At 51.4% G+C, this 57,671-nt stretch carries 47 protein-coding genes, 2 pseudogenes and 1 other annotated feature; of the genes and pseudogenes, 32 read left to right on the top strand and 17 right to left on the bottom strand.

Annotation, left to right across the window (positions count from 1 at the left end; all coding sequences use genetic code 11):
- Positions 1-444: 444 nt before the first annotated feature.
- Positions 445-1,209, bottom strand: coding sequence for a glucose 1-dehydrogenase (locus JUF13_RS08320; RefSeq protein WP_203639114.1), 765 nt, complete (start codon positions 1,207-1,209; stop codon positions 445-447).
- A gap of 170 nt (positions 1,210-1,379) precedes the next feature.
- Here JUF13_RS08320 and JUF13_RS08315 point away from each other — a divergent pair, with 170 nt between their 5' ends.
- On the top strand, positions 1,380-2,246 hold the full coding sequence (locus JUF13_RS08315; protein ID WP_203639113.1) for an SDR family oxidoreductase: 867 nt from the start codon (positions 1,380-1,382) through the stop codon (positions 2,244-2,246).
- 328 nt (positions 2,247-2,574) lie between these two features.
- Positions 2,575-3,009 (top strand): Rrf2 family transcriptional regulator, encoded by a 435-nt coding sequence (locus tag JUF13_RS08310; RefSeq protein ID WP_203639112.1) that lies wholly within the window; start codon positions 2,575-2,577, stop codon positions 3,007-3,009.
- Positions 3,010-3,246: 237 nt separating this feature from the next.
- Here the strand turns inward: JUF13_RS08310 and JUF13_RS08305 are convergent, their stop codons facing one another.
- Positions 3,247-3,543 carry a hypothetical protein gene (locus JUF13_RS08305; RefSeq protein WP_203639111.1) on the bottom strand — a complete coding sequence of 99 codons (297 nt, stop codon included), beginning with the start codon at positions 3,541-3,543 and terminating at the stop codon, positions 3,247-3,249.
- Between the two features lie 455 nt (positions 3,544-3,998).
- Positions 3,999-4,361 (bottom strand): winged helix-turn-helix transcriptional regulator, encoded by a 363-nt coding sequence (locus JUF13_RS08300; protein WP_203639110.1) that lies wholly within the window; start codon positions 4,359-4,361, stop codon positions 3,999-4,001.
- A gap of 131 nt (positions 4,362-4,492) precedes the next feature.
- Between JUF13_RS08300 and JUF13_RS08295 the strand changes: the two genes are divergently transcribed.
- Positions 4,493-5,698 (top strand): MFS transporter, encoded by a 1,206-nt coding sequence (locus JUF13_RS08295; RefSeq protein ID WP_203639109.1) that lies wholly within the window; start codon positions 4,493-4,495, stop codon positions 5,696-5,698.
- Between the two features lie 315 nt (positions 5,699-6,013).
- Positions 6,014-8,161 (top strand): lectin-like domain-containing protein, encoded by a 2,148-nt coding sequence (locus tag JUF13_RS08290; protein ID WP_203639108.1) that lies wholly within the window; start codon positions 6,014-6,016, stop codon positions 8,159-8,161.
- A 315-nt stretch (positions 8,162-8,476) separates the two neighbouring features.
- Here JUF13_RS08290 and JUF13_RS08285 read toward each other — a convergent pair whose 3' ends face one another.
- From JUF13_RS08285 to JUF13_RS08275, 3 genes are all read right to left on the bottom strand, one after another.
- Positions 8,477-9,127: a TetR/AcrR family transcriptional regulator gene (locus JUF13_RS08285; protein ID WP_203639107.1), complete on the bottom strand. Its 651-nt coding sequence runs from the start codon at positions 9,125-9,127 to the stop codon at positions 8,477-8,479.
- A gap of 613 nt (positions 9,128-9,740) precedes the next feature.
- Positions 9,741-10,010: a hypothetical protein gene (locus JUF13_RS08280; protein WP_125764715.1), complete on the bottom strand. Its 270-nt coding sequence runs from the start codon at positions 10,008-10,010 to the stop codon at positions 9,741-9,743.
- 202 nt (positions 10,011-10,212) lie between these two features.
- Positions 10,213-11,163 (bottom strand): aldo/keto reductase, encoded by a 951-nt coding sequence (locus tag JUF13_RS08275; protein WP_203639106.1) that lies wholly within the window; start codon positions 11,161-11,163, stop codon positions 10,213-10,215.
- 1,076 nt (positions 11,164-12,239) lie between these two features.
- Here JUF13_RS08275 and JUF13_RS08270 point away from each other — a divergent pair.
- The 8 genes from JUF13_RS08270 (at position 12,240) to JUF13_RS08235 (ending at position 22,260) form a co-directional block, all read left to right on the top strand.
- Positions 12,240-12,998, top strand: coding sequence for an ABC transporter ATP-binding protein (locus JUF13_RS08270; RefSeq protein WP_203639104.1), 759 nt, complete (start codon positions 12,240-12,242; stop codon positions 12,996-12,998).
- A gap of 11 nt (positions 12,999-13,009) precedes the next feature.
- Positions 13,010-14,824: an FtsX-like permease family protein gene (locus tag JUF13_RS08265; RefSeq protein ID WP_203639102.1), complete on the top strand. Its 1,815-nt coding sequence runs from the start codon at positions 13,010-13,012 to the stop codon at positions 14,822-14,824.
- Between the two features lie 36 nt (positions 14,825-14,860).
- Positions 14,861-15,229 carry a GntR family transcriptional regulator gene (locus JUF13_RS08260; protein ID WP_203639100.1) on the top strand — a complete coding sequence of 123 codons (369 nt, stop codon included), beginning with the start codon at positions 14,861-14,863 and terminating at the stop codon, positions 15,227-15,229.
- A gap of 199 nt (positions 15,230-15,428) precedes the next feature.
- Positions 15,429-15,833 carry an iron-sulfur cluster biosynthesis family protein gene (locus JUF13_RS08255; RefSeq protein WP_203639098.1) on the top strand — a complete coding sequence of 135 codons (405 nt, stop codon included), beginning with the start codon at positions 15,429-15,431 and terminating at the stop codon, positions 15,831-15,833.
- Positions 15,834-15,978: 145 nt separating this feature from the next.
- Entirely contained in the window at positions 15,979-17,331 is a 1,353-nt protein-coding gene (locus JUF13_RS08250; protein ID WP_203639096.1) for a collagen binding domain-containing protein, read from the top strand.
- 175 nt (positions 17,332-17,506) lie between these two features.
- Positions 17,507-19,300, top strand: coding sequence for a heavy metal translocating P-type ATPase (locus JUF13_RS08245; RefSeq protein WP_203639094.1), 1,794 nt, complete (start codon positions 17,507-17,509; stop codon positions 19,298-19,300).
- A 456-nt stretch (positions 19,301-19,756) separates the two neighbouring features.
- A complete protein-coding gene (locus JUF13_RS08240; protein ID WP_203639093.1) occupies positions 19,757-21,292 on the top strand; it encodes a multicopper oxidase family protein in 1,536 nt (511 codons plus the stop codon).
- A gap of 431 nt (positions 21,293-21,723) precedes the next feature.
- A complete protein-coding gene (locus tag JUF13_RS08235; RefSeq protein ID WP_203639092.1) occupies positions 21,724-22,260 on the top strand; it encodes a DUF4179 domain-containing protein in 537 nt (178 codons plus the stop codon).
- Between the two features lie 42 nt (positions 22,261-22,302).
- Here JUF13_RS08235 and JUF13_RS08230 read toward each other — a convergent pair whose 3' ends face one another.
- On the bottom strand, positions 22,303-22,641 hold the full coding sequence (locus JUF13_RS08230) for an ArsR/SmtB family transcription factor (RefSeq protein WP_203639091.1): 339 nt from the start codon (positions 22,639-22,641) through the stop codon (positions 22,303-22,305).
- 71 nt (positions 22,642-22,712) lie between these two features.
- On the opposite strand from JUF13_RS08230, the gene JUF13_RS08225 reads away from it, so the two are divergent.
- Positions 22,713-23,315, top strand: a complete 603-nt coding sequence (locus tag JUF13_RS08225; protein ID WP_203639090.1) for a cadmium resistance transporter — start codon at positions 22,713-22,715, stop codon at positions 23,313-23,315.
- Positions 23,316-23,398: 83 nt separating this feature from the next.
- Here the strand turns inward: JUF13_RS08225 and JUF13_RS08220 are convergent, their stop codons facing one another.
- Complete coding sequence (locus JUF13_RS08220; protein ID WP_203639198.1) at positions 23,399-24,412, bottom strand: YeiH family protein; 1,014 nt, start codon at positions 24,410-24,412, stop codon at positions 23,399-23,401.
- A 414-nt stretch (positions 24,413-24,826) separates the two neighbouring features.
- Here JUF13_RS08220 and JUF13_RS08215 point away from each other — a divergent pair, with 414 nt between their 5' ends.
- The 5 genes and pseudogenes from JUF13_RS08215 to JUF13_RS08195 all read left to right on the top strand — a co-directional run bounded on the left by JUF13_RS08215 (position 24,827) and on the right by JUF13_RS08195 (position 31,496).
- Positions 24,827-25,702 (top strand): LysR family transcriptional regulator, encoded by an 876-nt coding sequence (locus tag JUF13_RS08215; protein ID WP_203639089.1) that lies wholly within the window; start codon positions 24,827-24,829, stop codon positions 25,700-25,702.
- A 377-nt stretch (positions 25,703-26,079) separates the two neighbouring features.
- Positions 26,080-27,279: pseudogene (locus tag JUF13_RS08210) on the top strand (MFS transporter).
- A gap of 727 nt (positions 27,280-28,006) precedes the next feature.
- The gene (locus JUF13_RS08205; RefSeq protein WP_203639088.1) at positions 28,007-28,867 is read left to right on the top strand and encodes an AraC family transcriptional regulator; all 861 of its coding nucleotides are present in this window, start codon (positions 28,007-28,009) and stop codon (positions 28,865-28,867) included.
- Positions 28,868-29,344: 477 nt separating this feature from the next.
- The gene (locus JUF13_RS08200; protein ID WP_203639086.1) at positions 29,345-30,976 is read left to right on the top strand and encodes an ABC-F family ATP-binding cassette domain-containing protein; all 1,632 of its coding nucleotides are present in this window, start codon (positions 29,345-29,347) and stop codon (positions 30,974-30,976) included.
- Positions 30,977-31,214: 238 nt separating this feature from the next.
- Positions 31,215-31,496 (top strand): type II toxin-antitoxin system RelB/DinJ family antitoxin, encoded by a 282-nt coding sequence (locus JUF13_RS08195; protein ID WP_203639084.1) that lies wholly within the window; start codon positions 31,215-31,217, stop codon positions 31,494-31,496.
- A gap of 90 nt (positions 31,497-31,586) precedes the next feature.
- On the opposite strand, the gene JUF13_RS08190 is transcribed toward JUF13_RS08195, so the two are convergent.
- Together JUF13_RS08190 and JUF13_RS08185 are read right to left on the bottom strand one after the other, a co-directional pair.
- Positions 31,587-32,528: a DMT family transporter gene (locus JUF13_RS08190; protein ID WP_203639082.1), complete on the bottom strand. Its 942-nt coding sequence runs from the start codon at positions 32,526-32,528 to the stop codon at positions 31,587-31,589.
- 127 nt (positions 32,529-32,655) lie between these two features.
- Positions 32,656-33,597 (bottom strand): nucleoside hydrolase, encoded by a 942-nt coding sequence (locus tag JUF13_RS08185; protein ID WP_203639080.1) that lies wholly within the window; start codon positions 33,595-33,597, stop codon positions 32,656-32,658.
- A 185-nt stretch (positions 33,598-33,782) separates the two neighbouring features.
- Between JUF13_RS08185 and JUF13_RS08180 the strand changes: the two genes are divergently transcribed.
- Positions 33,783-34,001: a hypothetical protein gene (locus JUF13_RS08180; protein ID WP_203639078.1), complete on the top strand. Its 219-nt coding sequence runs from the start codon at positions 33,783-33,785 to the stop codon at positions 33,999-34,001.
- Positions 34,002-34,098: 97 nt separating this feature from the next.
- On the opposite strand, the gene JUF13_RS08175 is transcribed toward JUF13_RS08180, so the two are convergent.
- Positions 34,099-35,814, bottom strand: coding sequence for an aryl-sulfate sulfotransferase (locus JUF13_RS08175; RefSeq protein ID WP_203639076.1), 1,716 nt, complete (start codon positions 35,812-35,814; stop codon positions 34,099-34,101).
- Positions 35,815-36,327: 513 nt separating this feature from the next.
- Between JUF13_RS08175 and JUF13_RS08170 the strand changes: the two genes are divergently transcribed.
- The 4 genes from JUF13_RS08170 (at position 36,328) to JUF13_RS08155 (ending at position 39,945) form a co-directional block, all read left to right on the top strand.
- The gene (locus tag JUF13_RS08170) at positions 36,328-37,056 is read left to right on the top strand and encodes a DUF975 family protein (RefSeq protein ID WP_203639074.1); all 729 of its coding nucleotides are present in this window, start codon (positions 36,328-36,330) and stop codon (positions 37,054-37,056) included.
- A gap of 679 nt (positions 37,057-37,735) precedes the next feature.
- A complete protein-coding gene (locus JUF13_RS08165) occupies positions 37,736-38,107 on the top strand; it encodes a GntR family transcriptional regulator (protein WP_125764762.1) in 372 nt (123 codons plus the stop codon).
- A complete protein-coding gene (locus JUF13_RS08160; RefSeq protein WP_203639072.1) occupies positions 38,104-38,997 on the top strand; it encodes an ATP-binding cassette domain-containing protein in 894 nt (297 codons plus the stop codon). The genes JUF13_RS08165 and JUF13_RS08160 overlap by 4 nt, the downstream gene beginning before the upstream one ends.
- Positions 38,998-39,009: 12 nt before the next feature.
- Complete coding sequence (locus JUF13_RS08155) at positions 39,010-39,945, top strand: ABC transporter permease (RefSeq protein WP_203639070.1); 936 nt, start codon at positions 39,010-39,012, stop codon at positions 39,943-39,945.
- A gap of 181 nt (positions 39,946-40,126) precedes the next feature.
- On the opposite strand, the gene JUF13_RS08150 is transcribed toward JUF13_RS08155, so the two are convergent.
- The gene (locus tag JUF13_RS08150; protein WP_203639068.1) at positions 40,127-41,569 is read right to left on the bottom strand and encodes a PH domain-containing protein; all 1,443 of its coding nucleotides are present in this window, start codon (positions 41,567-41,569) and stop codon (positions 40,127-40,129) included.
- Complete coding sequence (locus tag JUF13_RS08145) at positions 41,556-42,035, bottom strand: PH domain-containing protein (protein ID WP_203639062.1); 480 nt, start codon at positions 42,033-42,035, stop codon at positions 41,556-41,558. The genes JUF13_RS08150 and JUF13_RS08145 overlap by 14 nt, the downstream gene beginning before the upstream one ends.
- A gap of 423 nt (positions 42,036-42,458) precedes the next feature.
- On the opposite strand from JUF13_RS08145, the gene JUF13_RS08140 reads away from it, so the two are divergent.
- From JUF13_RS08140 to JUF13_RS08130, 3 genes and pseudogenes are all read left to right on the top strand, one after another.
- On the top strand, positions 42,459-42,899 hold the full coding sequence (locus JUF13_RS08140) for a nucleoside 2-deoxyribosyltransferase (RefSeq protein ID WP_203639060.1): 441 nt from the start codon (positions 42,459-42,461) through the stop codon (positions 42,897-42,899).
- 379 nt (positions 42,900-43,278) lie between these two features.
- A complete protein-coding gene (locus tag JUF13_RS08135; protein WP_203639058.1) occupies positions 43,279-44,499 on the top strand; it encodes an RNA-guided endonuclease TnpB family protein in 1,221 nt (406 codons plus the stop codon).
- 141 nt (positions 44,500-44,640) lie between these two features.
- Positions 44,641-45,924 (top strand): annotated as a pseudogene (locus tag JUF13_RS08130) (cytosine permease); the annotation flags it as partial.
- Positions 45,925-46,214: 290 nt separating this feature from the next.
- Here the strand turns inward: JUF13_RS08130 and JUF13_RS08125 are convergent.
- From JUF13_RS08125 to JUF13_RS08115, 3 genes are read right to left on the bottom strand one after another with little or no spacing between them, the layout of a single operon-like run.
- A complete protein-coding gene (locus JUF13_RS08125; protein ID WP_203639056.1) occupies positions 46,215-47,102 on the bottom strand; it encodes a polysaccharide deacetylase family protein in 888 nt (295 codons plus the stop codon).
- Positions 47,099-47,392 carry a hypothetical protein gene (locus JUF13_RS08120; RefSeq protein ID WP_203639054.1) on the bottom strand — a complete coding sequence of 98 codons (294 nt, stop codon included), beginning with the start codon at positions 47,390-47,392 and terminating at the stop codon, positions 47,099-47,101. The genes JUF13_RS08125 and JUF13_RS08120 overlap by 4 nt, the downstream gene beginning before the upstream one ends.
- Positions 47,393-47,395: 3 nt before the next feature.
- Positions 47,396-48,613, bottom strand: coding sequence for a glycosyltransferase family 2 protein (locus JUF13_RS08115; RefSeq protein WP_203639052.1), 1,218 nt, complete (start codon positions 48,611-48,613; stop codon positions 47,396-47,398).
- Positions 48,614-48,830: 217 nt separating this feature from the next.
- Here JUF13_RS08115 and JUF13_RS08110 point away from each other — a divergent pair, with 217 nt between their 5' ends.
- The 4 genes from JUF13_RS08110 (at position 48,831) to JUF13_RS08095 (ending at position 53,695) form a co-directional block, all read left to right on the top strand.
- Positions 48,831-49,073 carry a hypothetical protein gene (locus JUF13_RS08110; RefSeq protein WP_203639051.1) on the top strand — a complete coding sequence of 81 codons (243 nt, stop codon included), beginning with the start codon at positions 48,831-48,833 and terminating at the stop codon, positions 49,071-49,073.
- 88 nt (positions 49,074-49,161) lie between these two features.
- Positions 49,162-50,631, top strand: a complete 1,470-nt coding sequence (locus JUF13_RS08105) for a helix-turn-helix domain-containing protein (protein ID WP_203639050.1) — start codon at positions 49,162-49,164, stop codon at positions 50,629-50,631.
- Between the two features lie 930 nt (positions 50,632-51,561).
- On the top strand, positions 51,562-52,923 hold the full coding sequence (locus JUF13_RS08100) for a DUF2252 domain-containing protein (RefSeq protein WP_203639049.1): 1,362 nt from the start codon (positions 51,562-51,564) through the stop codon (positions 52,921-52,923).
- 394 nt (positions 52,924-53,317) lie between these two features.
- Positions 53,318-53,695, top strand: coding sequence for a MarR family winged helix-turn-helix transcriptional regulator (locus JUF13_RS08095; RefSeq protein ID WP_125764790.1), 378 nt, complete (start codon positions 53,318-53,320; stop codon positions 53,693-53,695).
- A gap of 35 nt (positions 53,696-53,730) precedes the next feature.
- Here the strand turns inward: JUF13_RS08095 and JUF13_RS08090 are convergent, their stop codons facing one another.
- Positions 53,731-53,958 carry a hypothetical protein gene (locus tag JUF13_RS08090; RefSeq protein ID WP_203639048.1) on the bottom strand — a complete coding sequence of 76 codons (228 nt, stop codon included), beginning with the start codon at positions 53,956-53,958 and terminating at the stop codon, positions 53,731-53,733.
- A gap of 203 nt (positions 53,959-54,161) precedes the next feature.
- Here JUF13_RS08090 and JUF13_RS08085 point away from each other — a divergent pair, with 203 nt between their 5' ends.
- Both JUF13_RS08085 and tyrS read left to right on the top strand, forming a co-directional pair.
- A complete protein-coding gene (locus JUF13_RS08085) occupies positions 54,162-55,529 on the top strand; it encodes an Nramp family divalent metal transporter (RefSeq protein WP_203639047.1) in 1,368 nt (455 codons plus the stop codon).
- A 74-nt stretch (positions 55,530-55,603) separates the two neighbouring features.
- Positions 55,604-55,802, top strand: a binding site (T-box leader).
- Positions 55,803-55,857: 55 nt separating this feature from the next.
- Positions 55,858-57,117 (top strand): tyrosine--tRNA ligase, encoded by a 1,260-nt coding sequence (gene tyrS, locus JUF13_RS08080; protein ID WP_125764797.1) that lies wholly within the window; start codon positions 55,858-55,860, stop codon positions 57,115-57,117.
- Positions 57,118-57,671 lie beyond the last annotated feature (554 nt).

Raw genomic sequence — 57,671 nt, 5'->3', positions numbered from 1 at the left:
GTTGGGGATATTCGGCTGGGGCGTTAGACTTTCTCTCGCCAATATATCCGGGAACTTGCAGCCTCTGAAACGTGCTACTACCGGGCAACTGGTTCCGCTTAACACCATTAAGCAAACGACCCAGGCCCGGGGGCATTCACTTAATGCCGTTAATGCTCGCCAGCTGATCGCCCTTCGTAGCACTCTAAATTGAAACGTGCTCCGCCAGCCAGGTTCTTCCGCTTAGAAAAATAAGGCGTCCCTGTCCGGCATAGTTGTTGCTGCTATTACTGGTTTGGTGCGTTAGATTTTCCCTCGCCAATATATCTGGAAACCTGCATCTTCTGAAACGTGCTACACAGGGCAGGTCCCTGCGCTTAGAAAAATAAGGCGCCCTGCTCGACTTTGCCGAACAGAACGCCTTATTCCTCTAATGCTCAGGACCTAATCGCCCTGTTCCGCACTCTAATAACTAGTCCACCCACCGTCAACCGGTACAACAGTCCCGTTGACGTAGCTTGCGGCGTCTGAACATAAGAACAGCGCCGTTTGGGCGATTTCGTCGCCGGTTCCGGGTTCTGGTGAGAGTGGCATGCCGACACTTTGCCGTTGCATGCCTTCTTTGTCAATGCCCTTCATGGATTCGGCGATGTTGGTCTTGATGCCACCTGGGGCGATGGCGTTGGTTCTGATCCCAACGTTTTCGTACATGTAGGCGGTGTTCTTGGTCAAGCCGACCACAGCGTGTTTCGAAGCCGTGTAAGCCGCACCGGCCCGACCACCACCGAGGCCACCGACGGAAGCGATGTTTAAAATGACCCCGGATTTTTGCTTCGTAAATAGCTTCAGCGCTTCCCGGGTTGCCAACATAACGCTGGTGGTGTTGACCGTCATAACGCGGTCCCACAACTCGTTGGTCAATGTGCCGACAGGGGCCATGTTGTCCATGATCCCGGCGTTGTTGACCAGAATGTCCAAATGCCCATAGTTATCGACGGCCGTCTTGACCATGGCGACGACATCGGCTTCCTTCGTCACGTTGGTGACAGCGGCGACGGCGTCATTACCCGCATCGGTGATGGCCTTAACGACCTCATTTAACCGGTCTTCGTTGATGTCGGCGGCGACAATTTTCGCGCCTTCCTTGGCAAATAATTCGGCCATGGACTTTCCCATGCCGGACCCGGCACCCGTGATGATTGCAACTTTACCTGCTAATTGTTGAACCACGTTACTCACTCCTTGTTTATATTGATTTTAGGGTTAATACCTAACCCTTATTATAGTCTCTTTCGTGTTGGAAAGCGCTTAATATGCTGGGAGCTGAGACTAAATGTTTGACGTCAAAACGAAATGGTGTAACATTTAAAGTAACATCAAAAGGAAATGAGGAATGAACCATGACAAAGTATGTGATTACCGGAGCCACCGGGCATTTAGGTAGCCAAATCGTGAACGAGGTCGCCAAGCGAGCTGCCGCAGATACGATCACCTTGGGTGTGCACACGCCGGCAAAGGCCGCTGCGTTTGCGCAACAGGGGATGACGGTTTTACCGCTGGATTATCGTGACCAAGCTAGCATCGCCGCCAGTCTTCAGGACGCCGATGTTGCCATTTACGTGCCCAGCAAGACCCACACGAGTTTTAGCCGGGTCACCGAATTTGAAAATGTGATTGCCGCAGCCGAGACGGCTCAGGTCAAGCATCTCCTAGTCATGGGCTTCATTGCGGACCAAGCGGACAATCCGTTTGACCTGTCCGCGTTCTACGGGTACGTGCCGCGGCGGTTAGCCTCGTCCAGCCTGTCCTACACCATTTTGCGCAACGCCCTGTACGCCGATCCGCTGGTACCTTATTTACCAGAGCTAATTGAACGCCACAACGTCATCTATCCCATGGGCGATGCATCGCTGAGCTTCATCAGTTTAGCGGACAGCGCCGCAGCCTTCGCAGAGGTCGCTGTCACACCAAGCCTGTGGACGCAATCCATGTACACGTTGACGCAGGAACGGTCCTACACCATGCCTGAACTAGCAAAAGTCTTAAGCCAAGTATCAAATGAAACCATCGGCTATGCACCAGTAACGCTCAAACAATTTGAAGAGATGTACAATGAGGGCAACGAAGGGCACATGTTAGCCTCCATGTACGCCGGTGGGGCCAAGGGCTTACTCGCTACGGTTACGGACGATTACCGTAAAATCATGGGTCGTCCAGCCCAAAGCCTACCAGATTTCTTGGCGGCTAGCCTTGCGAACGAAAACTAAATCGGTATAATTGTTGTTATAATAATACTGGTAAATGGTAAGCATTTTTTGATTCTAAGAATGACTAAAAATTGTGAAGTATAATTGCCAATTTGGGTTTAAACCAATGCGAGCCGTGAGGTCGGTAAAAATGAGCTCAGCCGTGGGAATGTTTTAAGCGACGACTGTTGCTTAAAACATTGGCGTCTTTGAGACTCGTTTCTTGAGGCTCAAAGCGAGTTCGAAGACCGCTCTGTGGCTTCGGACGTCCGCCCCAGCGTTCCGGCTCATTTTTACCGACCGGTAAGGCGCCGCTAAGCAGAGTTTAAATCCAGAAGGGGGCTTGTTCGTGCGTTATTCGCATAAATTGAGTGATGCTGTTCATATTTTGGCATACATTGATATTTGTCATGATGGCGATTTATCCAGTGCGGCCATCGCGGCCAGCGTGGAGTCCAATCCCGCTCTGGTGCGGCGGCTGATGGGTGCACTGCGGCGGGGCGGCCTGTTAGCCACCCAACAGGGATCCGCGACGCCTAAGCTAGCCCGCGACCCGGCTGAAATTAATTTGCTAGACGTCTATCGCGCCGTGGAAGACGACGGCAATCTGTTACACGTGGACGATAAAACGAATCCGCACTGCATCGTGGGTGGAAACATCCAGGATACGCTGCGAGTGGCCTACGCGGAGGTCCAAGCGGCTGCGGAAGCGCAGATGAAAGAAGTCACGCTGGCCCGGCTGATTGGTGACATTTTGACCCGGGAACGACAAAAAAATCAATAAACACTAACAAACCCGACTGGCGCAATCTACCAGTCGGGTTTGTTGTCTATTCTGTTGGGGGGGTGAACCACGGTTAAGGTCGCGGTTCGATTGGGGAAACTCACCTGAGGGAGGGTGAGTCGTTTTTGAGGGGGCGGTTAGCGTTTGGAGGAGGCTAACCGGTTAAGAGGAGAATGGGGGTAGTCGTGCGCGTCAGTGTTTGGGGGAAGCTGGCCGTAGCGGACTAGTTCAATGGACTTATTTCAGTTGGCTGTCGTGGTGTTGTTGATCCAGATTCAACGCACTGGCATCAACGGCCGTTTGGACTTGGCTAGAAATTTGGCTGGACGTGACGTGTTTGTGGAGCTTGATGGTCGTTGGCTGAATCTTGGGTTGGGCCTGTCGTTTCAAACTGATAGAAGTTTCTGCGACGGCCGGCGCGGGGGTCGACACCTGGGTGGTTGCCGCGGAAGCTCCGGCAGACGTTGCCAACAGGGTCGTCACGGTCATGGCACCTAACATTACTTTAGTCATCATTGCTTTAATTTTACGCATATTACTCACTCCTCAAGTTTGTTGGTTTGGCGTATCGCTTTCGATGTATTAGTTATACCATCCGGGACGCCGAATCATCTTGAGGGCGTGATAAGCTTAACCTGTGAATTTCTTAGAATTGGTTTAAAAAGCGTTGAAAAATGAACGAAAATCGCAGTGCATCAGGGTTTTACCGATTGAAAAAGCCCACAAAATCCGTCTGAAATTGGCCGAATTTTGTGGGCTTTTATTTTCTGTTGCGGTTGATTTGAATTCTATGGGCTGAATATTGAAACAATTATATTGAAAAAATAATCGACCATGCAACCGGGCCACGTTTAGGGTTAAGCGGATGTAAGCCGTGAGGGCAGAGAAAATGGACTCAAGCCAGAAGACCGTTCTACGGCTTCGGGCGTCCGCTCACAGCGTCCCGGTCCATTTGTGCCGCCCGGTAAGGCGAAAGTATCCGCTCAACCCTAAACGTCGTCGCGGTTGAGAAGGGTGATCTCTTCGCCCGCAGCCTCGCGCCGGTCAATATTGTTCTCGCCCCAAACGCACAGCTCGTGAAGAATTCCCGACAGCGATTCGCCGTAGTCGGTCAGTGAGTATTCAACCTTGGGTGGCACCTGCTTGTAAACGTGGCGGGCAACGATGTCCGCGTTTTCTAGTTCTCGCAACTGTTGTGTCAACATCTTTTGCGAAATTTGCGGAATGGCACGAGCGAGTTCACTGGTCCGCATGGTTTGATGGCGGAGGTGGCACAGAATAATGGACTTCCATTTACCACCGATGATCTCCATCGTGGCTTCAACGCCAATATGATAAGTTTTTGTGGGCATGTTAAACGGCCTCCTGTCTAATAGTTACCTTTTGGTGGGTAGGGCACTTTAAAGTCGGTTCTTGTTCTCCGGTTGCTAACCAGTATAATCATTATTTATTACGTTAGCAAACGAAAAACGAGGAGGTCATTATGACTAAGAAAATTTCACCAGCCATGACGTTATTGGCACTGGCTATCAGCGCATTCGCCATTGGCTCAACCGAATTTATCAGCGTGGGGTTGATGCCCCTGCTGATTCAAAGTTTCCACATTAGCATCGCTCAAGCTGGGTTAACGGTGTCCGTTTATGCGTTGGGCATCATGATTGGAGCACCACTGATGACGCTCCTGACCGGCCAAATCAACCGGCACACGTTGATGATCATTATTATGTTGTTATTTATCTTAGGTAATTTAGTCGCCGCCTTTGCGCCCGCCTTCATCGTTCTCTTGGCGGGACGGGTAATCGCGGCCTTGGCGCACGGCATTTTCATGACCGTCGCTTCCGTGATTGCGGCGGACGTGGTGGCCCCTTCTAAACGGGCGTCGGCAATCGCCGTGATGTTTACCGGTTTGACGGTGGCCACGGTGACCGGTGTGCCGCTGGGAACCATGATCGGCCAATTGGGCGGCTGGCGCTGGTCCTTCATCTTCATCAGTGTCATTGGCGTGATTGGCTGGGTGGCCGACTATGTGTTGGTGCCGCGCAACCTGCCATTGCCAAGTAAGGCGACGGCCCGGGGAATTCTCCGCGTGCTCGGCAATCCACAAATTTTAGTAGCCCTGTTAGTGACGGCCTTAGGTTATGGCGGCACGTTCGTGGCTTACACCTACCTGTCCCCACTCTTGGAACAAAAAATGGGGTGGTCGGCTGGTGCCGTCGTGATCATTCTGGTCGTGTACGGCTTGATGGTGGCCATTGGCAATACCTTAGGCGGCCGCTGGGCCAACGCGAAGCCACTGGCAGCGCTGCTGAAAATGTTTACCGGCTTGTTCGTCACGTTGCTAGTCTTGACGTTTACCGCTAATAACCAATGGTTAGGTTTACTGACCGTGTTAGTAATGGGCTTCTTTGCCTTCATGAACGTGCCCGGCCTGCAGCTGTACATTGTTCAACTGGCAGAAAAGCAAACGCCGAACGACATCACCATGGCCTCGGCTCTCAACATTTCCGCGTTCAACGTGGGGATTGCGTTGGGCTCCGGTATTGGTGGTCAGGTCACGAGCCAATTTGGGTTGGGCTGGACGCCATTGTTTGGTGCCGGCATGGTGGCCTTGAGTATCGGTTTAACGCTGTTACTGATCCGGTTAGCCCGACCAGTGAAACGGCTGATTCACAGGTTTAACGAATACTAAAAATAAGCAAAACAATTAAAGCCAGCGCCAATCTTGTGGGATAAGATTGACGCTGGCTTTTTGCGCGTGCTGCTGGCGCAATGGCCCGGAGAAAATTGGGTCCGTTATTAGCTGTGGCGTTAAAGGATTAAACCGCCAAATTTGTAATGGCAGTCGCGAAGAAGCTGGCGTGAAACTGTTTTTATAAGTGACGTTATATTTAAATAATTATAAAAGTTAACATTGATTGTCATGAACTATCTCATCCTGTATAATCCCAATTACGTTGGTTAATAGGCTTATATTTATTTTAGATTAGGCTAGGGGGAGGATGACATGAAACGGTGGTTGATGGGAATCGTAGTGGGGTTAAGCCTACTATTTCCAACGATAAGTGGTCAGGCCAATGCGGACCTGGACCACGCGTTGGCAACGGCGCCACAGGGAGTGCCGTTGGATAATTTATTTTCGATGGCGGGGTCGGATAACTTTACGAAGTTAATTGATTCACCGTTAGTGCCGCAGTCGGTTGCCCAGATTACCCGCGACAATCCTGATTCGAGGTTTGTCCAGGCAGGAGCTATTTGGTCTAAGACGGGGCTAGCCCGGATGAACAATCAGTTTAATATGAATGCGGATGAGCATATCGCGTTGTGGCTGTATTTTGGAGATAAAGGTCAGAACGCTGGATCCGGCATGGCCTTTGTTTTGCAAAACTCGGAGAGGGAAAGCCGGGCAGTCGCGGGCGCTGGTGAGTCTCTAGGGGTGTGGGGGAATGACCGCAACGGGTTAGGGGTCGACTTGGTCACGGCAACCGCAATTGGGAATAGTTGGGCGTTGGAATTTGACACCCACATTAATCATACCAATGAAGTTGGAAAGAGTGATGCATTTGATCTCGATGTGCCCGTCAATTCTGGCATGCACATCGCCAGTGGCTATCCTGGAGAAGCGGCTACCTATCGCCAGTTGGGGAGCAAAAAGCACTACTACTTCAGTATGAATCACAAACAGCCTAAAATGGTGACGAACTTTGCGGATGGTCAGTGGCATCATTTGACCTTAGACTGGCAAGCGGATAAAAAACAAATGACCTACCACTACAATGATCGTGATCCGGTGACCGGGATGGCGCGGAGCGGAACAGATGTCGTGCAGGATACGGTGGCTATTGACCCTAGTAAGTTAGGCGCGACGACAGCAAATGGCAATGTTTATTGGGGAATCACCGGGTCAACTAATCCTGATAAGAGTGAAAATGCCCTGGCGATGATTGACAGTTCCGACAGTTTAGGAAAAATCACCCCGCACGCCACACTCTACAATTTGACGACCAAACAGCCGGTCCCGGCTGGCGGACGGGTGGCGGTGGGTGACCAGGTGCGCTATCAATATCAATTTGATTATGATGCCGCAACCAGTAATCAGGACATTCAGCCATTGACGATGAACCTGCCCCTGCCGCAACCATTGACCTGGACGGCTGGTGGGGTCAGTTATGATCAGGATGCCATCAGCGAACCATTTAGTTTGGCTGAATTGACGCAACCTGAAATAAAAAAGGCCTGGAAGGAAACACTGGATAAAAGCCGCAACCGGGTGACCGTTTCAGCGACTGGAACAGTCCCAGCGGTGAGTCATGAAACGACTGTTTCGGCTGTAACGGCGCGCTTTTACGGCCCTAATTACCAAACGCAGTTGCCATTGCCCAGTTATCGAATCCAGGCGGGCGTGCAACTGAAGTTAGCTAATTTAGGCGATGCCACGCAACAGCTCGGCCATCACGAGGATGCGACGGTGCGGGTTCAGCTGACCAACAATGGCGAACCCTTTGCAGTGGACGAGTTGACGGGGTATCGTCTGCGGGCCAAACTGAATGGTCAGACCGTTTCTATGACTGATTTAGCCGGTCAATTAATCGCGGGACAACCAGTCGGCACGGCGCAACTAACCGTGAAATCGGTGCTCCTCAAGCCGGGAGACAATCAGCTGACTCTGCAGGCAGAAGACAAGGCGGATGCGCAGGTCCGTTCCAATGAAATTCAGGTCACTTTGACACGGGGGCCCGGAACATTAGGCTTTACGGAGGTATCCCACGAAGCAGACTTCGCAACCACGACCTTAACTGGAACAGCGCAACACATTCAACGCAAGCCGGGCTGGCGGCTAACCGTCTTGGATGAACGGGGACCGCAGCGGCGGTGGAAATTATTCGTGCAACAGCAGACGCCGTTTCGGACTGCTGCCGGCCAATTATTACGTGGACATGTGATTTTCATGCGGGGGCATGAGGAACAGCCGGTGGGTGATCAGAGCCAGGCAGCGGTGCTGGTTGCGGAAAAGACGACGGCGAGTGACTCGGAACAGACCAGCGTCAGTGGAAGTTGGCAGGCGGACCAGGGACCACATATGCTCGTGAATAGTGATACGTTAGCGGGCAAATACCAAGGGGTGCTTGAGTGGCGTCTCCAAGATGCGCCTTAAATTTGTCGATTGGCGTTTCCGTTCCCGACGGTGGGCTCAAGGTTCCCCGCTATGGGGGCGGTTCCGGCCTGAGAGGCGGTCCTGCACCTCGACTTTGAGCCGAAAATCGGTCTCAAAGGTCGACCCATGGTCTAAGCTGAGAATAAACCCACTCAGCTTAGACCATCGACACAGCGGGGAACCTTGGCCTACCTTTGGTCCCTGACACTGGCTGACAAATTTATGGCCGTTTGGGCTGTTATATATTTAATAATATGCAAACGAAAAAAGGTTCCTGCCCATAGCAAGAACCCATAAAACTGGAAGACCCAATGACTAGGGCTGTAAAACTTTTTCCAGTTCGGCGACTAAATAGCCGGCTTCAACGTCATCGTCCCACGCCCGATTGGGGAAGAGGACGTACCGATCCAGGATGTAGCCAACAACGACGGCAATCATGTAACGAAAGATTTCGTTAAATGGCCAGTCGATGATGACTTTGTTCTTTTGTAACAACAAAATAGTATCTTTGAACGCGGCAATCAATTCTTGCCGAGCGGTCTCAATGAATTCGGTCCGCAACGTTTCGTTGTAAAGCAACTCACTGAAGAAAACCTTGATGGCGTCCTGATTATTTGCCGCGAACGCCATGCGGTTACGGACGAAGAAGTCCAGAAACTCATGGAGATTGGCAGCCGGGTGCGTCAACGTTTCGCGCTTGAACTCGGCCTCGACGTCGGGGATGATTTCGTGAATGATGGGCTCCAGGGCCGCCCGCAAGATGTTGGCCTTGGATTTAAAATGTTTAAACATGGTCCCTTCGGACTGGTGCGCGGCTTCAGCAATCTGGCGCGTACTCGTATTGGCATAACCCTGTTCGGCAAAAAGACGGATGCTGGCAATCAGCACGTCTTTTTGTTTTTGCGTCAGGTCTTCGTTGGCCTGAATGACGTCAGGGAATTCGTCCAAAATTTTCTTATTTGACATGGAAATACCACCTTTGGTTGAGTCAAATTTGTTTACGATTAAATAGGTCGTTGTCAGGGCCTCCGGGCTGGTGAAAATGGGCGCCGTCGTATTCGTTCCCGCCGTCGAGCTCAAGGTGCCCTGCTGTGGGGCCGGTTCCAGCCTGAGAGCCGGGCTTCCACCTCAACTTTGAGCCTGAGAAGCGGTCTCAAAGGTTGCCCCGTGGACTAGGCTGGAAAAGAACGCCAGCCAAGACCACCGACACAGCCGGGCACCTTGGTTCGCCTCTGGTCACGCCTACGACTAACCCATTTTCCCCAGCTCTGCGGCTAACGGTAGGTTTAATCGGTAATGTTGTGCTGTCGTTATGGTTATCTGCGAGCTAGTTTACGTTGGAAATCCCGAATTTAGAGCGGCTGATGGGTGAGGACATTTTGCGTACATGGCAACTCAAAAGGTGAAGAGAGCATCCTCCGATGAAACTGGCGTGCACGGTGTCAGTGACCCGCCGCCGAGAACGGAACCGATAACACCAGTTTAACCCGTTGAAAGCAGGAATACTAGAGCAAAAGAGCCGGTCTGTCTGTGTCCAGGACAGTCCGGCTCTTTGTGTCGTCAGGGGTGAAACGGGAATCTAAGCGTTGTGGGTTGACCCGACTTTGCGGTAAGCCAGGACTAACTGGATGATGGCTAGGACCACGTTGACCCAGTTAACTGCGGTGAACCAGCCGACCAGAACGGCCACGCTAGCAGCACCGTAGAATACCCAGAAGCCTAGGATGATCGCAATCACGTTGATCCAACCGAACCATTTCATCAACTCCTGGTTATCCGTTGCAAAGCAAGTCCAAACGCCGTTAACAACTAACCAAATAGCAAGAATCCAAAAAATAGTGGTAAACATGATTATAATCCCCTTTCCAAATCTTCGAGCGAGTACTTACTCGCCCTCAAGAACAACTTCAGTTTACCACCATTTTTTTAAATGACAACCCTTTTTGCCAAAAATTTTGGGCATTGAAAAAGGCGACGCTGAATCCCCTAGAGTACCAGGGATGGCGTCGTCTTTCTCAGTTGAAATTAATTTTTCGGTTTTAAAAATAAGTTTATGGCAGGTAGTTGCCGGCAGCAAAGTAGATGTCGTACCATTCCTGCTTCGTCAAGTTAACGTCGGCACCGGCCGCGCTATCCTTGATGTGGTCAGGGTTCATGGTTCCCAGCAAGACTTGAATGTTGGCTGGGTGCCGGAGAATCCAGGCCGTGGCGATACCGTTCTTGGAAACGCCATACTTGTCAGCGAGTTCTTGCAGCTTGGCGTTCAGTTCAGGATATTTAGGATCGTTGATGAACATGCCTTCGAACAGACCATATTGGAAAGGTGACCAAGCTTGAATCGTGACGTGCTTACGCCGTGAAAATTCAAGTAAGCCGCCGTCAGTTACGGCCGGGGCATCGTCCATGTTGACGCGCAGACCTTCCGTCACCATTTGGGCATGAGCGGCACCGAATTGCAGTTGGTTGAATATCAACTTCTGGTCAACGGCTTCCTGGACCATCAGGTATTGTTGCACGTTAAAGTTAGAAACCCCAAAGTGACGAACCTTACCAGTCCGTTGTAGGGTGTTGAAGGCGTCCGCGATTTCTGCGGGGTCCATCAGTGGGTCTGGCCGGTGCAACAGGAAGGCGTCCAGGTAATCCAATCCCATCCGTTCCAAAATGCCATCGACAGAATCCAACAGGTGTTGCTTGGAGAAGTCGTAACGTTGGCCAAAGACTAAGCCATCATGGCTGCGACTTTGATCCAACACGATACCACCCTTGGATTGGATGTAGAAATCATCGCGGGAAAGGCCGGACTTAGCCAGCGCTTCCTTGAAGATCTTTTCAGATTGACCATCGCCATAAATATCGGCGGAGTCAATGTAGGTAATACCAGCTTCGTGCGCAGCTTGTAAAGCTTTAACGGCATCGTCAACGGAGAGCGTCGACATGCGCATGATTCCCAGGGCAACGGCTGATGCTTGCCAGTCGGTCCCACCTAATTGCAGTTGTTTCATCGGAAAAACTCCTTTAATTATAGAATAAAAGCTTACAGCTACTAGTGTACACGACTTTCGTCAAAAATTCGCGTGAGAGCCTTCCAGCGCTTGGTTGCGGCTGGACACTTGTCTTTGCTTTTCGCCTCCGGGCTGGTGAAAAATGGGCCGTGACGCTGTGGGCGCACGTCTGGAGCCGAAGAGCGGTCTCCAGACTTACTTTGAGCCGAAAATCGCGTCTCAAAGATAGCAGTTGCCTAAGCAGGAAACCCGCTAAGGCAACTCCCATGGCTGAGCCCATTTTCACCAGCCCTGCGGCTAAGACTGGTTCAGCCAGCAACTAAGTGGTATGGCCCATGTCATTTTTGGATTATGCCAGGTATTCATGGGTATTGTTAGTAAATGTTGTTGGGAAGGTGGCTACTTTGCAAGGTGCCCTGCTATGGGGCCGGTTCCAGCCGAAGGACGGGCTTCCACCTCAACTTTGAGCCACAGGGCGGTCTCAAAGGTTGTCCCATGCTCTAAGCTGAGTGAAGAACCTCAGCTAAGACCATCGATACAGCCGGGCACCTTGGCGCGCCTCTGGTCACTCCCACGACCGACCCAGTTTTCCCAGCCCTGCGGCTAAGACTGGTTTGGCCCGCATGCGTGTGTTCTGTCTCGGGCTAATTTTCTGCGGACTTGATTGGTATCTGTGAGATAGATGACATCATTAAGAATTTTTTTGCAATTAGTTTCTGAATATTAACTGAGCGGCCGCTGGAAATTGTCTCTGCATTAAATTTTGTCGCAATTGTGGACCAACGTAGCCGGAGGAGGACAGGACGGAGCCAGCTGTGGCGACGGTGTTGGCTGGCGTTCTTTCCCAGCCTACAGCATGGGACAATCTTTGAGACGTGAACTTCGGCTCAAAGTTGAGGTGGAAGTCCGCCTCACAGGCTGGAACCGGCCCCATAGCAGGCGGAGCTCCTGGCAGCCGCAGGCGACCCAGTCTCGACAATCACGTTTCTAAATTTAATGTTGACAATTTTCCAAGAACCGTTATAGTTAATTACACAAGTAACTAACCAACAGACTATTGAGTGGGGGAACTTAACATGACAACAAACACAGTGGTCAGCGTCAGTGGCCTAGAAAAAACGTATGGCAAAGCAAACGAACGGCAGTACACCGCCTTGAAAGGCCTGAACTTCACCGTCGATTCCGGGGAATTCGTCGGCATCATGGGGGCGTCCGGTTCCGGGAAGACAACACTGCTGAATATGCTGTCCACACTAGATACGCCAACCAAGGGGGACGTGGTGGTCAACGGCCATGACGTCACTAAGATGCGTGGCAACCAGCTCGCAGATTTTCGGGCACAGGAAGTTGGGTTCATTTTCCAAGACTTCAACTTACTTGAAAGCTTAACGGCTGAAGAAAACATCGGTCTGCCGCTGGCCTTGAAGGGCACACCCGCCAAGGTGATGGATCAGGCGATTCACGAGGTGGCCGAGACGCTGTCGATTGCGGACCTGCTACAAAAGTATCCCGCTGAACTTTCCGGGGGCCAGAAACAACGGGTCGCCGCTGCCCGGGCCATCGTCCACCACCCCGCCATTTTAATGGGTGATGAACCGACCGGGGCGTTGGATTCGACCAGCGCACGGGAATTGTTGGACCTGTTGACGACTATCAACGAACAACAGAAGATGTCGGTCCTCTTGGTGACCCATGATCCGTTCTCCGCCAGCTTTTGCCAACGCATCCTGTTCATCAAGGACGGGCAGATTGGCTCTGAGTTACGCCGCGGCGACCAGGACCGGAGCACCTTTTATCAGGGGATTTTGACTGAATTAGGCACGTTTAACGAGTAGGGGGACGCACGATGTTAGGAAAATTAGCTTTAGCCGGGATCAAGAACCGGCGGCGAGACTATTTGGTCTTGCTGGCGGGTCTGACCATGTCGGCCGCCATCTTTTACATGTTCGCCAATTTGGCGACGAATCAGGCCTTTCTGAAGGCTAATGCCGCCATTTCCTCTGCCAATATCATCTTTGGTTTCGGGGCGGTCCTGTTGATTCTGATCACCGTGGTCTACATCATGTATGCCAACAGTTTTTTGCTAAGCATGCGGCAACACGACTACGGGCTGTTCATGATGCTCGGGGCCACGCGCAAACGAGTCGGGGAACTCGTCTTCCTGGAAACGTTGATTCTGGGAACCATTGCGACGGCGATTGGATTGGGCTTAGGATTATTGATGAGTAAATTCCTAGTGGGCTTCCTGCTAAATATGCTAGGACTACACCTGAGCCATTTGACGGCGGTCTACGTGCCAGCCATCGTGGCCACGGGCGTACTCTACGTCGGATTGTTCATTCTGGCGTCCCTGTTTAACCTGATCAAGCTGACGCGGACCACCGTGTTGAAATTGTTACACAGCGATGAGCTGGCCAACCAGCCGAAGGTCAAGCCGTTGCGGCAAATGGTCCAAGGCGTGCTGGGAATCCTCTTCCTGGCTGCCGGCTACTGGGCGCTGGCGTCTATCAAGGCCCTTCAGTTAGCGGCGATTCCGATTGCGCTGGTCACGATTACGTTGGGGACCTACCTGTTATTCCGGGCAACCATTTTAATGGTAATTCGGACGTTACGTCACACGGGTTGGGCTAAGAAACATTTGAACGGCTTCCTATTAGGGCAGTTAAACTTCCGGGTCCACAATTACACGCGAATGTTGACGATTGTGTCGTTGCTCTTTGCCATGGCCTTGGGTGCGATTACCGTTGGCTCCGGGTATCACCGTCAATTGCCGATGATGGCCGAGAAGATTGGGACGTATACGGTCGCCGTGCATGATAAAACCGCTCGTGAACAAAAGCTGATCGATCAGCTACACGTGGCTCACCAGGCGACTTACACGCAAAAGCGTCAGGGCAAGACGGTGTATTACAACGCCAGTGAATTACGCCAGACGCCAGTTGAGTTGCGGGCGTACAGCAATTCCGGCAACATGAACGACCAGAAACTTTACACGGAATCCTTAAAGAAATTCAAGAAGTCTGGTATCAGTGACTTAGACTTTCTCAGTTTAGCCTTGGGCAAGGTGGGGGCCTACTCGCCAAAAATTTTAACGGCTAAGCAGTTCGCCAAACAACCCGGCAAGGTGGTCACGGTCACCACGGTGCGGGTCAAGAACCTGCAACAGGACCTCCCAGCGCTGAAAAAACTGAACAAGCTGGAAACGGCGCGCTTCAGCCAACCGGGCACCATGACGGTCGGCAACTACCAGAACTATGAAATGATGTTGGCCTTCTTCGGGGGACTGGAATTCATTGGGTACTTCTTGGGAATCGCCTTCCTGGCCATGCTGGCATCCTGCCTGATGTTTAAGATTCTCTCTGGGGCCCCTGGCGACCAACGGCGTTACCGGATGCTGTACAAGGTCGGCGTGCGTGAAAGCTTGATGCGCCACGGCATTGCAAAAGAAATTGGGATTTTATTCCTGATTCCTGGTATCATGGGAGTAATCGATGTTTTGTTCGGGCTACAAATGTTTAAGCCACTGATGGCCGCGCCGATGAGTCCTTATCTGGGAATTGGTAGTACCTTCCTGATCTTTATCGGGCTGTACGCCATTTACTACCTCATCACGCTAGCCCTATACTGGCGCATCGTGTTGCCACAAGCACCGAACGACTAGTGACGAAATGCACGTCAAAAGAATGTGGGAAATTGTATGAATTTTAACTTTGATAGTCCGGAACCGATTTACCTGCAGGTGGCCGAGCAGATGGAAGACGCCATCTTTACCGGCATTTACCAGGCAGGCGAACAGGTCCCGTCGACGACTGAGATGTCCAAAGAATTTCATATCAATCCGGCGACTGCCCTGAAGGGCATGAACCGCCTAGTAACGGCGGGGATGATTGAAAAACGCCGGGGGCTGGGGATGTTTGTCACGCCGGCAGCCGAGAGCATGATCCGCGAAAAGCGCCGGTCAGAGTTCTCGGACCGCTACGTGGCGGGGTTCACCAGTGAGGCCAAAAAGCTCAACCTGTCGGAAGACGAGTTGATTGTCATGGTCAAACGGAGTTATGAAAGTTAACGTCCTAACCGCAAAAGTCGTCAACCGCTGAATGAATCGGTGGTTGACGACTTTTTTGGCTTGCGTAAGAATAGGTTCTTTTCCAATTTGACACGACCTATTTGTAAGCAAAGTTGTTTACTTTCAGGAGAACTAGGTGTACAAATGGTTGTGTACAATAAGATTGTGCTGATGAATCAGAGGAAAGAGGCATCTGATAATGAAAATGACAATTAAAGACGCGGCCAAGACGTACTTAGCCGACAACACGCAGCCGGAGACGGTGCTCCTATTAACGCTGGACGACGGGTCCAACCAGTATTCCACGTTGGGCGGGAGCTGTGCGATTGGTGACAAGTTCCAGTTCGTAGCCTTGACCCAGCCAGACCCCAAGTACAGCATTCCCGTTGAAAATGACGCCGGGCTGAATCTGTGGACCAACGCCGACACGGAACTGTACCTGAACAACGGCCTGATTCTGGACCGGGTCTTCAACCAGCTTTCCCTGCGTGATGACACGGGAATCCTCGACAGTGCCGTTGGGATGATCACCTACACGGCCGAAGAAAAATCCGACTTAGATTTGAAGAAAGAAATGCAAACGTTAGGCACCCGAATCTGCTAGGGGCCGGAGCGCTCCCAAGAGTTACTTTCGGGGGCGCTTTTTTCGTGAAACCTATCATTTAAGGCAACCTGGTTAGGGACTATTGCCAAGTGTCCGGTGAGGCGCGTATACTCAAACTACGTAAAAGTTATGGGAGGGGATTTTTTTGAGTAAGAACAGTAAAGTTTGGCGACTACTAATTGGACTGCTTAGTTTAGTCTTTGTGCTAGTTGTCAGCCAAACTGCGACACCAGCCAAGGCGGCCACGCACAACGGGGCTGATTTCACCACCGCAGCTAGTGTCACGAACGGACCAGATTTTAAACACGCCGATACGATTGACATTCAGTACAAATTGAACTTTGGCGACACACCAATACATAGTGGGGACACCATCACCCTGGACTTTCCCGAGAATTTAAAAGGGAAGACACCAGGTGATACCTTTGATGTAACGGATGAAACCGGCCAGGTCATTGGGAAGGCCGTCGTGTCCGACACGGGCGTGGTCATCACCATGAACGACGCGCTTGAGGGCAAGACGAATGCAAAATTAACGCTGAATCTCGCTACCAAGTATCGTTACGATGATTCCGGTGAGAAGGACGTTGTTTTCCCATTGGAGAATAACGGTAGTAGTACCTCCCAGATCAACATCGTGGAGAACGACGCCAACATGTCCAAGAAGGGGGTCCTGCAAGACGATGGGACCATCAAGTGGACGATTTTAGTTGACCGCCGTGAGATTGAAATGAAGAACCTGGAAATCAAAGATACGATTGGTGATAACCAAGAACTGATCAAGGGCGTCACCGTCAGCAATGCTCACTGGAACAGCAACACGAGCTATACTCGGGAAAAGCCAGCCATGACGGAAGGCACGGATTACAACGTGACCTACACCGACAACGGGTTTGATTTGAAATTTAACAATACCGTGAACAACTTGGTCACGATTGATTACTACACCAAGATTACTGACCCTTCACTGACCCATTCCGGCTACAAGTTCCGCAATAATGCCGTGATGACCTGGGGCGGCGGCACTTCTGGTGGGCCAAACTCGGAAGAAGCTAACGGGAAAGTTTCCTCTTCTACCGGGAATAGTGGTTCCGGTGGCGGTGACGTCAACGAGACCGACGAAGAGGACCCGGACGAAGACACCGGGACCATCGATGTTGATGAAGGGACCGAAACGGACGAGGAAGAAGCCGCCCGCGAGGAAGAAGAAAAGGAAGCAGAAGAAAAGGAAGAAGCAGCCAAAGAAGCTGCTAAAGCCAAAAAGAAAACGGCTGCTAAAAAGGCCGCCGCAGCCAAAGCTAAAGCCGCAGCTGCCAAGCTAGCCGTGTCTAAGGCGACCGCAACGCAGACGCCTGGCACCACGACGACTTTGCATCACACGAACGCCAATACCAAGTTACCACAAACCAAGGACGCTAATGGCAATATTGCCAGCATCCTCGGTGCAACGGTGTTCTTGGCAACGCTGGGTAGTGCTGTGATTCGCCGGCATTTCTAAGTTAACTGCGTGATTTTTGTGAGACTTGCCGTCGGGTGGGTCTCACTTTTTTGTTGCGGTCAACGGTTGACCGTTCAGTTAGTTCAGCGGTCGAAAGACTGACTCGTCAAGTGTGGCAAAAGTCACAAGCTCTGCTATACTCGAACTATAAAGAAAGCAATGGGGAGGGGATTTTATGCAACAACTACGTCAGTACAAACAATTCTGGTTCGTTATCGTTCTAGGGGTCATTGCTTTATGGCTCCAATTTGTGAACCACCAAGCGGGTTATGCACAAATTCTGATTACCGGATTGGGTATTTTACTGGCTCTGATGATGTTTATTGAAATGGTTAAGACGCTGCGGTCAGGGAAATTTGGGGTGGACCTGCTCGCAATTACCGCGGTGGTTGCCACGCTAGCGGTTGGCGAATACTGGGCGGCATTGATTGTTCTGTTGATGCTGACCGGTGGTGACGCGCTGGAAGACTTTGCCGCGCGGCGGGCCAACAGTGAGCTGCAGGAACTCCTTAATAATTCGCCCCAGTCGGCGCACAAGGCGGATGGTGACACGATTACGGACGTTGCCATCCAGACGGTCGTTGTGGGTGACCGGTTGCTGGTTAAACCCGGCGAGGTCATGCCCGTCGATGGGACGCTGGAGACCGGTCCGACTACGGTCAACGAGTCCTCACTGACCGGTGAAGCCCGGCCGATTGAGAAACAAGCTGGTGACACCGTCATGTCCGGGAGTGTTAACGGGGAGGCTTCGGTCTACCTGATTGCTGACCAGACGGCCGATAACAGTCAGTACCAAAACATTGTGCGGTTGGTTAAGCAGGCCGAATCACAGCCAGCCAAGTTCGTACGAATGGCTGACCGTTACGCCGTGCCATTTACCTTGCTGGCCTACGTGATTGCTGGGATTGCCTGGTACCTCTCCGGCGACCCGGTTCGGTTGGCGGAAGTGTTGGTGGTGGCCTCACCGTGTCCGTTAATTCTGGCGGCACCGATTGCCCTGATTTCGGGGATGAGTCGAGCTAGCCGAAACGGAATCATTGTTAAAACGGGGACCACGCTGGAAAAATTGGCGCAGGTCAAGACGTTTGCGTTTGACAAGACCGGAACCATCACCCAAGGAAAATTGGTGGTCGATAAGGTCGTGCCGGTGACGGCTGTGCCAACTGAAACGCTCTTACAACTGGCAGCGAGTGCGGAACAACATTCCGGACACGTGCTGGCCCAATCCTTAGTGGCCGCGAACACCGAGTCCCTGCTGGTGGCGACGGATGTGAAGGAAACTACGGCACAAGGGGTCGTCGCCACTATCAACGGCCAAGTTGTGCGGGCCGGGAAGGCGTCCTTTGTGACCGATGACCCGGTCAAGAAGCCGGACCAAACGGCGGTTTATGTGTCCGCCGCTGGGGTCTATCAAGGATACGTGAGTTTCAGTGATCAGGTCCGACCGGAAGCGGCCCAGACCATGACCGACCTGCATCACCTGGGCGTCGGCAACCTTCTCATGATTTCTGGGGACCGCGAACCGATTGCCAAACAAATTGCGGGTGAGGTCGGGATCGACCAAATTCACGCCGAGTGTTTGCCAGCGGATAAGATTCAGGTGCTGGCGGACTTACCCGCGGAACACCGGCCGGTTGCCATGGTCGGTGACGGTATCAACGATGCGCCATCCTTGGCGACCGCCGATGTCGGCATTGCCATGGGCGCGCACGGGGCCACCGCGGCCAGCGAATCCGCCGATGCGGTTGTCCTGAAGGATGACCTGACGCGGGTCAGCACGGCCCGGGCGATTGCCCATGATACCATGCGGGTCGCGAAACAAGCCGTGATGATTGGGATTATCATCTGTACGGTCCTGATGCTGATTGCCAGTTTCGGGGTCATTCCAGCCATCATTGGGGCGGTGTTCCAGGAAGTGGTGGATACGGTCACCATCCTCTACGCCCTCCGCGCCCGGACTGACCGGTAAGTGGTTGCCGCCTGCGGTGAGTAGCTATTCCAGCCCGTGGGGCACGACTGAAGCCGAAAAGCGGTCTTCAGCCTCGCCTGCAAGCCTCACCAAAAACGTGAGTCTTACGGACGTTCCATGCTGTAAGGTCGGAAAAACCGACCTAACACCATCGACACGGGATTCCATAGCTACTCACCTCCGGCTAACGTTCCGGGTCAGTCGCTTGTTCCAGTTGTTCCAATCGTGAAAAACTAGATTGCTGACGGGGTGTTCTTTTAGGAATCACCTTTTACAAATAATTTAATAACGCAAATGAAGCATCTAGGCCGAACTGGTCTGGGTGCTTTTTCAGTTGCCAATTGTTTCTCAGGTTGGAACGGATGCGTTCGTGAGTGGAGACTTTTTCTTCTTTGGTGAATGCGGTATCATTGAGGCAGAAACATCTGCTTAAATAATCGAAGAGGAGTCCGAAAAATGACAGAATCAATCCATACTGATTATTTCTTTGATGAGACAGCTTATAACACGCATGATGGGGGCTATGTGCCACTGGAGGAACCCGATGTGCCGCAACAACCGCTGCGGGTGCCACCTCTTTTGAAGCCGGATAAGGAAACGCCGACCGATACTTACTACACGGTCGTTGCCCAGACCGGTGAAACTCAGTTATTGCCTGGTAAGAAGACCAAGACTTGGGGCTACAATGGCTCTTTGTTGGGGCAAACGATTGTTTTTGCCAAGGGTAAGACCATGCATATTGATCTGAAAAATGAACTTCCTGAACTGACCACGTTCCACTGGCACGGGTTGAACGTTCCCGGCCCTTATACCGATGGCGGTTGCCACGCCCCCGTTTATCCCGGGAAGACCCGCCACATTGATTTCAAGGTTGACCAACCAGCCGCCACGCTGTGGTTACACGCGCATCCGTGCCCATCAACGGCGGAACAAGTTTGGCACGGCCTGGCTGGCTTAGCGCTGGTCACGGATGAAACGGAAGCCAAATTGCCGTTCCCCCACAACTATGGGGTCGATGACATTCCGTTGGTTTTGCAAGACCGCCGTTTCCACGAAGATAATCAGTGGGATTACGAAGCCGACTACGATCCAGATGGCGTTCAAGGGCCAACAGCCATGATCAACGGGACCATCAATCCTTACTTTGATGTCACCACGCAACGGCTACGCTTACGGATTTTAGACGGCGCCAACCGGCGTGAATGGCGGTTACACTTTAGCGATGACCTACCATTTACGCAAATCGCTTCCGATGGTGGCGTGATGCCAGAACCCGTTGAATTCACCCATTTGATGCTGACCTGTGCGGAACGGGCCGAAATCATTGTCGACTTTGGCAAGGTGACCCCGGGCCACACCGTTACGCTGTACAGCGATGATGTGCCGTTGGTTCGTTTCCGGGTCCACGATTTTGAAACGGACGACACCCAGTTGCCAGATCACCTGGTCGACATTCCAAACCCAGACGTGACGCCTGATACGCCAGTCCGCAAGGTCGTGATGTCCGGAATGGATGAGGCCGTCATGATGGACGGGAAGAAATTTGAAATGCAACGGATCGACGCCCGGCAAAAGGTTGGCAACGTTGAGCTTTGGGATATTACCAACACCAACGACATGGACGCCGGCATGGTTCACCCGTTCCACATGCACGGGACCCAGTTCCTAGTGCTGTCACGGAACGGCCACGAACCTTATGCCAACGAACACGGTTTGAAGGATACGGTCGGTGTCAACCCAGGTGAAACGGTTCGGATCAAGGTTTGGTTCGAGCACACCGGGGTCTACATGTACCATTGTCACATCATCGAACACGAAGACGGTGGCATGATGGCGCAGATTGAGGCTTACGACCCAGACCATCCACAGACGTACAAGCTGATGGATATGGATACGTTAATGAACGCGGTCGCAGAAGAACGCGGAATTGACGTGAAGGACTTGAAGCTGCCTGGGATGAGTTCTTATGAGAAAATGGGTATGAAGATGTAGAGTGCGGAGCGAGCCGTTTAGGTTCCGAGCATTAGAGGAATAAGGCGTCCCTGTTCGGCTATGCCGGACAGGGACGCCTTATTTTTCTAAGCGGAAGAACCTGGCTCGCGTAGCACGTTTCGGAGGCCGCAAGTTTCCGGATATAATGGCGAGAGCAAAGTTGACGGGTTTAGACAGAGGGGCCAGTAAAAGCAAGGCCGAGTAGGGCACCTTATTTTTCTAAGCGCAGGGACCTGCCCTGTGTAGCACGTTTCAGAAGCCGCAAGTTTCCGGATATACTGGCGAGAGCAAGGTTAACGGGGTTAGACAGAACAATCAGCAACAGGCAAATTACCGTAGTGAAAATGAAATCTATCCTAAATAATATTGAATACGAATAATACTTAGCGGATAATATACGCCGTAGTAAACAAATATTTGGAGGAGATTTCATGAAGTTGAAACGACGTGGCATTTTAGTGGTTCTAGTTTTGTCAATGATATTCGGGGTAGGAATGATGACGAGTTCATCGAATCAGGTGGCCTTTGCTAAGACGCGAAGAACAATGAAGACTTTTCCCAAGAGCATTCGGGGGACTTGGTATAGTTATCAGGATCATAAAATGTCTCAGATTAAAATCACAGCTAAAAAATTCATCGTAGATGGCCATGTAAATCGATTACACTCACGAAAGGTAACCTATGTTGTCAAAAATTACGCCAATATGAAGCATCCATCTTGGGTTACAGCTGGAATGATGATTCATAGTAATAAGGAACGTTGGGTAAACGTGATGGGATGGTATCAAAGTTCAGGTTATGGTAGCTCCTATCGGAAAGCAACCCATAAACTAAACGGACACAAACGCGCAATCTTGCAGATGGCTAGTGGTGTTGAGGCTTGGACTGATGGTCATGGCTATCATAGCAAGCATTTGGCCAAGAAGTACGGCAATCATTACTTCAAGGGAGAACGTAAAAACCTATAATCGCAAACAAAAAACCGTTTGGAACGTCCATTCCAAACGGTTTTAATGACCATGCGTTTTCCCGCGCAACACGTGATCCACGTGCGCCAGGGTTTCGTTAACGATATCTAAAATATGCGGGTCATCGAGTTGGTAAAAACTCTGTTTGCCCACGCGACGTGAGGAGACTAACTGTTCCTTTTTAAGCATGGCCAACTGGTGGGAGACCACGGATTGTTCCGCTCCCAGTAGGGTACTGAGCTCGCTGACATTGAGTTCCTGTTGTTCCAGTAAGTAGAGAATTTGCAAACGGGTCGTATTGCTTAATAATTTAAAAATGTCCTGGGATGCGCCAAGTGCGGGTTCAGTGATTAAATGCACATTTTCGGTAATATCTGCCATGAAAAAGCTTGCTCCTTTCATATGAACGTGATAACATATGTTACAGATAACATGTGTAAGGGGATGAGTTCATGATGAAGACGATTTTAACCGGGGTGACGGCGTACATCTCCACCGGGTTAGACTACTTAATTATTCTAATGGTAATCTTCGGCCGCGTAAAGCACCAAGACCGCTGGCTGGTCCTAATCGGGGATTTTTTAGGGACAATTGTGCTGGTCGGGAGCTCGTTAGCCATCGCGTTTTTTCTGGGTTTCGTGCCCGCACCGTGGTTATTGGGTTTTCTGGGATTGATTCCAATTTTCTTGGGAATCAAGCTCTGGGTGGCCGGGGATGACGATGATACCGACGCCATCGCGGCCAAGGTCGCTGATCCGAAACGTCTGATTGGCAGTGTCGCGTTGATTACCATGGCAACCTGTGGCGCGGATAACGTGGGCATTTATGTGCCACTCTTCACCACGGTCGCGCCAGCCACGATACCGCTAATCTTGCTGACGTTTGCGGTGATGGTCGTGATTTTCTGGGAAATCGGGTATCGTTTGGCCTGTCTGCCCAAGGTGGCAGAGGTTTTGGAAAAGGAAGGGCGCTACATCACGATTGCCGTGTACATCCTGATTGGGCTGTACATTCTATGGGACAGTGGGACGTTCCAGCATTTGTTAGCCCTGTGATAGCGGAACAGCCTTCATGAAAAAAAGCGACACCCGCAATTTAGTGGGCGTCGCTTTAATTGTGTTGTCAGGTAAAAAAGTGGCTAGAAGAACAATTTGCTGGCGATCGTCACACCGGTTAACAGGACGACGGACGACAGTGTGGCTGCGAGGAAGGCGTTGCCCCCGCGCTGGAAAATGACGCGGAAGTTGACGCTCATACCCAGGGCAGCCATGGCCATGCCCAAGAAGATGTAGGCCAATTTGACCAAGGCGGCTAACGCAGCGGTGCCCAACGGAATCCAGGTGCCGATGACACTGGTCAATAGGAAGCCGGCCATAAACCAAGGAATTGGCAGCTTGGTGGGGCCGTCATTGGTCGTGGTGCCGGCCGCTTGCTTTTGGTACCACCAGCCAATGATGAGGGCGGCGGGTGCCAGCAATAGGACCCGTGATAACTTGGTAATGATGGCCGTGTCTAAACTGACCGGACCACCCGCACTCCCGGCCGCAACGGCGTGGGCAATTTCGTGCAGTGATCCTCCTGTCATGACGCCGAATTGGACGGCAGTCAGGTGGAGCAGGGGTTTCAACCCGATTTCAATCAGGGTAAAGACCGTTCCTAAAATAGCGACGATGGCTACGGCCAGAACTTCATTTTCACGTTGACGTTCGGCCTTCTCTGGACTCACCTTGATTTGCGGTGACACGCCCATCACGGCGGCGGCCCCACAGATGCTGGTCCCAGTAGCGGTGAGAATTGCCAACTCCCGGTCGACGCCGAGCTTACGGCTGAGGTTGTAGGTTAGAAGCACCATCCCGGTGACCACGACGGCGGCCAGGGTAATCGTCTTGACGCCAGCTTGAGCGAGTTGAATCAGGTTCAATTTGAACCCTAAGAGAATAATCCCTAAACGCAGAAATTTATTACTGATGAAACCAATACCGGCGCGATTGGCGTTGACCGCACGCGGTGCTAGTTGGAGCGCCATGCCCAGCAGGAGGGCGATGACCAGGGCACCGACTAAGTTCAGGTAAGGCAGTTGGGCCAGCTCACTGCCGGCGACGGCGCAGATTAAGGTTAGGCCGGCGGCACCCCAGAAGCTGCGCGTCGCCATCGTTGCTCGAATATCCAAATGAAACTCCTCCTCAAATATGGTTTGCAAGTGTGCGTTCCCGACGGCGGATTCAAGGCGCCCTGCTGTGGGGGACGCTTACGGCCTGAGGAGCGGTCCTTCAGCTCGCCTTGGAGCCTGGGAAACCACCAGTCTCCAAGGTCGCCCCATGGTCTAAGCTGAGAAATTCACTCAGCTAAGGCCATCGACACAGCTGGTCACCTTGATCCGCCTCTGGTCACTCACGGCTGCAAATTATGTAGCTATCGTTAAGGCAATCCTATCGCCGGTTTCGGCTGGATTGCCGTTCTTATTAAGCAAGTAATAGTTTACTGGAAACTCGTTATAAGATAAAATTGTGATATTTAATAACGCTATAAATTCAACTTATAATAAAGGCAACTTGGAGGTGTTCTGATGTTAGATAATCGCTATCAAACGTTATTAGTTCTGGTGCAGACTAAATCGTATACGCAAACGGCGCGGCAGTTATTTATTACGCAACCGGCCGTATCGCAACAGATCAAAAGTTTGGAGACGGAACTAAACGTGGAGTTGGTGCACTACGAACGGCCACATTTGACCATTACGCCAGCGGGACAAGAGCTGGCCGCCTTTGTGCAGCGGGTCCAGGTACAGGCGGGCAAGGTCGTTGCCAGTCTCCAGCATCCGCAGGCGCAACGGCAACTCACCTTTAGTACGACCCTTTCGCTGAGTGAATTTCTCGCACCCCAATTGATTCGGCTGCTACAAGAGCAAGCGGATTACCGGCAAGTGACCTGTCAGGTGACCAATACGCAGGCGGCGTTGACGGCCATCGATGAGGGGACCAGCGACTTTGCCTTAATTGAAGGGAACTTTGACAAGACCCGCTACGACTATCAAATTGTTCGGGAGGAACCCTTCGTGGGGGTCATTGCCGCAGATCAACCCGTCACCCAGCAGTCGGCCGTGAGCTGGCACGACCTCACGGCATATCCACTACTAGTCCGGGAAGAGGGGTCCGGCAGCCGGGAAATCCTGATCAGTCTGGCTCAGGCGGCCAACGTCACATTAGCTGAATTCAGTCAGTTGATTACCGTCAATAATCCAGCGGCTATCCGGCAATTGCTACTACGAGGCGCGGGCATCAGTTTTGTCTACCGCTCGGTCGTGGCTGACGAGTTGACCAGTGGACAGCTGAAGGTCCTACCTTTACCGGCCGGTCACCTGTTACACGACTTGGACGTGGTCTACGCCCGCGACAGTGTCTTCGCGGCGAACTACCAACGTTGGGCTAAGGCACTGGGGTAATGGAGCAGCTAGACAACTTAGAAAATCTGATTTTTTCTGAATTGAACGGTGGCAATCGGCTACTGGGGTAAATCAATGTTAGCCGGGAGGGTGGTGAAAATGAGTTCAGCCGTGGGATTTGCTGGGCAGAGCCTAGCAAATGGCGACTTTGAGACTCGACCTTTGAGGCTCAAAGCGAGTTCAGAGACCGCACTTTGGCTCTGAACGTCCTGCCCACCGCGTTCCAATCTCATTTTCACCACCCGGTAGGCGTTGCAAACATTCATAAAATAAAGGTTGCACCCGTTATTCTTTGAGCGTAAGATTAGACAACTGTCATTAAATATTGTTATTATTATAATATTGTTGTCAAAATCTCAGAGAAGGGGTGAGCCACCGTGACGAAAAAAACGAAACGGGCCATTTTTATCTTAATCTTTAGTGAATTTCTAGTGTGTTTAGGAATCAGTTTGATCATTCCGGTCATGCCATTCTTGAAAACCGAGTTACATTTAACCGCAACCGACATGGGGATTATGAATGCCCTGTTTGCCTTCGCCCAGTTCGTGGCGTCACCCCTGATTGGGCGATTGTCCGATCGGATTGGTCGGAAGCCAGTTCTGACGGCGGGCCTGATTTTATTCATGGTCTCCGAAGTCCTGTTTGCCCTGACCAACTACCTGTAGGTCTTCGACATCTCCCGACTGATTGGGGGCCTGTCCGCCGCGATGGTTGTGCCAACCGCGATGGCGTTAGCGTCCGACATTACCACGAAACGGCAACGGGCCAAGGTTATCGGCTGGTTGTCGGCGGCCTTTAGTGGGGGCCTGATCTTAGGCCCTGGTATCGGGGGAATCTTAGCCGGTATCAGTTACAAGACGCCGTTTTGGGTGGCCGGTGCGTTAGGCCTGATCAGTGCCGTCGTCCTGATTAGCCTCTTGCCAAATGACGTCGAAACCAACCGCGTCGTTGAGGAACCAGCGGTGGACGCGCAGCCTTCCGCTCACCCCATGACCCGGGCGTTTTGGACGGTGCCCATCATCATCTTATTTACGATGATCTTGGTCTCCTCCTTTGGCCTGCAAGGGTTTGAAAGTATCTACAGCATCTACGTGAACGAAGTGTTTAACTTTAGTCTGAGCAACATTGCGTTGGTCTTGACGTTAAACGGACTGATTTCCCTGTTCCTGCAGGTGGCCATGTTTGACACGCTCGTTAGCAAATTTGGCGAGCGCCGGGTCATTCGGATGTGCTTCTTCTTGGCAGCCATCTGTACGATTTGGATTACGCAAGCGCACACCAAGATTGAGGTCATGATTGCCACGTTGGTTATTTTCTCAGCGTTCGATCTCTTACGGCCAGCGATTACCACGCTACTGACGAAGGCCAGCGAGTCCGACCAAGGCCTGATCAACGGGCTGAACATGTCTCTGACCAGTATCGGGAACATCGTTGGGCCAATCATGTCGGGGATGCTCCTCGACTGGAACACGCACGTGCCATACCTGGTCGTGGCTGGTTTCCTGATTGTCTCCTACTTAATGGCATTCCTACTGAAACGGCCGGAAAGTTTGCGACCGAACCAATCAACAGAATAGATAAAGTAAAGGTCAATCCGATTGTGGATTGACCTTTTTGAATGGCATAGTTAGCAAGTCTTAGCAATATGCTTAGGACAGGGGAATCATAGTTATAAGCTGTCAGAAGTCGTGTGGCTAGCAAGAATAGGTGTGCAATGTTAGTGACCAGAGGCGAATCACAGCGGGGCATCTTGAGCCCACCGCCGGGAACGACAATCGCCACCCATTTTCGCTAGTCCAAAACGCAAAAAAGCCACGTCCCCCAAGACGTGGCTTTACTGTTTCCCCCAAAGACTCCGGTGGCCAATACCTATCCTACTGGTGATTTTCTCGGTCGTTTCCCCCCAGAAACGACTGGGAAAATCAGACGAACACGTTGGAAGTGTTGCCGGTTCGGCCGTTGCCCCCACAACGACGGAACTTTGCGGTCTGATTTTCTATAGGAGAATGATTTGGTTACGGCCCAAATCATTCCAGGTGGGTGGACGGTCGGTTAGGTATTTCCCCTTAAATACTAAACCGATAATCATCGAATCCGGTCAATGGTCAGATACAAGACTTTTTAACGCCCATCCGGATGTTACAAGTTCATTATATCGGGGGGAACACAAATCTATAATCCCGTAATCTGATGATTGGATTACTAAATTTAACCTTATTCTCTTCGGACGTGGTATGCTTATGTGTAAAGAGTACGTTAAATTGGTATATCTCAGCCGAAAGGACAGAAATGGGGGTATCTGGAATGCCACGGCCGTATCATGAACGTTTAGATTTTACTACTGTATTGCCACTGCGGGTGATTTCGCACGGCACCGGTGGACCGAAAATGGTTTTGCCACATTGGCACCAAGCCGTTGAATTGGCCTATGCCTATCGGGGACACCCGGGCACCGTACATATCGGGAGCTCGTCGTATGAATTGACCGAGGAACACTTGTACGTGGTCAATTCTGAGGTTGTCCACAGTTATGAAACTTTCTTAGACGAGGAAGATCAAATCATCACGTTACTGTTACCACAGGCTTGGCTCCGGAACGTGGTGGCCAATGAACAGCTACCCATTTGGGGGCCATTGGACTTAGACCTGCGCGCAGAGCCGTATCAGGAGCTGGCACGGTCGGTCCACACACTGGCGACTAATGCGGTGATGGAACCGGATGAGCGTGCAGACTATCTAGCCAGCTTAGGTGCAGAATATCAATTGGTGGGTCAGTTGTTAAAGCACTTGACGGTTAACGGACAAGTCAATAGCGACCAGTTGCCGTTGCCAGACCCATTGCGTCAAGCCGTTACCGAGATTCAAAACAACTACGGCGAGGCGGTTTCGATTGCCAAAATGGCGGAACAGCTGAACTATTCCAGCGTTTACTTTTCCCGTTACTTCAAGGAATACATGGGAGTTTCCCCCAAGGTCTACCTGGGGCAAATTCGTTTGGAACGCGCCACCCAGCTCCTAATGACGTCGCAGGAATCTATCCAGAGCATTGCCATGAAGACCGGGTTCCGCACGGAAAAAAACTTCTTCGTCACCTTCAAGCAACGCTACCAAATGACGCCCAAGACTTACCGCGAAAAGTATGCGGCGGAACAGTCCTGGTCGTAGGTGGGGCGCATTTTTGAAATTGAAAAATCAAAGCATGGAGGCAAAAAATCTTCTGACTGGCGAAGGAAAAATGTGTTGGCCGTTCCGTGGTGAACATAAGCTTGCATGGACAATGTGAGTGACCAGAGGCGGATCAAGATGACCAGCTGTGTCGGTGGTCTTAACTGAGGGGGCTTCTCAGTTTAGACCACGGGACGGCCTTGGAAACTCGCGAACCTTAGTGAGGTTTCAAGCCGAGGTGGAAGCCCGCTCCTTAGGCTGGAACCGTTCCCCACAGCAGGGCATCTTGAATCCGCCGCCGGGAACGGACTAGTCCACCACATAGAGTTTATGTTCAAGAGCCCAGCGGATACGTTGCTTGTCAGTAGGATTTATGGTAAACTACGCTAACATGTCATAACGAATATGAGTTGAAGCCAACGTCGCCGCTAACCTGACACGTTGGTTTTTTACACGCAAATACAGGAGGTATCGTTCATGTTAACCGTCAATAATGTCAGTATGCAGTTCTCCGACCGGAAGCTCTACGACGATGTTAATCTCAAGTTCACCCCAGGTAACTGCTACGGGGTCATTGGCGCTAACGGCGCTGGGAAGTCCACGTTCCTGAAAATCATCGAAGGCAAATTAAAGCCAACTAGTGGGAACGTTTCAATGGGACCAAACGAGCGGATGTCCAGCTTGAACCAAGATCACTTTGCTTTTGAAGATAACTTGGTCATGGACACGGTCATTCAAGGCCACAAGAAACTTTACGATATCATGGTAGAAAAGAACGCCATTTACATGAAACCAGATTTTAGCGACGCAGATGGGATTCGGGCCGCTGAACTGGAAGGTGAATTTGGTGAAATGGGCGGTTGGGAAGCCGAAGCCGAAGCGAGCCAAATGTTACAGGCTTTGGGCATCGACGAATCACTCCACCAAGTGCCAATGAGTGAACTGACGGAACCCCAAAAGGTGAAAGTCCTGTTGGGCCAAGCCTTGTTCGGTCATCCCGACGTTTTACTGTTGGACGAACCGACCAACGGGTTGGATGTCCAATCGATTAGCTGGCTGGAAAACTTCCTGGCTGATTACGAAAACACCGTCATCGTTGTTTCCCATGACCGGCATTTCTTGAACCAGGTCTGCACGCACATGTGTGACGTGGACTTTGGGAAGATTACGCTGTTCGTTGGGAACTACGACTTCTGGATGGAATCTAGCGAATTGGCCGCCCAATTGAAGGCCAACGCCAACGCTAAGAAGGCCGACCAAATCAAGCAGCTGCAAGAATTCGTGGCCCGGTTCAGTGCCAACGCCTCGAAATCTAAGCAGGCAACGTCGCGGAAGAAGCAACTGGAAAAAATCACGCTGGATGACATCAAACCATCCTCACGGAAGTACCCCTTCATCAAGTTCAATCCAGAACGTGAATTGGGGAACGACCTGGTGCGCCTGGAACACGTGTCCAAGGCCATCGATGGCGTGACGATTTTAAACGACGTGAGCTTCACGTTACGGCCGGGCGAGAAGACCGCCTTTATCAGCCGTAATGACGTGACGACCACGACGTTGATGCAAATCGTTGCCGGCGAAATGGAACCAGACAGCGGTAACGTGGTCTGGGGTCAAACGACCAGCACGACCTACCTACCAAAGAACGTGAACGACTACTTTGCCGAAAACCAAATGACGGTGATCGACTGGTTACGTCAGTTTGCTTCCAAGGAAGAAAGTGACAACACCTTCCTCCGTGGGTTCTTAGGAAAGATGCTGTTCTCTGGAGACGACGTGAACCGTGAAGTTGACGTGATGTCCGGGGGCGAAAAAGTTCGGGCCATGCTTTCCAAGATGATGTTGAGCAAGGCCAACGTGCTGTTGCTGGATGATCCAACCAACCATTTGGACTTGGAATCCATCACCGCGTTGAACGACAGTCTGGTTGGGTTCAGTGGCAGTATCCTGTTTACTTCCCATGACCACGAGTTCATTCAAACGATTGCCAACCGCATCATTGAGGTGTCACCAAAGGGCATCGTTGACCGAGCCGACACGACTTACGACGAATTCTTGGGCCACAAACAGGTTCAGGACCAAGTTGCTAAGCTGTACGACGCTGAATAAAGTTTAATTAAAATAAAGGACGCTAACCCATGCCACTTGCCGCTGAAGGTAAGGGGGATGGGTCGGCGTCCTTTTTGTCGTGCAGGTGGTCAAGAGGTTAGGGACATTTTATCGACTAATCATTTAGCGTCTTAATGGCGATAGGGCCTAAAACGATAACCATTGTCTGACCCTATAAGTGCATGTTACCTTGGGGTCGTAGGTGGCGGTTAGACGTAAATCATAAAGGAGCGTAATTATGACAAAATTAAATGAACCCACACAACCAGAGCACCTTGACTTGGCGTTAGACCCGCAATTAAAGCGGGATGCGGCGGCAGTTTATCAACAATACGGGATGAGCCTGACGACGGCTATTCACCTGTTCTTACAGCAATCAGTCACGGACCACGACTTGCCCTTCGACTTGGAACTCAGCAAGGAGCAATTACAGTCGGAACTTGCGCGGGAAAAGGCTACTGGCGATACGCAATCGTTGGCGGCGGTGGAGGCGTTGTGGCAGGATTGGAAGGATTTGTAGACTAGGTCAATCAGCTGAACAGATAGTGAGTAGTTAAAAACAGGTAGCGCCCGGATCAGTCCGCGTGCTACCTGTTTTTGACGTCGTTATTTAGAACAATCGAATCAAAACGACCCCGCCGATGAGAATCAACAGGCCAAGTAACTGAACGGCCACGACGGGCTTGCGTTTGGCCCCCAGCAGGCCGAATTGGTCGACCAGCAAACCACCGGCAATCTGGCCGAGTAGGGCGAAGACCACCGTTTGGCCGGTCCCGATGATGGGCGCCAGATAGGCGTTTCCCAGGACAAAGATGCCGCCCATGGCTCCGCCAATCCAGATCCACCAAGGCTTACCGTGACCAGTCGCCCGCTTGATTTCCTGGAAGCCGTGATTGACGACCAGGACAATGAAGAAGAGGCAGAGGGCCCCGACTAGAAATGAGATGAAGGCGGCGTGGAGCGCCGAGTTCAGGGCCAGTCCCAGCCGGCCGTTGATGGTCGTCTGCATAGCACCTAACGCCCCCGTACAGATGCCTAGTAGCCGCCAGGGCCACGGGTTACCAGCGCTAGCAGCATCGGATTGACCATTAGCTCGGCGCCGAAGAATGTCTGGCAGAGCGACGGTGATGACGATACCAGCCAACGCTAGCAGCAAGCCCGTGGCCCTTACCCAGGTCAAAGGTTGCTGGGTGGAGTTGAACCAGCCAAAATTATCGATGATGGATCCCATGAAGACTTGGCCCAAAATTGGCATAATAGCAGTTTGAACCCCGCCGATGTGGGGGAAGAGGAGAATGTTGGTGGTTAAAAAGATAACGCCCAAGAGACCGCCAATCCAAATCCACCAAGGCTGCGTGGCAAAGATATTTCCAGAGACACCTAAAGATTCGCGGCTAGCCAGCATCACCACGGCCAAGAAGAGTGTGCCAATGGTAAAGGACACGAAGGAGGCTTGATAGGGTGAGCCAATGAAGCTCCGCAACCGAGAATTTACAGCGCTTTGAAGCGACAGGATGATACCAATAACGATACCGATGGTGATGGGAAGCATAATTTTTCCTCCTCAAAGACATTTTCATGATAGTTGTGGTTAACCGCGACTTATGTAGAGAGTCAACGCAACTGAAATTAATGCGACAAAAAAAGGAGTAGTCCGTTGACCACTCCCTTAGTATAGCTTATTTATCGGCTAAAATCGCCAGTTCATCGATTCGTTTGAAGAAGGCGTCGTGATCGACCGTGGTGACCAGCGTGACGGGACGACCCGCTGGGGTTTCAAAGGTCCGACCGCGACCAGGGCCGGTGGTGAGGACGTCACTGGTGACCTGCTTAGTCGTGACGATGGCTGGGGATTCGCTGGCAACCGTCGTCAGAACATCCCACAGGAAGTACGTTGAGTTCGTTTCAAAGTGTTGAAGGGCAGGAACCAAGGCGTAACCTTGGCCAATGAAATCAATGGCCGGGTGTTGCCGTTGTAAGGCCCAATTTTGGCGGATGGCAGGGGTCAAGGGCACTTGACGGGTACTTTCCAAGCCGACCATTTGAATGGCAATGTCGCTATCCCAAACCGTTTTAACGGCTTCCGGATCCCAAAAGGCATTCCACTCAGTCGTACCGTCTTGTTCGGGTTCGGCAACGTTGCCGCGACCATCAAAGGTCCCACCCATCCAATAAAGCTTGTCGATCTTAGCGGTGATGCCGGGTTCTAGGGCGATGGCCCGGGCCAAGTCAGTCAAGGGACCGGTCATGACCAGCGTCGTTTGGCCGTCAGTCTGGTTGAGTTTGTCAATCAAATCTAAGTGAGCGGGCTTGGCCGCCACTGGGGTGGTGATGGTTCCCGCTTCGTTCAGAATGGGAAGGGCGTCGAGACTGAAGGCATCGAGCCGCCACTCCTTAGGGAAGGGATGCACGCCGCGGGAGTCTGAGGCCGCCACGTCTAGTTGGGCGCCGTGGCCAAACCGGTCTATGATCTTACGACTAGCCGCCATTGCGGGTTCCAGGTAAGAATCAGCGCCGACAACCCCCACGCCGGTCAGATGAACGTCGGGCATTTGCAGCAGTAACAATAAAGAAACTAAATCGTCGACACTACCGTCATGATTGAAATAAACATTACGCATGGCACAATCGCTCCCTCTTATTACGAACATTATAATTGGTTGGTTCTTCAATGGTTCATATTCTACCGGACCGGCCACTGAATTGCAAGGGCGTTTCCGAATTAATTTAGCCAGGGTTAAGGAAACTTTCGTATACTTATAAACAGGTTAACGAACAAGTGGTTAATCGAAAGGATGAGTACGGGATGAAATCAGTCCGTCAAGGGCCTAAACATTGGTTAGCACTATTTGTAGCAGGAGTTATCCTCTTTGCCGGTGGTGGCGGGATGGGCTACATGCTGGGCCAACAGCAAGCTAAATCCGCACAAACAACGCAATTAAAAAATGCCCCGAAAGGCATGAAAAATCGGCCATCCGGTAAGCCTAGTGGCATGCCGGAACAAAGTAGCAGTAGTAGCAATTAACGAACATTAGCCCAATTGTGGCCGGCTTATCGGTAAGGGCCCAATAAAAAAATGCGTACCACCGTCAAAAAACTGACAGGTGGCGCGCATTTTTTAGTTATTTCGTTGTGATTTCATTCAGCCCGACGGAGGCACTACCCGGATACAGCGCCATGCGTTGCGCGCGGTAGCTCCAGTCGCCGTGTTTGAAATGGGTGCGGTTCACGTCAAAAACGATTTGGTTCGTCTTGCGGTTGACCTCGACGAACTCGCTTCGTTTCCCGTTGCTGGCATACCCAAAGCCAATCAAGGTGTTGTTGCGCCCGACAGCGTAACTACTGCCGACGATGTTGGTAAAGTTCCGTTGACCCAACGTTTTTCCAAAGCTCCAGGTCTTGGTAACCGTGTGCTCCAGCTGGTTGATCGAAACAATTTCACCGGCCGACCACTTCTTGGATTGCTTGGTCTTACCGCGGGTAACGGGCACATTGTTGTCGTAGAATTCGAGGCCAATCGTATCGCCTTTGGTCTGTTGCGGAATGATGTTGACCGCGTGCTGACCACCGTTGTAGCGGTAATTCTGGGTGGTTGGTTGTAAGAGATACTGCTGATAGTGCTTTGGCAGCTTATCTGGAGCAGCCAGAATCCACTTTAAATTCGTTGTTTTATAGTTAATGGCAAAAATCATATCCTGGTTTCGACCGGAGACGATGAGCTCATCCTTCTTGGCATCGTAGACCATTGAGTTTTGGTGGAACCAGTCGATCTTGCCGTCGGGGCGTTTCGTCCCCGTGTAGTGGGTGTAGGCCGATTGGGGAAGAATCCGTTTGAGGTCAATGACTTTGACGATCTTGGCCGTCTTGTAATCAATCTCGATCATGGTGTCTTCCACGTACTTGCTGCTCCCGTCGTCGACCGTCAACAACAGGTTGTGGTTCGGCAACTCGATGGCATCATGATGGATTACCGTGTTGGTTTCCAGCTTGCTATGATCCTGCCGCGTCGGGAACTTGCCTTCAAAGTTATATTGCCGGTAAACGCGGCCGTAGAAGTCGGTTTCACGAAGCGCGTTATATTTATGCTCGCTCGCGGAAATCTTGGTCAGAATCAATAGGTGATTGTTGGCCAGACGTTTGAACACGTGGGAGATCAGATTGGTGCTGTACCACCGAATCTTGCCTTGCGCGTCCAGGCCATAGGTGATGCCTTGGCTGGAGACGGCAAATGTCAGCCGGTTATTGCCCTTACCCAACGCCATCTTCTTGGGATGGCTGGTCTTCAGGGTGTTCTTGCCGATTTCCTTAGGTGCCTTGCCCGTTTGCATGGTGTACGTGGCGTAGGTCTTTTGCCCATTTTTCTTGGTAAATGTCAGCGTCACCCGGTTAGTTCGGTTGGCGTAGAGGCCGAGTACCCCAATGGCATGATTGGTGCGGTACTTGGGCAGATATTTTGTCAGCGTGGTCTTCGGCGTATCCCCGTGAACGGTGAGCTTTACCTTCGTGGCGGCCTGGGTCTTCACCAGAATCAGACCGGAAAGGGGGGACGTCTCGTACGGATTGACGATGACCTTTGCATGGGCAACCCCAGGCGTTAACTGCGCCAGTTGTTGCCGGTAGCCAGCGGTGATTTTGTTGGTCGCCGTGGTGTTTTTCGTCGAAATGGCGGGCCGCAGATTCAGCTTAATCTGGTTGGTCGATAGCACATTTTTCTTGTGGTAGTGCTGGTGAACGAGCAAGACCTTGCGAACGTTGTGTCGTTCGTGGTAGGCGCCAGCCCCACCGATGACAACCAGTGCGAGCACAACACCCAAACTGATTTTCCAAAACTTCTTCATAATATGCCAAACTCCTTAACTATTTTCCGTGCTAATAACGAACAATTGCTCCTGCTATTTTAGCAATTAATTGCGTCAAAGACAACCGCACCCATAGTAACAAAGATTCCATGTGTGAATTAATATGCGGTCGGAGTCAGGAAATTTCGGTTAGTGGGGGAGTTTTCCTATTGTCCAAACTAAAAATCTTGTATACTATTATTAGCTTCAACGTTAACTGGATAGGGAAACTTTTCGGTTGAACAATGATTAATGGAGAGCGACTGTTGGCTGACAAGTGCAGAATGGCGGATAAGGCTATTCAAACTGTCAACGTTTTGCTCACTAGGCTAGTGTGAATGACCAGAGGCGGGCCAAGTTGCCCAGCTGTGGCGGAAGCCCGCTCTTGGGCTGGAACCGGCCCCATAGCAGGGCAGCTTGAGCCCGCTGACGGGAACGGATTTTGACCACTAACGTAGCAAGCAAATTGTTGGGCAACGGTTGCGACGGGGCAACTCGTCGGGAGGAGAAAGCATGGACAAACAAGATCGGTTAAACTTTAAGCTGGGGGCCAAACAACAGGTCACTACCAACTTTAAATTCTATTTGCTATTATCAATTTTATGGTTAGCACTGCAGTGGATTGGCGGGAGCATGTACGCCCGTGACATGAACTGGGTGGCACGCATCAACGAAGAAAACGGGATGGGCCTCAATGGCTTCTTCTCGTTTGCGGGGTTATTCTTCCTCGTTGCCGCCATGTTGCGGATGGGGGCCCGATTAACCATGATCGATTTGGATCGGGGCAAAGCAACCTTGGATAATCCGATTCAACGCAGTTTTGCGCTGTTCGACAAGGGCCAATATTTCTTAGGTTGGATCTTCATCAGCATTTTAGTCGGGATTTTCACCTTCCTGTGGTCGTTACTGCTGGTATTCCCCGGCATCATCAAGGCCTACGCGTATTCCCAAGCCTTCTACATTTACCGTGACGCGTACGACCGGGGCGAGCAAATGTCGGCGCTCCAAGCGATTACGGCATCGCGTCGACTGATGGACGGCAACAAGTCATTCCTGTTCATTATGGACTTAAGCTACATTCTCTGGTTCCTGCTGGTCTCCATCACGTTCAACATCGCTGGCTTGTTCGTCTACCCATACTACGATATGGCGCGGGCCAAGTTCTACAACCAGCTGGTGGTTCGTCAACAGGACCAACCAGGCGCCACGAAATTCACCGACGAGTCCCAACATGAGGATTAGCTAAAATGGCTGGTCATACTGGTCGTTGAGGTCGCCTTACCGGGCGGGCCAAATAGACCGTGACGCTGTGGGTGGACGCCGGAAGCCCAAGGGCGGTCTTCCAGCTTACTTTGAGCCTCAGAGAACGAATCTCAAAGATACCAATTCTCTAGCCGGCTTGCGTCGCCAAGAGAATTCCCACGGCTGAGTCTATTTGGTCCGCCCTAACGGCTAACGATAGTGGGACGTCGATTGAACATAACTGTATAAATGACAAGGAGACTTCTGCGGAGGCCTCCTTTTTTATTGGCATAGTGGTAACTAGCAACCACGTAAACTCGAAGACACAAGCAAAACCGGCAAGAACGCCACTCTGATTTGGCAAGTCCGTTCTTTGCGCCAGTGTCAGTGAAGCCGGAGGCAGCCAGATTCGGATATCCCTGTGTCGATGGTGTTAGACCGGTGATTTTTCCGGCCTTACAGCATGGGACGATTTTGAAGACACGTGGGCTTCGTGGCTTCAAAGCGAGCCGGAAGACCGTTCCTCAGGCTGGAGGCGGTCCCCACAGGGTAGCCGTGTCTGGCGGCCGCAGGCGAAACGAAAACAAAGGCACAAAGAAAAAAGGACTTGCCAAATCGAGTGTACTAGGTATAATAGTACACACAGGACACGTGGCACACACCAAGGGGTGAAAGAAACATGCAAACAAACGATTCAAGCCTACCCTACTACGAACAGCTAGTTCTCCGGGTCAAACAGCAGATTGTCCAAGGCATTTTGCAGCCGGGCGACCGGTTACCATCCGTGCGCGACATGGCGCGGCAGGAACAGCTGAACCCGAACACAGTCAGTAAGGCGTATAAGCAGTTGGAAAGTCAGCAGGTCATCACCACCGTTCACGGCAAGGGCACGTACGTCCGCGAGACCACGACGGCGGCCGGTGACTCGGCGCAGGTCGTGGCAAGTAAAAAGCAATTAATGACATTACTCACAGAGATTCGATATTTAGGGGTCCCGCTCGATGAAGTTGTGAGCTGGATCAAGGCGGCATATGAGGGGGCAGAACAATGACCTTGGAAGTGAAAGCATTAAGCAAACAGATTAATGGGCAATCCATTATCGACGATATTAGTTTCAAATGGGCGCCGGGTGAAATCATTGGGCTCGTTGGCCGGAACGGGGTGGGGAAGACCACGTTGTTTCGAACGATGATGAACCATTACGTGCCGGATCACGGCGAAGTTGTGGTGGATGACCAGAACTTGGCCCAGGTTTCCGTTAAACAGCGGGAAGTCTTCTTCCTGGACACACAGTACAATTTTTTAAGCAATTATAGTTTGAAGGAATTACCAGATTTCTTTGGCATTGTCTATCCGCAATTTGACCGGCAACGGTACACCGAACTCCTGCGTCATTTTGACCTAAACGCGGGAAGCCAGTATCGCCGGTTATCTAAAGGGATGCGGGCGCTGGTCAATGTGATCTTAGCGCTGACCTCTAACGCGACTTACCTAATTTTGGACGAACCCTTTGATGGATTGGACGTAATCGTGCGCGAAAATATTGCGACGATGGTCATTGATGAGGTGGCCGACCAACAGAAAGGCTTCCTGATCTCCTCTCATGATTTAAACGAATTGGATGGGTTGAGCGACCGGGTCTTACTGTTGAAGGAAAGCAAGTTGGTCCATGATTACAATTTGGAAGACGTGCGGGCATCAGCCAAGAAGATTCAACTGGTGTTGCGCGACAAGACGATTCCGGACGTCTTAAAGGCACACAGCCAGTTGATTCGTGTTTCCGGCCGGGTGTTAGTGGTCGTTATTACCGACTACACGGACGCCATCGACCAGCAATTACGGGCGCTAGACCCCGTGTTGCTTGAAGAATTACCGTTGACGTTGGAAGACCTGTTCCGGGCGAATTTAGCCCACGACACGGGTTATCAACTGCTGAAATAGGGGGCGGAGACTTTGCAAAAACAATTAAACAAGTTAATCTGGCGGCGTCACCGGCGGCTATTTGGCCTGATTGGCGGCCTATCCTTACTGGTAGCCCTGTCCAACGTGGTGGTCGTGTTGCATACCTTGAGCAATGAAAACAACGTGCACGAATTAGTCAGCAACAAGATCAATCAATGGCAGATCTACGATACCAATGAATTTTCCGCTTATTCATTTTGGCTCTACTTTGCCTTCTGGATGTTAGGGTTTGTCCTCATGAATACCGACCTGAAGGACAATTTTAACCAATTCTTATTCAGTAGCGGTTTTACCCGGCGGCGGGTCTATTGGACTAAGCTGGGGATGGGCTTAGGGGCTGCGATTGTCGTGGCTGCCTTGACGATAGCTTTTCAGTGTGGTATTTTTTGGGTCAGTCTTCCGGCAAGCGTGGGCTTTCATTTAGCCTGGCCGGGGCTACTGACCTCGTGGGCGTCCGGCTTGGCATGCTCCATTGGGTTCTTCGCCATTTGCTGGTTTGCCGCGTTGATTATTGGGCAAACGGGTGCGTTGGCGATTACCGTGATTGGTTTTTCATTATCGTTAACGGGCGTCATGAATATTGTCGAAAGTATTTTCGGCAAAACGGGCATGGGTCTCAATAGCACACAATTTTCGTGGTTGTGGGCCGGTATTTCACTGGTCGCAGCCCTGATTTTGTTCGTCTGGGGCGCCTACCTGTATCCACGACTGTCACTGGAACACAACGGCGAGTACCTACTCTTCCCGGGGTTGAAAGTGCCAGTATACATCGTGTTCGTCGTGTACGTGACCTTCCTAAATGCTTGGAACGCGGCCGACGGCACCTCCGCCGTGATTGCCTTTCTGGTCTCGGTCGCCTTCGGTTATTTCTGGCTTTGGCGGCCTAGCATCATGGCAAAGTGGCACGAACGACGGTCTAGAAGTTAAGGCTAGAGAGTGAGTCGGAGTAGGCAATTAAACAAGTCATATCGGTGACTACCAGCTTGGGGAAGTTGGGTGGTTGCCAAGGGGAACCGCAGAGCGTTGGGGAACGTGCTGTGGTCAGCAAAAGACGCGGTATCTGTCATTAGTGGCAGGTATCGCGTCTTTTCGTTTGACTCAAAATAAGTTAGGCTTGGTGCAGGTACCACTGATAAATGTCGTTCGCGGCGGCTACTGCGAGATAACGCAGATGGATCGACTGATTCTTGTTACCGTGGCGCACGTTAATGGTCAGGTGCGCGAGCTGGGTGCGCTTCATCCAGATGGAACGTTTCAGCTTCATGGACTGAATCTTATCGACCGGCACGTAGTAGACCTCGCGGGTCCAGAAGTGGCCAGTCTGCAGGGCTAGCAACGTGGGCGTGATGAGATCGCCGGCGGTATTGTGCGCGGCGTAGCGTCCCTGCATGACGGCGATGGGCAGGAAGATGAGGCTGATCCAGCCCCAACTGGGAAATAGCCACCAGAGGAGGGCCACGGGGGCGGCCACGGTGAGCAGGGCATTACGAATCTGATACCAGCTCCGGGGGACGGTCAGCTTGCTGAGGTCGGGCCGTTGGGCGGGCAACCAGTCAATGAACGGCCGCATGACGGTGTAGACGGTCGGTGTCGGAATGACCGGCATGATGACCAGGTCATTGTCGTCATCGTCGCTCGCGGCCTTGGAGGCAATCAGGATTTGAACCGTTTGGAGATGCAGCCACTGCCGCAAGATGTTTTGCTTGATGCGGACGGCCTGTAGCCGATTCAGTGGGGCGGTGATGGTGTTGCGTTGAAATAGTCCCTTGGCCGTGATGAGGTTGTCGTCGCGACGCGTGAGTTCGAAGTGGTAGTAACGGGTCAGCGTCCAGAGAAAGGCGCCCAGCCAGGCCACAACGATGATGACCAGGGCGCCACCAATCAGCAGCGCCAAAGCCAGGTGGCTCGCGTCCGCAATCAGGTGGTCAGACAGCGACCGCGGAACCTTGTTGTAGAGCCCTAGAAGTACCAGCAGAAACGGAATAAAAATGAGCGACGTGAGTCCAAATTTGATCAAATCGCCATTGTTGATCTGGTAGTGTAAATCTGTTGGGACACTAGGTGTTTCCGTGGTTGGCGTTTCCTCGCTGGTTGCCGAGGCGGTAGTGGTTGGCGCCAGACTGGCTTGCCGACGGCGTTCAATCTCAACGGCCACACTGGTTGGAACGGCGGCGAGGCGGGCTTCCGGCGTCCGGTCCTCGTGGCTGGCGGTTTCAATCAGGACTTCTTCCAATTTAAACGGTTTCAGATAAAACCACTGCTTGCTCTGGACCGTTTGAATCCGGGAATAGGGGATGTGTTCGTGATGGCGGACGAAGACGCCGGAGTGAATGATCACGGCATCCGGGTCGACCACGTAGGTCAGGGTCAGCCATTTGGCAAGCGGATCGATGATAAAGGCCATAACCAGTAACGTGATGATGGCCCAAAACCAGATGGAATCCGTCTCACGCTGGGTGAACAGCAGAATAATTAAAAACCAATAATCTTTAAATGATTTCGCAATGTGTTGGAGCAGACCCAACGGATGGGTGCGCTTAGGCTTGGTCATGGCGGGCCTCCTGCGCCAACCGCATGATTTGTTCACGGAGACGCTCAGCTTCTGGTAATTCTAGTCCCTCGATGTCGTGGCTGGTGGCGGCCGTGGCGATGGAGACCTTGGTTAATTTTTGCCACTGCAGTAAGGGACCGGCGTTCAGCGTGACGTTTTGCACCCGGGCGATGGGGATGGCGACGCGCTTTTGGAAAATGAAGCCGGCCTGCATTTCCACGGCCAGGTCGGTGATCTGGTAGCGGGTAAAACGATAACGGTAGGGAATCAAGCCCGTTTCAATCGTGGGCTCGATGACGGTTAGGATTAAAAAGAAGATGACCAGCCAAAGGGGCCAGTCCCAGAATTTGTAGGCGAGCCAGATCAGACCGTCGAGGACCAGTAAGACGAGCAGACTGCCGAGGGCGCTAAAGCCCCAGATACGCTTGATACGGGGTGGTAATTGATGGGTTTGTGGTTGTTCCATGTGTGTGACTCCTCCCTGTGATAGTCCCAGTGTATCAAGCCAACGCATGGTTGACAACCTTGACTGAAATGGTTCGGAAATGTCCGGTAGAATGGATGGATTTAGGGGTAAATATCTTGACGTGATGGACGAGTGAGCACTTAAAAATTATTTTAACAGGGATCAAGACTACGCCTGTCGGGCGTCAACCGGTTAACCACGCCTACGTTTGTGAAAATGACGATTGACGAGTCATTTTCAAGTCCGTATAATAGCTAGCAACAACCAAATAGTCCTTTTAACTTAGTCCCGTGAGGCTAACAAAGGTCCGGTAGAATTCACTGTTTAAGCGAAACTGTGAGCTAGCGGCCTGACTCCTTGCGGGATCCGGCCGCTTTTTTCATGGCCGGCTGGTTGAAATGAAAACATTGGAGGAATTTTTTCATGGCACAGATTTATGTCGCAAGTCCGTTTTTTAGTCCCGAACAGGTGGATCGGGTCAAACGCCTAGAAGCTGCTTTAGCTGCTAATCCGACGGTGACCGATTATTACTCACCCCGGTTACACCAAGATGCCGCCAACGAACAGTTCACGAAACCGTGGGCCACGGAAATTTTCCATCGGGACATGGGCCAAATTGAAGCCGCAGATGTTATCGTGACGGTGATCGACTTTGAAGCCAAGAACCTAGACTCCGGCACGGCCTACGAGTTGGGCGTGGCAACGATGAGCAAGAAGCCCATCCTAGCCTTACAGGAAAAGGACGAGGCGGTCAACTTGATGATTACCGAGAGCATGCACTGGTATACCAAGAACGTGGATGATTTTAAGAGCTATGACTTTAACAAAATGGCCAAGGGTGAGTTCGTCGGCGAAATCCTGTAAAACAATTTGATTGGTCTTTGACAGAGCCTCCGGACTGGTGAAAATGAGACCGGGACGCTGTGGGCGCGCGCCTGGAGCCGAAGAGCGGTCTCCAGGCTTACTTTGAGCCTCAAATTGCGAGTCTCAAAGATAGCAGTTACCTAAGCGGGGGACCCACTAAGGTAACTCCCACAGCTGGGCTCATTTGCTCCATCCCTGCGGCTAAGACTGGTTTAGCTCGGCAATTGGATTTGCTTTTAGAATTTATTAAAGATCAGGCAGAAAACCCGCGATTTTAATCGCGGGATGAATGCCAGAACTTAATAATTTTTTTGAAACGTATGTTCCCCTATAAAGCTAAACATGGTATACTTAACCCAATTTTCAGGGGAGGTATCCATTGGTTAAATTAGGACGAACAATTAAGCTGAGACTCTATCCAGATACGAATCAAGCAGAACAGTTTCTAGCAATGAGTCAAGAATATCAACGATTAGCTAATATTGTCAGTCAATGGATTTTTGACCATGAGTTTCAGTTAAGCTGGTTAAAAATCAATCACCAGCTGTACAAACTGTTTCGGCAAGAGTCACCGCTTAACAGTCAAATGGTCCAATCTGTTTTCCGGACGGTGGTGGCTCGCTACAAGACCGTTCAGGAACAGTTGAAACAGCATCCTTACCATTACCAGGACGAAGAAAAGAAGTGGGTTCAGGTTCCTAGAGGCCTGAACTGGTTGGTGAACCCCATTCGGTTTCGTCGTCCACAAGCAGATTTGGTACGTCAGAGTAATTACTCTTTTGTAGACAAGATGCAACAAATTTCAATAACGACTCTAGGCAAACGAACTAAGTTAAGATTTACCGATAAGGGGTTTGAAAAATACTTCACCGACGACTGGAAACTGGGTACCGCTAAGCTGGTCCACACCCAAGGCAAGTGGTTTTTGCATATTGGTATCACAAAGGAAGTTAGTGATTTCAATGCCAAGGATAGCCCTCAAATTGTGGGTATTGACCGTGGTCTGCGCTTTTTAGCGACTGCCTTTGATAATGAAGGAAAGACGCTATTCTTTGATGGTCAAAAAATCTTACGTAATCGGAGAAAGTTCCTGGAGATTCGTCGGCAACTACAGAGTAAAGGTAGCAAGTCTGCTAAGAAAAAGCTTAAGCAACTAGCTCAACGAGAGAACCGCTGGATGACCGATGTGAATCATTGGCTAGCTAAGACACTCGTTGCACGATACGGTTCGCATACACTTTTTGTCTTGGAAGACTTAACTAATGTGACATTCAATACTGACGATTTGCCTAAGTCCTTGCATAATAGTCATCGTTCCTGGTCTTTCTTCCAGCTAGAATCATTCTTAACGTACAAGGCTCAGGCTATTCAGAGCACCGTCGTAAAAGTGAATCCAGCATTCACTTCACAACGCTGTCCCAAGTGTGGGCTGGTTGAGAAAACCAACCGGCATCACGAAACTCACGAGTATTGGTGTTCTCAATGTCAGTATCGTTGTAACGATGACCGCTTAGGGGCCATGAATATTGAGATGCTTGGCCGAGATTGGTTGAACGGCATCAAGCACCCAAAGATTACAAAACTAACGACTATTGGGTAGATCCTGATAGTTAAACGGGTAGCCGTCAATTACCCGATGATGTTGCCACTATGAGTAGGAGTGCCTACAGGCATGTTGGACTACTGTGTCGCCAGACACGTGAGCGACAAGCCTCTGAATTCATTCAGGGGCAATTGACTTGCGACTTGGATTGGCGCTAATGCCAATAACGGAACGTGGTACATCGGTGGGGTCATCGCGGCCTGTGGCTTTGTCACGGCATCGACGACTCTGGTGATTGTCGGCCTGATTTCCTATGCCCTGCTGGCGGTTGCCAGTTACATGGGGTATCGCACCGGCGTACCAGCCATGGCGCTCACTCGCGCTTCATTTGGCTTACGGGGGAGTCTGATTCCCTCCGCGATTAATGTGATTCAATTCATCGGTTGGGCGGCCGTGAATACGTTTATCGCCGCCACGTCGATCAGCTAGCTCTTTGGCTGGCCTCTTTACGGCAAGCCAGGCGGGACCTTTGGCCTGATTGTCGGCATTCTAATCATGAGTGTGCTGCATTTATTAAGCATTTCCTTGGGCGCGCGGTCGGTTCAACTGATTGAACGGGTCGGCATCGTCCTGGTCGTGATCTTTGTGTTGTGGGAATCCGTCGTGGTTTTCCGGACGGTCTCCTTTCACGAAATCTTGGCGTGGCAAGCGCCGACGCGTCTCCGGATGTCTTCGGGGATGGCGGCCGATACGTTAGCCGCCTTCAACTTGGCGTGGGTTACGGCGGCCTCGGACTTTAGTCGCTTCACGGCCAAGAAGTCTGCGGCAACCACGGCGTCATTTCTGGGAGCCAACGTGGGATTATTCTGGTTTGCCTTCATTGGCTTATTTGCCACGATTGGCACGGCGGTTTCGCTAAACCATTTCGACCCCAATAATTCGGACCCTAGTACGGTTGCGGCTAAATTGGGACTGGGTGTGATTGCCTTATTGGTCATCGTGCTCACGAGTACCACGGCCAATGCCGTCAACTTAATGTCGGCGGGCTCGGCCCTGACCAACATGACGCACCGGCTGTCGTTGAACGTGAGTCTGTGGTTGGTGACGATTGCGGCCACGTTAGTCACGTTCATTCCGGTGTACCTGGCCAGCTTCCTGGATGTGTTCGAGGCCTTCTTAGATGGTATTGGCATGTTCCTCGGACCAGAAATTGCCGTGTTCTTAGTGGATTATTTCTTCTTGAAACGCAAGGACTACCGCTTAGGCGAGTTCACCAAGATTCGGGGGGCCTACTGGTATGCCCATGGGGTGAACTGGGTGGCGGTCGCCAGTTGGGTGCTCGGCGTTGTCGCATACTGGGGCTTGAAGCAGGTGCCAGTGATTGCGACAACGGTCGGGGCAACGTTCCTGGCAATGGCCATCACGGCGGTCATTTACTGGGCCGGGATGCGGCTAACCCAGAAACAATCGATTCACGCGTAAACTTAACAGCCTAGTGGTGGGGCAGTGTCTCACAAACGGTGAACTAGGTCAATCAAACAACTAAACTAACGCCCGTCAGTCCTTTGTTGGCGGGCGTTTTGTCGTAGATAGGTAAATATTAAGCTAACAGAAAACGCCTCATCCAAATTGCCGTTAAGGCTGGTGGATGAGGTGTTTTTTAATCGTTGTTGCTTAGTAGTATTGAAGGTGTTACGTCAGTCTGGAACCGACCCCATAGCAGGTCACCTTGAAGCCGCCGTCGGGAACGACCTGGATTGCGTTGTGCCAGTCTATTTGACGAGCCAGCCACTGATGGAGGGCCAACTCTCCTGGTTGATGATCAACCGTGGCGTTTCGTTCAAATTGGTCTGGCTGGAAACGATGCCGGAATCCAAGGTGGCGACCCAGTCCAAATCTTGTTGAGCCAGGAAGTTGTTGATCTGGCGCGTCCCACCACCGTAAGGGTAGGCGAAGGACGTAGCCGTCACGCCGGTGTGTTCCTTCAGCTCCGTGACCGAAGTGGCAAAGTCCTTTTGGAATTTACCAAAGGTGTGGGGTTCCAGGAAAACCGGTTGCATCTTACTGTCTAAGTAGTGCATGTTATGGGTGTGTAACCCCAGGGTCATGAGGTGCCCGGCTTCATCTTGGGCGCCCTTGATCTGAGACCAGGTGGCCATTTGACTCCCTTCCCGGTAGCGGCCAGTGTTCCCCGTGATCACGAAGGTCGTGAACGGAAAATTGTAGTGGCGCATGACGGGGATGGCGTTGTCAATCACACTGCGGTCGATATCATCGAAGGTCAGGACCACGTATTTTCCCTTGATAGGACGGTGTGACTGTATCATCCGGGTCATGGTCGAGGCCGAGATGACCTTGACGTGATGTTTCTTTAAGAAGGCCATCTGCTTGGCAAACGCACTCGCAGGCACGTTGAATTCATGCAGTTGCGAGTTGTTAGACAGCTTTTGGGCGATTTCCGTGGACATCGAGTCCTTTAAGACCCGGTGATAGCAGAAGACCATGATGCCGTCTTTCATTTTTTCATAGCGAGCAGGCAGGGCGTAGCTTTCTTCTGTCTGATGTTGCTTGGCGGCTTGGCGGTCATAGGTCCAGCCCAGGGTGAAAACCAGGGTCAGGAGCAAGACGACCAGTAGGCCTTGGCGAATATGACGACTCATGAACGGGCCTCCTTCGTCAGTTGATGCCACCGCCAACCGCAGTATACGGGGACGATGAGCAGTAGGATGCCAATCAAAATCAAGAGATTATTGTTGGCGTGGGGCTGCAGGTTGAGCACCAGGTATAGGCTGACTAGGCCGTCGCTATACCAACCCAGGCTAAAGCTGATGTTGGCAAAAACGACCAGGGCCACGAAGAGCCACAGGACGATTAAGAGAATGGCCCGGACGACGCGACTAGCGCGGCTGGTTTTGTGCCGAACCACTGGATCAAAATTTTGTAATTTCATATTTTATAACCCCCGGTCTGGACTACGCCAGGTCCCCTTGCGTTGCGGACTGACGAAGTAAGATGCGATAGCGGACAGACAGCTGACCAGATTGATCATCCAGTAGTAGAGCACGTAGATGGGCACTAGCAGTAGCTCTGGACCAGCGAGTCGCGCGGTCATTTGGGAAGCCAGAAAGCCGACGGTAAATTGAATACCGCTCAGGCACAGCAGAATGATCAGCAAGTTGCCATCTAGTGATAAATCGTGCAAGAACACCAACTTGATGCTGTAGATCAGGACGCTGAGTGCCGTGGAAATGGCCCACAGGTTGCTGACGACGGTCTCTAATAGCAGAAAACGTTGGCCCCAAGGATTACGGTAAAAGCCCCGCCAGTTAGTTACTAGAACTTCCAAACCACCCCGTGACCACCGCTGGCGCTGCTTCAATAATCCTCGTAAGCGTTCAGGAACCAGAATCCAGCACATCGCGCGCGGTTCGTAGGCAACGCGCCAGTGGTGACGGTACATCCGCCAGGTAATATCAATATCTTCGGTCATGACGGCCGGATTCCAGCCCCCCACATCCTCTAAGGCTGCGCGGCGAAAGGCCACGATAACCCCAGAGACCGTGGTGATCGAACCGGTCAGGTAGGCCTGGGCCTTCTTGATGAGGTCTATCACGCCGATGTATTCCAACAGTTGGAGGCGACTCAGTAAGTTGGAGCGATTACGAACGACGGGCTTCCCGGTCACGGCACCGTAATCGGGCTGTGAGGTCAGCGTGGTCATCAGTTGCGTGACGGCGTCGGGTGCCAGTAAACTATCGGCATCGATGCCGACGATGTAGTCGCCCTTAGCGGCTTTAAGCCCTTCGTTTAGGGCGTTCGCCTTGCCTTGATTGACGGGCAAAGCCACAATGGTGATGGCGATGTTGGCCCATTGGGCTTTTAGTTCTGCCATAATGCTTAGCGTATTGTCACTGCTACAGTCGTCGATGAGTACCAGCTCGTATCGTTCATAGTTTAATTCTGCTAAAGAACGGACGGCGGCGTGTAAAGTCTCCGCTTCGTTGTGGGATGGGACTAGGATCGACACGAAAGGTGCCGTCTTCTCGTTTAAGAGAGTTCGGGACTGACGTCGGCGAAATAGTCCAGAAAACAGACAACCCGTGATCCAAATGATGGAAACAAAGATTGGATACCCGATCACGAAAGCGGCATTTAGCTTGTTAAACCACATAACTTATTATTCTCCCCTAGAATTTAACCTTATTAATTAGCGGCTATCAGCATACCACAGCTAGGGATTGAAAATAAAGGTTAAAATGAAAAATGACCAAATCCTAACATTTAATAAATTAAATTTTGAAAGCTGCCGGTTGTGAGCGGTGCTGAACACTGGTTACTGGTCGCCGTGGTAGAATATAGGAGGAAGTGAAAGAGAAAGGGTGAGCAAAATGATGCAGGAAATGCCGATTTTACCATTGATTGAACGGCTGACTGAGGGCGAGAGTGTGACGTTGTCCACGGATAAGGGCCAAGACGTTCGCGTTTCACCAGAAATCGTTGCCGGTCAACTCACAGGAAACTTTGTCAGCACAATTCTCCCGGGTATCCGTTACGATGATGCCCGGATTATTCTGAAAGAAACTTTAGCGAAATTTGATGAGCAGGGCGTCACTGTGACCAGTATCGATTAGATTTACCCGTGATTGCCCCTGAGTCGGTGGGAGATTATTTCCGCGGCTCAGGGGCTTTCGCCATATTTTGTACGAGGGGGAGAGCGCGTTGAAGATTGATTTCGCCATTTTAAATGATCGCGCTATTTTAAAAATTCGTTTACTGACATTTATTCGCGATCACCATGGGGCGTTTAGCCTAACGGACTTTGCGACGTTGGTCGACCTGAGCTATTCGCGGGCCTACCACGTTGTCTTGAGCTTGCGAGAAGACTTAACGGTCTTGGATCAAACGGCGGTGCTAACGAAGGACACGTTGACGACAACGGTCAGTATGGATACCTACCGTCACTGGCTGTATCAACAGAGTATTCCGTATCAGGCCCTGTTGGCGACGCTTAGACAACCAGATTTGTCACTGCAAGCCTTCTGTCAGGAACACGGCATCAGTTCATCGACCTTTAACCGGCAAATGCGACCGCTACGTGACGAGCTTGCCCAGTATAATTTACAGATGGCGGTCAAACCAATGGGGATGACCGGCAACGAGGCGTTGATTCAACTGTTTTATTTCATGGTACTAACATCAACCTTGACACCAATCACGGAGCTGCCTGCGTTGTCTGAGGACCTGCAACCGTTGGGGACGGCCGTTGCCCGGACCTACACAACGTCGGGACTGTATCAGGACTCGCCCAGTCTGCAACGTCGCCGGGAGCTGATGGTGACCGTCGCACTTTTGCGGTTGGGTCAGGGTCACCGTTATCGCAAATTACGCTTACCGCTGGGCCACCTGACGGACTTGCGGCCATTGGCGGAGCTCTTCCAGGAAAGACTGGGGGACACGCCGCTGCAGGCCTTGACCGAGTTGGCAACGCTAGATTACTTGTTGACCAGTTCGCCTTACTTTGTGCGGGCGTTGCGACCGGCCGCTTTGGCGCGACTTTATCGGGGCCTCCAGCAAGGTCACGGGGATTATCAGTTAGCACCCGGGATTGCGACGCTGGCTGATTTTGCGACCGGGAAAAATTGGTTCGCCAACTGGTTATTCTCGCTGTGTCAATTCATGTTGCTGTTCCGCGTTGACCCGTTGCTGCGACCAGAAATCACCGCGCTGTATCAACCAACGCCGACCTCAACGGCTGCGGCTCGCGAGATTGCCAAGGAAATGGGCAAACTCTATCCCGGACAGGTTGGCCCCATGGACCTGCGGCTGGTGCAGAAGTTTTTGAGCAAGTACACGAACGGCCTGACCCTGACGGCCGCCAAGGTGGAAATCTTGGTGACCTACGACATGATCGGCGTGACCACCGACATCTTTAATCGCTTGCTGAGCGGGGTGGTCCACCTGAGTCTGCTAACGAACGAGACCCGAATTGATCCGGATGACCGGGATAAATATCTGGTCGTCTATGGCGTTGACCCGTTGGCCAAGGAGTTTGCGGAGCAACACCAGGTGGAGGTGTTCCACTGGGTCAAGGAGTTGGCTTACGGGGAGAACTTGGACCGGCTGATTCGGAAGCTGCGGCACCACGAGCTGTCCATCTTCGCCCTCAACTTCGACAACCGCCCACAATGACTTGGGACTAGTCGTTGTATTCGTCTCCGGGCTGGTGAAAGCTGGGCCTGGTCGCGTCCGTTCCCGGCGGCGCGCTCAAGGTGCCCTGCTGTGGGGTCGGTTCCAGCCAAAGGACGGGCTTTCACCTCAACTTTGAGCCAAAGTGCGGTCTCAAAGGTTGCCCCGTGGGCTAGGCTGGAACAAAACTCCAGCCAAGACCACCGACACAGCCGGGCACCTTGGCACGCCTCTGGTCACTTCCACGACCGGCCCAGTTTTCCCAACCCTGCGGCTGACATTGACTGAACCCGGTCATTGTGCGGTGGTTGGGTTCTTGTCGGTTACCATGGTTGAAACTCGTACACCGATTATCTAAGATCACCGACACAGCCGGGCACCTTGGCGTGCCTCTGGTCACTTTCACGACCGGCCCATTTTCACCAGCCCTGCGGCTGACATCGACTGAGCCCGGTCATCGTGCGGCAGTTGATTTCTAGGTGGTTGGATTGCATTAGTATTAGTCTACAACGCAGTAAGTTAACATTGACGCATTCAATATCTTTTTTAGAAGTTTACTTAATTTAGGTACTTTAATGAGAGTAAATTGATTTAATACGAGAGTCTGTAGGCAGTTAATTGGTGGGCTAGCGACAACAATCATGCCAGTTAATTCTACCGACTGGAACGGGCATTCAATTGAATTTACCTGAACCAAGGGCCTGGGAGCAAAACCAGGCCCTTTTGTTCTGCCATTTTATTTGGCCGAAACGGGGGACAATAGGCAGCTGGTTCCGCTTAAAACTGACAACCAAACATTCAAGCCAAAGATTATTCGGTTATCAGCCTTAATGTTCGCTAGCTAACTGCCTATTGGCTTACTCTTTTTACGTCGTATCAGAATTCAGCGAAATGCGGTAGAATAGGAGTCAATTAGTAACGGGAGGTGGCGCCATGACGCCAGCAGCATTTAGTACGGGACGGGTCCAGGTCAACAAAACCATCGATGAGCTTCGGCGGATGGGGAAGGCGGCTCGGATGCAGGTGCCGTTTGAACAGTTAGGGTCCTACACCCCAACGGATCGTGATAGCAATCAGATGATGGACCGCATTCGCCAGCTTTTGATTCCGGAGCTCTTACCGGAACGGACGCAGCGGATGGGGGCCTCGGCGTTTGCCTTTTTCCGGGGAACGGCCGAATTGATGGAAGCCGATTTGAGCGCGCAGCCGGATTCCACGATTGCGACCTTTATTTGTGGGGATGCGCACATCGGTAACTTCGGGTTCTATGCGTCTCCAGAACGCCGATTACTGTTTGACTTGAATGATTTCGACGAAGCGGGCATCAACCCGTGGGAGTGGGATCTGAAGCGCCTGCTGGTGAGTGTGTTACTGGCGGGGCAAGCCAACGATTTTAAAGATAAAAAATTAAAGCAGCTCTTGCCAATGGTGGCGGCTAGTTACCGCAAGAGTATCAAGCAGATGTTTGAGCAAACTACGCTGAACCGTTTCTACCCCATGAACGAAGTGGAGAAGCTGGTGCAGGCGAGTGCGTTGGACGAGGATAGTTCCAAACTACTGACGTCCATCGTGGGCCGCGCCAACAAGCGGGACTCCGAGCAAGTGGTCCGTAAGTTTACGACGCTCGACGTGCGGGGCAACCTGTGTTTCCGGGAAAACGCCCCACGGACAACCCACGTGGCCGATGATTTCACAAGCCACATTGCGGCCTACTTCTCCGCCTACCGCCAAACGTTGCGCCCCGACGTGAACCTCCTGCTGTCGCAGTATCACATCACGGATGTGGTTCGGCACAGCGTGGGCGTCGGGAGTTTTGGGTCGCGGTGTTACTTGGTCTTGTTGACCAGTATCGACGGGTCACACCTGGTCCTTCAGGTGAAGGAAGCCTTGCCAACGCGGCGCAAAGGAAGCCAACAAGCCACCCACATCACGGTGGCCCTGGAACAAACAGAAGGCGAACGAATCGTAGACTGTCAAAAGATTTTACAGTCCGCCTCCGATCCCTTCCTGGGGTATTTCGCCGGCGCCGAGCAGAGCTTCTACGTGCGGCAATTCCGGGATATGAAGGAGTCCATCGACTTGACGCAGTTAGACTGGGACCAATTCCAAACGTACGCCAACACCTGCGCCTGGACATTAGCCATCGCACACTGCCAAAGCCCAACCGCAGCCATGATTCGCGGCTACCTAGGCAATGGTAAAATGTTCGACGAGTCCCTGGCAGGTTTTGCCTGGGCATACGCGGAACAGGTCCAAAAGGATTACCAATCTTTTGTCAGTTACCGCCTGGCATAATCGCCCGCCACAGTTCTGTGGTGCGTGGTATAATGTAAGCGGATACATTACTGATATACTTGCATCTAACTGCATTGGAAGTAGGAGAATTTCCCAATCAACAGTCACAAACATATTGGTAAATGAGCCATTTGATGGTGACAATGGGTGGCCGATGTCAGTGACCAGAGGTGGCCCAAGCCAGTCAGCTGTGTCGGTGGTCTTAGCTGAGTGCTTTTCTCAGTTTAGAGCACGGGACGATCTTTGAGACCGGTTTTCAGGCTCAAAGTCGAGATGGAAGACCGGTTTTGGGCCTGGAATCGGTCCCCACAGCAGGCAGGCTTGAGGCCACCGCCGGGAACGAGAGTCAGCGCACAGTTGGCAACCATCAAATGTGGAGAAGGAAGTGGGGAGTATGGCGAATCAGGAACAGCTGCAGCAGCTAACGCAAATCTACAGCTTAGTCACGCAATGCTATAATCAACCGCTAACGGGGCTGGCGGTGAATCTGCCGCAGTGTCAGTTGATGAGTTACGTGGCGGCCGAGCATTTGTCCGTGGCGCAGGTGGCCCAGAGATTGGGCTTCTCGGCAACTCGCACGTCGAATTTAGTTGTCGACTTGTGTAAGCGCGGCTACTTGAAACAGCGAGTGGCACCGAATGATCGGCGTCGGCGGTACTTGGGCCTGACCAAGTTAGGGGAAGAGAAGCTCGCACTGATCGAACAGCAGTTGCCCGAGATTCTCGACCAGACGTTGACGGAACTACGCGGCACTACGCGTGAATTTGGCTAATTTACATAGAGAAAAATCGGTAGACCCGCGTGGGCTTACCGATTTTTTGTTTGTTCATGAAGTTGTTGCGCCTGACGATGGGTCCAGCTGTCTGCCAGCAAGCCGCTGAGCATAATGACGAGTAGGCCACCGGCACCGAGTCCGGCGAGGCCAACGACGACCGGGCTTAATTGCCAAGTGAGGAGGGCGGCCAATCCGGCTAATACCAGAATGGCAATAAAGATTGGCGCAAGAATTTCAATAAATACTTTGGTATTTGACATCAAGGTCACCACTTTCTGAAAATTTCTTTGAAAGATTATTATCGACCAAGACTCGTGAAAACACAAGAAAATTTGGCATTTTGGGGATTATTAATTTAATGGGTAATATAAAATAAAAGTTAGGCCCAGTTAAAAAAGACTTTACAATCGCTGACCAGCCAGTATAATAGTGGGATATCATAGAGATAGGGGAGTTGAAAAATATGACAGACAACGTTTCAACGAAGACCAGCTTGACTGGTTACGCGAACGGCCCGTCATTACAAGAAATTAATGGTACCGTGACGATTCCAAAGGAAAAAGGTTTCTTAAAGAACCTATTGGCCTTCTCTGGTCCAGGTGCGTTAGTTGCCGTGGGTTACATGGATCCGGGGAACTGGGTGACCTCAATCGGTGGGGGTGCCCAGTACGGTTACCTGTTAATGTCCGTCATCTTGATTTCGAGTTTAATCGCGATGCTATTACAATACATGGCGGCTAAACTGGGCATTGTGACACAGATGGACTTAGCCCAAGCAACACGAGCCCATACGACCAAACGTATCGGTGCCATTTTGTGGGTCATGACGGAATTAGCGATTATGGCAACGGATATTGCAGAAGTTATCGGGGGCGCAATCGCCTTGCAACTGTTGTTTGGGGTCCCCCTGATTCTCGGGGTTTCCTTGACCGTTTTTGACGTTTTATTACTATTGTTATTAACTAAACTGGGTTTCCGTAAAATTGAAGCAATCGTCTTGTGCCTGATTACGGTGATTCTGGTGGTCTTCGCCTACGAAGTCATCATTGCCCAGCCCAACATGGGCGCGGCCGTTGCCAACTTCATTCCTCGCCCAGAAATTGTGCATCCGGGACAATTGACGATGGCCTTAGGGATTGTGGGGGCAACCGTGATGCCACATAACCTGTATTTACATTCTTCAATTTCACAGACCCGGAAGTTTGACCGGGAAGACCCGGCTGAAATGGCGCGGGCCGTGAAATTCACGACTTGGGATTCTAACATTCAATTATTTGGCGCATTTGTGATCAACTGTCTGTTACTTTTGCTGGGGGCAGCGATGTTCTTTGGTAAGGGGACGGATCAGTTGGGGACGTTCGGTAACCTGTACGCGGCTTTACAGGATAACCATCTGGCGGGCGCCGTGGCATCACCCGTTTTATCCACGCTGTTTGCCGTTGCCTTACTGGCTTCCGGGCAAAACTCAACGATTACGGGAACGCTGACGGGACAAGTCATTATGGAAGGCTTCATCAACATGAAGATTCCGTTGTGGGTCCGGCGATTGGTTACGCGGTTGATTTCCGTGGTGCCCGTGATTATTGCGACCGTCTTCTACGGGGGAAGCGAACGCGCACTGGACAACCTGCTGGTGAATTCGCAGGTCTTCCTGTCGATTGCCTTGCCATTTTCCATGATTCCGTTGACCATTTTTACCTCCTCCAAGAAGATCATGGGGGAACAGTGGGTCAACAAGCGCTGGGTGACGGTACTGGCATGGACTTGTACCATTGTCTTAACGATTCTCAACGTGCAAATTGTGCTGACCACGATTAAAGACTTATTTTAGAACTGCCTTAGCGTCTGATGGGTAAAACCGCGGCCGTCTATTGACTTTTCGGTGCGCGCCCGGTATCATCAAGGGCATAAGCTAAGAAACAGTTCAGTAGTGAGGACGGCTCCGGTCAAGAGATCTGACGGTGCTGGGAGTCAGAACGTCCGTGTTCACGAATTACGCTGTAGAGCGGCCGGATTTTCCGGCGGGTCATTCCGTTAACGATGGCGAGCGGTTGTCGATTGACAACAACTTGGGTGGTAACGCGGATTTTAATTCGTCCCTGATGGCATTAGCCATTGGGGACTTTTTTATGTTGTAGCTAATTTAGGAGGAACGAAATATGTCGATTATTGATGAATTGAAATGGCGCGGCGCCATTAACCAACAGACTGATGAAAATGGGTTAGGCGACTTGGTCAACGAAAAGGCCGTTGGTCTGTACGCGGGGATTGACCCAACCGGGGATTCCATGCACATTGGTCACTTGATTCCCTTTATGATTTTGAAACGATTCCAATTAGCCGGTCACCGGCCATACATCGTGATCGGTGGGGCCACTGGGTCAATCGGTGATCCTTCAGGTAAGAAGGCTGAACGGGTCTTACAAACCATGGACCAAGTTCGCCACAATCAAGACTGCTTGACGAAACAGATGGAACACCTCTTCGGTCAAGATGGGTCCTTCAAAATTGTGAACAACTACGACTGGCTCTCAAAGGTTTCCCTGTTAGACTTCTTACGTGATTACGGGAAGCTATTTAACGTGAATAACATGTTGAACAAGGAAGTTGTCGCTTCACGGCTTGAAGTCGGGATTTCTTACACGGAATTCACTTACCAAATCTTGCAATCCATCGATTTCCTTCATTTATACCAAGCGGAAGATGTTCAACTGCAAATTGGTGGGGCTGACCAATGGGGGAACATCACGGCCGGTATTGATCTCATCCATAAGCAAGAGGGTGCGGATGCTAAGGCTTACGGGTTAACGATCCCGTTGCTGTTGAAGGCTGACGGCACCAAGTTTGGGAAGTCCGAAGGCGGCAACATCTGGTTAGACCCAGAAAAGACCTCACCTTACGAGTTCTACCAATTCTGGATCAACACGGATGACCGGGACGTTGTGAAGTTCTTGAAGTACTTTACGTTCCTGAGCCAAGATGAAATCAAAGAACTGGAAGACGCGGTTGCGACGCATCCAGAAAAGCGTTTGGCCCAAACCCGCTTGGCTGAAGAAGTCACAGCGTTTGTTCACGGTGAAGACGCGGTTGCGGAAGCCCAACACATTACCAAGGCGCTTTTCTCTGGGGATGTTGCTGACCTGACGGCTAGTGAAATCGAACAAGGTTTCAAGAAGATGCCTTCCGTGACGGTGAACGCCGATCAAAAGAACATCGTTGAATGGTTAGTTGATGACACGAAGATTGAATCCTCTCGCCGTCAAGCACGGGAAGACTTAACTAACGGTGCCATTCGCATCAACGGTGAAAAGGTTACGGCAACGGATATCGATATTGATCCCACCAGTGCCTTTGATGGTAAGTTTGTTATTGTTCGTCGGGGCAAGAAGCGGTACTTCTTGGTTAGAGTTGAAGCCTAATTGCTAAAATAATGAAGCACGCACAGTCGATTGGATTGCGCGTGCTTTTTTGTCGCCAAAATAAAGACGAACGGTTGGTGGTTAAAAATCAGGGAACACACGGCCGTCAGGTAACTATTTGGATGCTTTCAAGCATAAGATATGCCTTTGAAAAAAGATTGTTTTATTTTCAGTTTTTAGTTGACGGGGTGGGCTGTGGTTGGTATAGTTATATACGTTGTCACGGCGATTAACCAACTAGACCAATTCGAAAGATTGAAAATAGTTGTTGACAAGCATGACGACAAAATGATATATTAATTAAGTTGCTTCGTTGGAAGCAGCCATCAACGAGAAACGTTGTTAAATCAAACTTCTTGTTGACATCAAATCAGTTAAATGATATGATGATTAAGTTGTCTGCGAGAGCAGATAACTGGTAGACCTTTGAAAACTGAACATTGTTTCGACAAACCAAATATGTGTAGGGCGGTTTGATACTTGGTATCAAACCCAAACAATATTTGCGAAGTCAATTCGCTTTTATAACAAATAAAGTAACAACAATCGATGAG

This window comes from Levilactobacillus wangkuiensis (assembly GCF_016861605.1).
Lineage (GTDB): Bacteria > Bacillota > Bacilli > Lactobacillales > Lactobacillaceae > Levilactobacillus > Levilactobacillus wangkuiensis.
Note: the sequence above shows the minus strand (reverse complement) of the source record. Positions and strands in the feature narration are given on the sequence as shown.

Excerpts from the sequence above, each read along its gene's own strand:
- JUF13_RS08315 (WP_203639113.1), top strand. The coding sequence starts at position 1,380 with ATGACAAAGTATGTGATTACCGGAGCCACCGGGCATTTAGGTAGCCAA.
- JUF13_RS08305 (WP_203639111.1), bottom strand. The coding sequence starts at position 3,543 with ATGCGTAAAATTAAAGCAATGATGACTAAAGTAATGTTAGGTGCCATG.
- JUF13_RS08300 (WP_203639110.1), bottom strand. The coding sequence starts at position 4,361 with ATGCCCACAAAAACTTATCATATTGGCGTTGAAGCCACGATGGAGATC.
- JUF13_RS08295 (WP_203639109.1), top strand. The coding sequence starts at position 4,493 with ATGACTAAGAAAATTTCACCAGCCATGACGTTATTGGCACTGGCTATC.
- JUF13_RS08290 (WP_203639108.1), top strand. The coding sequence starts at position 6,014 with ATGAAACGGTGGTTGATGGGAATCGTAGTGGGGTTAAGCCTACTATTT.
- JUF13_RS08285 (WP_203639107.1), bottom strand. The coding sequence starts at position 9,127 with ATGTCAAATAAGAAAATTTTGGACGAATTCCCTGACGTCATTCAGGCC.
- JUF13_RS08280 (WP_125764715.1), bottom strand. The coding sequence starts at position 10,010 with ATGTTTACCACTATTTTTTGGATTCTTGCTATTTGGTTAGTTGTTAAC.
- JUF13_RS08275 (WP_203639106.1), bottom strand. The coding sequence starts at position 11,163 with ATGAAACAACTGCAATTAGGTGGGACCGACTGGCAAGCATCAGCCGTT.
- JUF13_RS08270 (WP_203639104.1), top strand. The coding sequence starts at position 12,240 with ATGACAACAAACACAGTGGTCAGCGTCAGTGGCCTAGAAAAAACGTAT.
- JUF13_RS08265 (WP_203639102.1), top strand. The coding sequence starts at position 13,010 with ATGTTAGGAAAATTAGCTTTAGCCGGGATCAAGAACCGGCGGCGAGAC.
- JUF13_RS08260 (WP_203639100.1), top strand. The coding sequence starts at position 14,861 with ATGAATTTTAACTTTGATAGTCCGGAACCGATTTACCTGCAGGTGGCC.
- JUF13_RS08255 (WP_203639098.1), top strand. The coding sequence starts at position 15,429 with ATGAAAATGACAATTAAAGACGCGGCCAAGACGTACTTAGCCGACAAC.
- JUF13_RS08245 (WP_203639094.1), top strand. The coding sequence starts at position 17,507 with ATGCAACAACTACGTCAGTACAAACAATTCTGGTTCGTTATCGTTCTA.
- JUF13_RS08240 (WP_203639093.1), top strand. The coding sequence starts at position 19,757 with ATGACAGAATCAATCCATACTGATTATTTCTTTGATGAGACAGCTTAT.
- JUF13_RS08235 (WP_203639092.1), top strand. The coding sequence starts at position 21,724 with ATGAAGTTGAAACGACGTGGCATTTTAGTGGTTCTAGTTTTGTCAATG.
- JUF13_RS08230 (WP_203639091.1), bottom strand. The coding sequence starts at position 22,641 with ATGGCAGATATTACCGAAAATGTGCATTTAATCACTGAACCCGCACTT.
- JUF13_RS08225 (WP_203639090.1), top strand. The coding sequence starts at position 22,713 with ATGATGAAGACGATTTTAACCGGGGTGACGGCGTACATCTCCACCGGG.
- JUF13_RS08220 (WP_203639198.1), bottom strand. The coding sequence starts at position 24,412 with ATGGCGACGCGCAGCTTCTGGGGTGCCGCCGGCCTAACCTTAATCTGC.
- JUF13_RS08215 (WP_203639089.1), top strand. The coding sequence starts at position 24,827 with ATGTTAGATAATCGCTATCAAACGTTATTAGTTCTGGTGCAGACTAAA.
- JUF13_RS08205 (WP_203639088.1), top strand. The coding sequence starts at position 28,007 with ATGCCACGGCCGTATCATGAACGTTTAGATTTTACTACTGTATTGCCA.
- JUF13_RS08200 (WP_203639086.1), top strand. The coding sequence starts at position 29,345 with ATGTTAACCGTCAATAATGTCAGTATGCAGTTCTCCGACCGGAAGCTC.
- JUF13_RS08195 (WP_203639084.1), top strand. The coding sequence starts at position 31,215 with ATGACAAAATTAAATGAACCCACACAACCAGAGCACCTTGACTTGGCG.
- JUF13_RS08190 (WP_203639082.1), bottom strand. The coding sequence starts at position 32,528 with ATGCTTCCCATCACCATCGGTATCGTTATTGGTATCATCCTGTCGCTT.
- JUF13_RS08185 (WP_203639080.1), bottom strand. The coding sequence starts at position 33,597 with ATGCGTAATGTTTATTTCAATCATGACGGTAGTGTCGACGATTTAGTT.
- JUF13_RS08180 (WP_203639078.1), top strand. The coding sequence starts at position 33,783 with ATGAAATCAGTCCGTCAAGGGCCTAAACATTGGTTAGCACTATTTGTA.
- JUF13_RS08175 (WP_203639076.1), bottom strand. The coding sequence starts at position 35,814 with ATGAAGAAGTTTTGGAAAATCAGTTTGGGTGTTGTGCTCGCACTGGTT.
- JUF13_RS08170 (WP_203639074.1), top strand. The coding sequence starts at position 36,328 with ATGGACAAACAAGATCGGTTAAACTTTAAGCTGGGGGCCAAACAACAG.
- JUF13_RS08165 (WP_125764762.1), top strand. The coding sequence starts at position 37,736 with ATGCAAACAAACGATTCAAGCCTACCCTACTACGAACAGCTAGTTCTC.
- JUF13_RS08160 (WP_203639072.1), top strand. The coding sequence starts at position 38,104 with ATGACCTTGGAAGTGAAAGCATTAAGCAAACAGATTAATGGGCAATCC.
- JUF13_RS08150 (WP_203639068.1), bottom strand. The coding sequence starts at position 41,569 with ATGACCAAGCCTAAGCGCACCCATCCGTTGGGTCTGCTCCAACACATT.
- JUF13_RS08145 (WP_203639062.1), bottom strand. The coding sequence starts at position 42,035 with ATGGAACAACCACAAACCCATCAATTACCACCCCGTATCAAGCGTATC.
- JUF13_RS08140 (WP_203639060.1), top strand. The coding sequence starts at position 42,459 with ATGGCACAGATTTATGTCGCAAGTCCGTTTTTTAGTCCCGAACAGGTG.
- JUF13_RS08125 (WP_203639056.1), bottom strand. The coding sequence starts at position 47,102 with ATGAGTCGTCATATTCGCCAAGGCCTACTGGTCGTCTTGCTCCTGACC.
- JUF13_RS08120 (WP_203639054.1), bottom strand. The coding sequence starts at position 47,392 with ATGAAATTACAAAATTTTGATCCAGTGGTTCGGCACAAAACCAGCCGC.
- JUF13_RS08115 (WP_203639052.1), bottom strand. The coding sequence starts at position 48,613 with ATGTGGTTTAACAAGCTAAATGCCGCTTTCGTGATCGGGTATCCAATC.
- JUF13_RS08110 (WP_203639051.1), top strand. The coding sequence starts at position 48,831 with ATGATGCAGGAAATGCCGATTTTACCATTGATTGAACGGCTGACTGAG.
- JUF13_RS08100 (WP_203639049.1), top strand. The coding sequence starts at position 51,562 with ATGACGCCAGCAGCATTTAGTACGGGACGGGTCCAGGTCAACAAAACC.
- JUF13_RS08095 (WP_125764790.1), top strand. The coding sequence starts at position 53,318 with ATGGCGAATCAGGAACAGCTGCAGCAGCTAACGCAAATCTACAGCTTA.
- JUF13_RS08090 (WP_203639048.1), bottom strand. The coding sequence starts at position 53,958 with ATGTCAAATACCAAAGTATTTATTGAAATTCTTGCGCCAATCTTTATT.
- JUF13_RS08085 (WP_203639047.1), top strand. The coding sequence starts at position 54,162 with ATGACAGACAACGTTTCAACGAAGACCAGCTTGACTGGTTACGCGAAC.
- tyrS (WP_125764797.1), top strand. The coding sequence starts at position 55,858 with ATGTCGATTATTGATGAATTGAAATGGCGCGGCGCCATTAACCAACAG.